This is a genomic window from Vibrio sp. T11.5 (genome assembly GCF_027587155.1).
GTDB classification, from domain to species: domain Bacteria; phylum Pseudomonadota; class Gammaproteobacteria; order Enterobacterales; family Vibrionaceae; genus Vibrio; species Vibrio neptunius.
Genome location: NZ_JAPPTP010000002.1, coordinates 1 through 57,671 on the forward strand (window position 1 = coordinate 1; position 57,671 = coordinate 57,671).

General features: G+C 45.3%; 54 protein-coding genes (1 of these 54 running past the window's edge). 17 read left to right on the forward strand and 37 right to left on the reverse strand.

Annotated features, from left to right (window positions below):
- Positions 1 to 216: 216 nt before the first annotated feature.
- From pgpA to OH455_RS03310, 14 genes are all read right to left on the reverse strand, one after another.
- On the reverse strand, positions 217 to 723 hold the full coding sequence (pgpA, locus tag OH455_RS03245; protein WP_269980339.1) for a phosphatidylglycerophosphatase A: 507 nt from the start codon (positions 721 to 723) through the stop codon (positions 217 to 219).
- Positions 724 to 737: 14 nt separating this feature from the next.
- On the reverse strand, positions 738 to 1,703 hold the full coding sequence (gene thiL / locus OH455_RS03250; RefSeq protein WP_269980340.1) for a thiamine-phosphate kinase: 966 nt from the start codon (positions 1,701 to 1,703) through the stop codon (positions 738 to 740).
- Between the two features lie 66 nt (positions 1,704 to 1,769).
- A complete protein-coding gene (nusB, locus tag OH455_RS03255) occupies positions 1,770 to 2,237 on the reverse strand; it encodes a transcription antitermination factor NusB (protein WP_006957918.1) in 468 nt (155 codons plus the stop codon).
- Positions 2,237 to 2,707 (reverse strand): 6,7-dimethyl-8-ribityllumazine synthase, encoded by a 471-nt coding sequence (gene ribH / locus OH455_RS03260; protein WP_006957919.1) that lies wholly within the window; start codon positions 2,705 to 2,707, stop codon positions 2,237 to 2,239. The genes nusB and ribH overlap by 1 nt, the downstream gene beginning before the upstream one ends.
- Positions 2,708 to 2,884: 177 nt before the next feature.
- Entirely contained in the window at positions 2,885 to 3,994 is a 1,110-nt protein-coding gene (gene ribBA / locus OH455_RS03265) for a bifunctional 3,4-dihydroxy-2-butanone-4-phosphate synthase/GTP cyclohydrolase II (protein ID WP_045976096.1), read from the reverse strand.
- 80 nt (positions 3,995 to 4,074) lie between these two features.
- Positions 4,075 to 4,725: a riboflavin synthase gene (locus tag OH455_RS03270; protein ID WP_269980341.1), complete on the reverse strand. Its 651-nt coding sequence runs from the start codon at positions 4,723 to 4,725 to the stop codon at positions 4,075 to 4,077.
- Between the two features lie 2 nt (positions 4,726 to 4,727).
- The gene (gene ribD, locus OH455_RS03275) at positions 4,728 to 5,834 is read right to left on the reverse strand and encodes a bifunctional diaminohydroxyphosphoribosylaminopyrimidine deaminase/5-amino-6-(5-phosphoribosylamino)uracil reductase RibD (protein WP_045976098.1); all 1,107 of its coding nucleotides are present in this window, start codon (positions 5,832 to 5,834) and stop codon (positions 4,728 to 4,730) included.
- A 13-nt stretch (positions 5,835 to 5,847) separates the two neighbouring features.
- Entirely contained in the window at positions 5,848 to 6,297 is a 450-nt protein-coding gene (gene nrdR, locus OH455_RS03280; protein ID WP_006957923.1) for a transcriptional regulator NrdR, read from the reverse strand.
- A 232-nt stretch (positions 6,298 to 6,529) separates the two neighbouring features.
- Positions 6,530 to 7,780 carry a glutamate-5-semialdehyde dehydrogenase gene (locus OH455_RS03285; protein WP_206368251.1) on the reverse strand — a complete coding sequence of 417 codons (1,251 nt, stop codon included), beginning with the start codon at positions 7,778 to 7,780 and terminating at the stop codon, positions 6,530 to 6,532.
- 14 nt (positions 7,781 to 7,794) lie between these two features.
- Positions 7,795 to 8,928, reverse strand: coding sequence for a glutamate 5-kinase (gene proB / locus OH455_RS03290; RefSeq protein ID WP_045976100.1), 1,134 nt, complete (start codon positions 8,926 to 8,928; stop codon positions 7,795 to 7,797).
- A 179-nt stretch (positions 8,929 to 9,107) separates the two neighbouring features.
- Complete coding sequence (gene crl, locus OH455_RS03295) at positions 9,108 to 9,497, reverse strand: sigma factor-binding protein Crl (protein ID WP_269980342.1); 390 nt, start codon at positions 9,495 to 9,497, stop codon at positions 9,108 to 9,110.
- A gap of 122 nt (positions 9,498 to 9,619) precedes the next feature.
- Complete coding sequence (gene frsA, locus OH455_RS03300; protein ID WP_269980343.1) at positions 9,620 to 10,867, reverse strand: esterase FrsA; 1,248 nt, start codon at positions 10,865 to 10,867, stop codon at positions 9,620 to 9,622.
- 216 nt (positions 10,868 to 11,083) lie between these two features.
- Positions 11,084 to 11,548 carry an oxytetracycline resistance phosphoribosyltransferase domain-containing protein Tet(34) gene (gene tet(34), locus OH455_RS03305; RefSeq protein WP_006957928.1) on the reverse strand — a complete coding sequence of 155 codons (465 nt, stop codon included), beginning with the start codon at positions 11,546 to 11,548 and terminating at the stop codon, positions 11,084 to 11,086.
- 79 nt (positions 11,549 to 11,627) lie between these two features.
- A complete protein-coding gene (locus OH455_RS03310) occupies positions 11,628 to 12,917 on the reverse strand; it encodes an NCS2 family permease (RefSeq protein ID WP_045976103.1) in 1,290 nt (429 codons plus the stop codon).
- Between the two features lie 1,016 nt (positions 12,918 to 13,933).
- Here OH455_RS03310 and OH455_RS03315 point away from each other — a divergent pair.
- The 4 genes from OH455_RS03315 (at position 13,934) to OH455_RS03330 (ending at position 18,073) form a co-directional block, all read left to right on the forward strand.
- The gene (locus OH455_RS03315) at positions 13,934 to 15,406 is read left to right on the forward strand and encodes an aminoacyl-histidine dipeptidase (RefSeq protein WP_269980344.1); all 1,473 of its coding nucleotides are present in this window, start codon (positions 13,934 to 13,936) and stop codon (positions 15,404 to 15,406) included.
- A gap of 270 nt (positions 15,407 to 15,676) precedes the next feature.
- Entirely contained in the window at positions 15,677 to 16,120 is a 444-nt protein-coding gene (locus tag OH455_RS03320; RefSeq protein ID WP_269980345.1) for an ATP-dependent zinc protease family protein, read from the forward strand.
- Positions 16,117 to 17,022: a 30S ribosomal protein S6--L-glutamate ligase gene (gene rimK, locus OH455_RS03325; RefSeq protein WP_269980346.1), complete on the forward strand. Its 906-nt coding sequence runs from the start codon at positions 16,117 to 16,119 to the stop codon at positions 17,020 to 17,022. Before OH455_RS03320 ends, rimK begins: the two co-directional genes overlap by 4 nt.
- A complete protein-coding gene (locus OH455_RS03330; protein WP_269980347.1) occupies positions 16,982 to 18,073 on the forward strand; it encodes a succinylglutamate desuccinylase/aspartoacylase family protein in 1,092 nt (363 codons plus the stop codon). Before rimK ends, OH455_RS03330 begins: the two co-directional genes overlap by 41 nt.
- A gap of 65 nt (positions 18,074 to 18,138) precedes the next feature.
- Here OH455_RS03330 and OH455_RS03335 read toward each other — a convergent pair whose 3' ends face one another.
- Positions 18,139 to 19,503 (reverse strand): sodium-dependent transporter, encoded by a 1,365-nt coding sequence (locus tag OH455_RS03335; RefSeq protein WP_269980348.1) that lies wholly within the window; start codon positions 19,501 to 19,503, stop codon positions 18,139 to 18,141.
- A gap of 332 nt (positions 19,504 to 19,835) precedes the next feature.
- Here OH455_RS03335 and OH455_RS03340 point away from each other — a divergent pair, with 332 nt between their 5' ends.
- A complete protein-coding gene (locus OH455_RS03340; protein ID WP_269980349.1) occupies positions 19,836 to 22,379 on the forward strand; it encodes an Ig-like domain-containing protein in 2,544 nt (847 codons plus the stop codon).
- A 39-nt stretch (positions 22,380 to 22,418) separates the two neighbouring features.
- Here the strand turns inward: OH455_RS03340 and OH455_RS03345 are convergent, their stop codons facing one another.
- Both OH455_RS03345 and OH455_RS03350 read right to left on the reverse strand, forming a co-directional pair.
- Positions 22,419 to 23,162 (reverse strand): YggN family protein, encoded by a 744-nt coding sequence (locus OH455_RS03345; protein ID WP_269980350.1) that lies wholly within the window; start codon positions 23,160 to 23,162, stop codon positions 22,419 to 22,421.
- A 56-nt stretch (positions 23,163 to 23,218) separates the two neighbouring features.
- Positions 23,219 to 23,695: a GreA/GreB family elongation factor gene (locus OH455_RS03350; protein ID WP_045976110.1), complete on the reverse strand. Its 477-nt coding sequence runs from the start codon at positions 23,693 to 23,695 to the stop codon at positions 23,219 to 23,221.
- A gap of 77 nt (positions 23,696 to 23,772) precedes the next feature.
- On the opposite strand from OH455_RS03350, the gene OH455_RS03355 reads away from it, so the two are divergent.
- The gene (locus OH455_RS03355) at positions 23,773 to 25,704 is read left to right on the forward strand and encodes a RecQ family ATP-dependent DNA helicase (protein ID WP_269980351.1); all 1,932 of its coding nucleotides are present in this window, start codon (positions 23,773 to 23,775) and stop codon (positions 25,702 to 25,704) included.
- A 6-nt stretch (positions 25,705 to 25,710) separates the two neighbouring features.
- Here OH455_RS03355 and dinB read toward each other — a convergent pair whose 3' ends face one another.
- Positions 25,711 to 26,778 carry a DNA polymerase IV gene (gene dinB, locus OH455_RS03360; protein WP_269980352.1) on the reverse strand — a complete coding sequence of 356 codons (1,068 nt, stop codon included), beginning with the start codon at positions 26,776 to 26,778 and terminating at the stop codon, positions 25,711 to 25,713.
- Between the two features lie 156 nt (positions 26,779 to 26,934).
- Between dinB and OH455_RS03365 the strand changes: the two genes are divergently transcribed.
- Positions 26,935 to 28,152, forward strand: coding sequence for a GGDEF domain-containing response regulator (locus OH455_RS03365; protein WP_269980353.1), 1,218 nt, complete (start codon positions 26,935 to 26,937; stop codon positions 28,150 to 28,152).
- Between the two features lie 36 nt (positions 28,153 to 28,188).
- Here the strand turns inward: OH455_RS03365 and nqrM are convergent, their stop codons facing one another.
- From nqrM to bolA, 9 genes are all read right to left on the reverse strand, one after another.
- The gene (gene nqrM, locus OH455_RS03370; RefSeq protein WP_006957941.1) at positions 28,189 to 28,443 is read right to left on the reverse strand and encodes a (Na+)-NQR maturation NqrM; all 255 of its coding nucleotides are present in this window, start codon (positions 28,441 to 28,443) and stop codon (positions 28,189 to 28,191) included.
- A 20-nt stretch (positions 28,444 to 28,463) separates the two neighbouring features.
- The gene (locus OH455_RS03375) at positions 28,464 to 29,468 is read right to left on the reverse strand and encodes an FAD:protein FMN transferase (RefSeq protein ID WP_269980354.1); all 1,005 of its coding nucleotides are present in this window, start codon (positions 29,466 to 29,468) and stop codon (positions 28,464 to 28,466) included.
- Positions 29,469 to 29,611: 143 nt separating this feature from the next.
- Complete coding sequence (nqrF, locus tag OH455_RS03380) at positions 29,612 to 30,835, reverse strand: NADH:ubiquinone reductase (Na(+)-transporting) subunit F (protein ID WP_006957943.1); 1,224 nt, start codon at positions 30,833 to 30,835, stop codon at positions 29,612 to 29,614.
- A gap of 33 nt (positions 30,836 to 30,868) precedes the next feature.
- Positions 30,869 to 31,465, reverse strand: a complete 597-nt coding sequence (nqrE, locus tag OH455_RS03385) for an NADH:ubiquinone reductase (Na(+)-transporting) subunit E (protein WP_006957944.1) — start codon at positions 31,463 to 31,465, stop codon at positions 30,869 to 30,871.
- A 7-nt stretch (positions 31,466 to 31,472) separates the two neighbouring features.
- Positions 31,473 to 32,105: an NADH:ubiquinone reductase (Na(+)-transporting) subunit D gene (nqrD, locus tag OH455_RS03390; protein WP_045976116.1), complete on the reverse strand. Its 633-nt coding sequence runs from the start codon at positions 32,103 to 32,105 to the stop codon at positions 31,473 to 31,475.
- Positions 32,105 to 32,890 carry a Na(+)-translocating NADH-quinone reductase subunit C gene (locus tag OH455_RS03395; protein WP_269980355.1) on the reverse strand — a complete coding sequence of 262 codons (786 nt, stop codon included), beginning with the start codon at positions 32,888 to 32,890 and terminating at the stop codon, positions 32,105 to 32,107. The genes nqrD and OH455_RS03395 overlap by 1 nt, the downstream gene beginning before the upstream one ends.
- The gene (locus OH455_RS03400) at positions 32,880 to 34,124 is read right to left on the reverse strand and encodes an NADH:ubiquinone reductase (Na(+)-transporting) subunit B (protein ID WP_045976118.1); all 1,245 of its coding nucleotides are present in this window, start codon (positions 34,122 to 34,124) and stop codon (positions 32,880 to 32,882) included. Before OH455_RS03400 ends, OH455_RS03395 begins: the two co-directional genes overlap by 11 nt.
- A gap of 5 nt (positions 34,125 to 34,129) precedes the next feature.
- The gene (locus OH455_RS03405; RefSeq protein WP_269980356.1) at positions 34,130 to 35,470 is read right to left on the reverse strand and encodes a Na(+)-translocating NADH-quinone reductase subunit A; all 1,341 of its coding nucleotides are present in this window, start codon (positions 35,468 to 35,470) and stop codon (positions 34,130 to 34,132) included.
- A gap of 434 nt (positions 35,471 to 35,904) precedes the next feature.
- Positions 35,905 to 36,213 carry a transcriptional regulator BolA gene (gene bolA, locus OH455_RS03410; protein ID WP_045976120.1) on the reverse strand — a complete coding sequence of 103 codons (309 nt, stop codon included), beginning with the start codon at positions 36,211 to 36,213 and terminating at the stop codon, positions 35,905 to 35,907.
- A 138-nt stretch (positions 36,214 to 36,351) separates the two neighbouring features.
- Between bolA and OH455_RS03415 the strand changes: the two genes are divergently transcribed.
- From OH455_RS03415 to OH455_RS03430, 4 genes are all read left to right on the forward strand, one after another.
- Positions 36,352 to 37,479 (forward strand): methyltransferase, encoded by a 1,128-nt coding sequence (locus OH455_RS03415; protein ID WP_269980357.1) that lies wholly within the window; start codon positions 36,352 to 36,354, stop codon positions 37,477 to 37,479.
- A gap of 51 nt (positions 37,480 to 37,530) precedes the next feature.
- On the forward strand, positions 37,531 to 38,100 hold the full coding sequence (locus tag OH455_RS03420) for a YajG family lipoprotein (protein WP_045976122.1): 570 nt from the start codon (positions 37,531 to 37,533) through the stop codon (positions 38,098 to 38,100).
- On the forward strand, positions 38,100 to 38,645 hold the full coding sequence (locus tag OH455_RS03425) for a peptidylprolyl isomerase (protein ID WP_045976123.1): 546 nt from the start codon (positions 38,100 to 38,102) through the stop codon (positions 38,643 to 38,645). Before OH455_RS03420 ends, OH455_RS03425 begins: the two co-directional genes overlap by 1 nt.
- Before the next feature lie 95 nt (positions 38,646 to 38,740).
- Positions 38,741 to 40,096 carry an AmpG family muropeptide MFS transporter gene (locus OH455_RS03430; protein ID WP_045976124.1) on the forward strand — a complete coding sequence of 452 codons (1,356 nt, stop codon included), beginning with the start codon at positions 38,741 to 38,743 and terminating at the stop codon, positions 40,094 to 40,096.
- Between the two features lie 74 nt (positions 40,097 to 40,170).
- Here OH455_RS03430 and OH455_RS03435 read toward each other — a convergent pair whose 3' ends face one another.
- The 3 genes from OH455_RS03435 to OH455_RS03445 all read right to left on the reverse strand — a co-directional run bounded on the left by OH455_RS03435 (position 40,171) and on the right by OH455_RS03445 (position 42,051).
- Positions 40,171 to 40,833, reverse strand: coding sequence for a ChrR family anti-sigma-E factor (locus tag OH455_RS03435; RefSeq protein WP_269980358.1), 663 nt, complete (start codon positions 40,831 to 40,833; stop codon positions 40,171 to 40,173).
- Positions 40,830 to 41,414 carry an RNA polymerase sigma factor gene (locus OH455_RS03440; protein ID WP_269980359.1) on the reverse strand — a complete coding sequence of 195 codons (585 nt, stop codon included), beginning with the start codon at positions 41,412 to 41,414 and terminating at the stop codon, positions 40,830 to 40,832. The genes OH455_RS03435 and OH455_RS03440 overlap by 4 nt, the downstream gene beginning before the upstream one ends.
- 67 nt (positions 41,415 to 41,481) lie before the next feature.
- The gene (locus OH455_RS03445) at positions 41,482 to 42,051 is read right to left on the reverse strand and encodes an LON peptidase substrate-binding domain-containing protein (protein ID WP_269980360.1); all 570 of its coding nucleotides are present in this window, start codon (positions 42,049 to 42,051) and stop codon (positions 41,482 to 41,484) included.
- A gap of 343 nt (positions 42,052 to 42,394) precedes the next feature.
- On the opposite strand from OH455_RS03445, the gene OH455_RS03450 reads away from it, so the two are divergent.
- The 4 genes from OH455_RS03450 to csdA all read left to right on the forward strand — a co-directional run bounded on the left by OH455_RS03450 (position 42,395) and on the right by csdA (position 46,006).
- Positions 42,395 to 43,192, forward strand: coding sequence for a nucleoside-specific channel-forming Tsx family protein (locus tag OH455_RS03450; RefSeq protein ID WP_269980361.1), 798 nt, complete (start codon positions 42,395 to 42,397; stop codon positions 43,190 to 43,192).
- Positions 43,193 to 43,305: 113 nt separating this feature from the next.
- The gene (gene panE, locus OH455_RS03455; protein ID WP_269980362.1) at positions 43,306 to 44,196 is read left to right on the forward strand and encodes a 2-dehydropantoate 2-reductase; all 891 of its coding nucleotides are present in this window, start codon (positions 43,306 to 43,308) and stop codon (positions 44,194 to 44,196) included.
- On the forward strand, positions 44,193 to 44,801 hold the full coding sequence (locus OH455_RS03460; protein ID WP_269980363.1) for a DJ-1 family glyoxalase III: 609 nt from the start codon (positions 44,193 to 44,195) through the stop codon (positions 44,799 to 44,801). The genes panE and OH455_RS03460 overlap by 4 nt, the downstream gene beginning before the upstream one ends.
- On the forward strand, positions 44,795 to 46,006 hold the full coding sequence (csdA, locus tag OH455_RS03465) for a cysteine desulfurase CsdA (RefSeq protein WP_269980364.1): 1,212 nt from the start codon (positions 44,795 to 44,797) through the stop codon (positions 46,004 to 46,006). The genes OH455_RS03460 and csdA overlap by 7 nt, the downstream gene beginning before the upstream one ends.
- A gap of 334 nt (positions 46,007 to 46,340) precedes the next feature.
- On the opposite strand, the gene radA is transcribed toward csdA, so the two are convergent.
- Positions 46,341 to 47,720 (reverse strand): DNA repair protein RadA, encoded by a 1,380-nt coding sequence (gene radA, locus OH455_RS03470; protein WP_045976131.1) that lies wholly within the window; start codon positions 47,718 to 47,720, stop codon positions 46,341 to 46,343.
- 134 nt (positions 47,721 to 47,854) lie between these two features.
- Between radA and OH455_RS03475 the strand changes: the two genes are divergently transcribed.
- Positions 47,855 to 50,200 carry a PilZ domain-containing protein gene (locus OH455_RS03475; RefSeq protein WP_269980365.1) on the forward strand — a complete coding sequence of 782 codons (2,346 nt, stop codon included), beginning with the start codon at positions 47,855 to 47,857 and terminating at the stop codon, positions 50,198 to 50,200.
- Positions 50,201 to 50,239: 39 nt separating this feature from the next.
- On the opposite strand, the gene serB is transcribed toward OH455_RS03475, so the two are convergent.
- Entirely contained in the window at positions 50,240 to 51,220 is a 981-nt protein-coding gene (gene serB / locus OH455_RS03480) for a phosphoserine phosphatase (RefSeq protein WP_269980366.1), read from the reverse strand.
- A 103-nt stretch (positions 51,221 to 51,323) separates the two neighbouring features.
- Between serB and OH455_RS03485 the strand changes: the two genes are divergently transcribed.
- On the forward strand, positions 51,324 to 51,929 hold the full coding sequence (locus tag OH455_RS03485; RefSeq protein ID WP_269980367.1) for a YtjB family periplasmic protein: 606 nt from the start codon (positions 51,324 to 51,326) through the stop codon (positions 51,927 to 51,929).
- Between the two features lie 78 nt (positions 51,930 to 52,007).
- On the opposite strand, the gene deoD is transcribed toward OH455_RS03485, so the two are convergent.
- From deoD to OH455_RS03510, 5 genes are all read right to left on the reverse strand, one after another.
- The gene (gene deoD / locus OH455_RS03490) at positions 52,008 to 52,727 is read right to left on the reverse strand and encodes a purine-nucleoside phosphorylase (RefSeq protein WP_269980368.1); all 720 of its coding nucleotides are present in this window, start codon (positions 52,725 to 52,727) and stop codon (positions 52,008 to 52,010) included.
- Between the two features lie 65 nt (positions 52,728 to 52,792).
- Positions 52,793 to 54,013: a phosphopentomutase gene (locus tag OH455_RS03495; RefSeq protein WP_269980369.1), complete on the reverse strand. Its 1,221-nt coding sequence runs from the start codon at positions 54,011 to 54,013 to the stop codon at positions 52,793 to 52,795.
- Between the two features lie 61 nt (positions 54,014 to 54,074).
- Positions 54,075 to 55,403: a thymidine phosphorylase gene (gene deoA / locus OH455_RS03500; protein ID WP_269980370.1), complete on the reverse strand. Its 1,329-nt coding sequence runs from the start codon at positions 55,401 to 55,403 to the stop codon at positions 54,075 to 54,077.
- An 81-nt stretch (positions 55,404 to 55,484) separates the two neighbouring features.
- Positions 55,485 to 56,261, reverse strand: coding sequence for a deoxyribose-phosphate aldolase (gene deoC, locus OH455_RS03505; protein WP_045976138.1), 777 nt, complete (start codon positions 56,259 to 56,261; stop codon positions 55,485 to 55,487).
- An 816-nt stretch (positions 56,262 to 57,077) separates the two neighbouring features.
- A protein-coding gene (locus OH455_RS03510; protein ID WP_045976139.1) for a NupC/NupG family nucleoside CNT transporter crosses the window boundary here: on the reverse strand, positions 57,078 to 57,671 show its end. The gene runs 669 nt beyond the window's last position; 594 of the gene's 1,263 nt are visible here — the last part of the coding sequence; the start codon falls outside the window, past its right edge; it ends in the stop codon at positions 57,078 to 57,080.

Consider the following 57,671-nt stretch of genomic DNA (forward strand, 5'->3'; position numbering starts at 1 on the left):
GGAAAGTTTTTGAGGGTTGGTACATGGTATCAACCCTTTTTATTTAGGAACGCTTCGCTATGGATTCGGGATGCGGGAACGAAAAACTCTCGAAGGGCGAAGCCCGCTCCCGCTTTCCAAAAGCGAAGCGCTCCCGTTCTCCATAGGACGCAGTCCGTTCTCACATCTCGCAGGACGAAGTCCGTTCCCGCTTTCCATAGGGCAACGCCCGTTCCCTTACACCAGCCAGCCCGAGTATTTACCCACAAAGTAAAGCGAGACACCCGCCATTATGCCCGCAACGATATCGTCCAGCATAATACCCAAGCCACCATGGACACGCTTATCTAGCCAACCAATCGGCCATGGTTTAACCATATCAAAGAAACGAAACAACACGAACCCAGTCAGTACCCATTTCCAGTCCGTCACTGAAAGTTGAAACAATGGCACCACCAACATAGTTATCCAAAAACCGGCAAACTCATCCCATACGATGGAACCATGGTCGTGGACTCCCATGTCATCGGAGGTCACCTGACATATTTTGATTCCAATTAAGCAAGAAGCGACGACAACCACGATGTATACAGGCAAAGGTAACTGAGCCAAAAGGAAGTAGAAAGGGACTGCAGCCAATGTGCCCATCGTTCCGGGAACAACAGGAGAAAGGCCACTGCCAAAGCCTGTAGCGAGTAGGTGCCAAGGGTTTTTCAATGAGATAAGTGAAAGTGGATTTGTCATTATACTACTTAGAATTATTTAAAGTGATCATAGCCTTGCAGCATCCAATCTAACGCTTGCCCTTGCTGGTGCAACTCAAACGTTCCTTGTGGTCGTATTTGACCAATGCAGGTAATCTTAGCACCACAATGCGCAAGAGCACTCTCGATGGAGCCTTTATTATGCTCAGGTACCGTAAAGCACAATTCGTACTCTTCCCCGCTGGATAACGCATATTGTTGAGCTTTAGATAAAGTGCCCGTAAATTGGATAAGTGCATTAGAGACAGGTAACAGCGAGACGTCAAGGCTTGCCCCAACAGAAGAACGTTTCAGAATGTGTTGCAGATCTGAAATCAAACCATCTGAAATATCGATAGCTGAGCTGGCGAGATTAAGGAGTGCTTGACCGACTAAAACGCGAGGCGTCGAGAGATAGTGGCGTTGTTCTAACTCCAGAGCAAACGGCTGAGATTTCAGTTCCGGGTTGAGGATTACATCCAGACCAGCTTTGCTGTCTCCTAAATCACCCGTGACATAAACCCAATCACCCACTTGAGCCCCATCACGACGTAGTGCTTTATCTGGGTCTACCAATCCTTGCACAGTGAGCGTTAGACTTAACGGGCCTTTAGTGGTATCACCACCAATCAACTGCACCCCATAATAATCCGCAAGCTCAAAAAAAGCTTCACAGAAAGGTGCCAGCCAAGCCTCATCGGGTTCAGGCATCGTCAAGGCAAATGACACCCATGCTGGTGTTGCGCCCATGGCAGCGAGATCACTGATGTTGGATGCTAATGCTTTATGGGCAACCCAAGCCGGGTTGGCACTCTCAAGAAAATGAGTCCCTGATACCAGCGTATCTGTGCTGATCGCAACAGAGAGCCCCTCAGGTACTTTGACTAAGGCGCAATCATCACCAGCCGCCAACAAAACATCTTTACGTGATGCTTGACGACCAACAAAATACGTTTCGATTAGATTAAATTCACCAGACATAGTACTCAATGTAACGTTAGGCATAAAAAAGGTCAGCACTTGCTGACCTTTTTTTATCAATTCGACTTATTTTTTGCGAACGTGAGGTGCGGCTTTGTCTAGCACACCGTTAACAAATTTGTGGCTCTCTTCAGCGGCGAACACTTTAGCTAGTTCGATGGCTTCATTGATGACCACTTTGTAAGGCACATCTTCACGACGCGTCATTTCATACATAGCAAGACGAAGCAAAGCCAGCTCCATCATGTCCAAATCTTGCATCGGACGAGCAGTATAAGGACGAATTTTGCTGTCTAGCTCTGTGTGACTTAGCACAACACCTGTTAGCAGGTCACGGAAGTATGCAACGTCAGTGTCTGGTGCAACAAGCGCTGGTTCAGCAGCATGATGCTCTTCTTCATCATACTTACCACCAGATAAGAACTGCTCTTCGATAGTGGCAACATTCTCTTTAGTAATTTGCCATGAGTAGATCGCTTGTAGAGCGAATCGACGTGCATTACGACGTGCGGCTGGTTTCACACTGGCCCCCATTAGGAATCGATTTCAGATAGAACGTTTATCATTTCAAGTGCGCTTAGTGCAGCCTCTGCACCTTTATTACCAGCCTTGGTTCCCGCGCGCTCAATAGCTTGATCAATTGTATCAACGGTCAGTACACCAAACGCAACTGGAAGGCTGTATTCCAGAGACACTTGTGCAAGGCCTTTGTTACATTCACTACAAACATAGTCAAAGTGAGGTGTGCCGCCACGAATAACAGTACCCAGAGATACGATTGCATCGAACTTGCCTGTTTTCGCTACTCGCTGAGCGACCAATGGAAGTTCAACCGCACCCGGACAGCGAACAACCGTGATGTTATCTTCGCTGATTTGTCCATGACGCTTTAAAGTATCGATTGCACCAGACAATAGACTTTCGTTAATAAAACTGTTGAAACGAGAAATAACGATAGCAATTTTTGCGTTTGGCGCTGGGAAGCCACCCTCGATCACTTTCATAAGCTTTCCTTTAACTATGTTCATCAAGTGAGAATCGCCGGATTCTAGCACAAATCTGTGAGCAATATCTAATGGAAATTTAGCATTACTCAATTAGCAGATCGGCGTTAAAAACAAAGAAGGCAATTGGTTTGTCACCCTTTGCCTTCCTATACAACCTAGTCGTTTTCTGTCTGCTTATTCACAAACGTATTCAACCACATTAAGACCAAAACCTCCCAAAGCGTGGTATTTCTTATTGGTGGATGAAAGTAGACGCATGTCATGTACACCCAAATCCGCCAAAATCTGCGAACCGACACCAACACGTCGCGATGTCCCTTGCTTCTTGGCTAAGGTTGGCGCTTCGCCTTTGTCTTGGGCTTCAAACATTTTTACTCGGTGAATAAGCAGGTCCGTCGACTCTTCATTACCAAGAATCACCAAAACGCCACCTTCTTCGCCAATACGTTTCATTGCTTTATCTAACGTCCAGCTTCTTTCCGCATTGCGGTCGCTGCGCAACAAATCAGTAAACGTATCCTGAAGGTGAACTCGAACCAATGGTGTTTTTTCTTGCACGTCGCCTTTGCACAAGGCGTAATGGACCTGATTGTCGATCGTATCGCGGAAAGTCACTAATTCAAATTCGCCGTATTCTGTCGGCAATTTGCACTCTGCAACACGCTCAATCGTCGTTTCTGTGTTGTTGCGGTATTCGATCAAGTCAGCAATCGTACCTAACTTAATATTATGTTTCTCAGCGAAGATTTCTAGATCAGGGCGACGGGCCATTGTGCCGTCATCATTAAGGATCTCAACAATAACACCGGAAGGCTCTAAACCAGCAAGGCGAGCTAAATCACAGCCTGCTTCCGTATGCCCAGCACGAGTGAGAACGCCCCCTTCCTGCGCGGCAAGTGGGAAGATATGTCCAGGTTGAACCAAGTCTGCCGCTTTGGCGTCTTTTGCGACCGCAGCTTGCACAGTGCGCGCACGATCGGCTGCTGAAATTCCCGTTGTAACGCCTTCCGCAGCTTCAATAGAAACAGTGAAGTTGGTGGTATACTGTGCGTTATTGTCCTGGACCATAGGCGGTAAACCTAAACGCTCACAACGTTCTTTGGTCATCGTAAGACAGATCAGGCCACGACCATGAGTCGCCATGAAGTTGATTGCTTCAGGAGTGACATGTTCGGCCGCCATGATCAGATCGCCTTCATTTTCACGATCTTCATCATCCATCAGGATGACCATTTTACCTAATCGAATATCTTCGATGATTTCTTGAGGCGTACTAATTGGCATTTCTCTAGTTCCTGTTATCTGGGCACTTGGCGACTTGATTCTTTGTCAAAACCCAGCTCCTAGGCTGGGTATCCGCTAATTTATGCAAAACCGTTTTGCTGGAGAAATTCCATAGTCAAACTCGATTCTGGCTGCTCATTTTGGCTGGTCAATAAACGTTCCATGTAACGCGCTAGTACGTCCACTTCCAAATTGACTGTTCGTCCAACATGGAAATCTGCGATGGTCGTCTCTTCTCCAGTGTGAGGTACTATCGTAAGTTTGAAGGCATTTTTGCGTAGAGCATTCACCGTCAGGCTAATACCATCCACAGTAACGGAGCCTTTCTCAGCAACATATTTGGATAGCTCTTCAGGCATGGAAACCCAAAATTCAATAGCCCGCCCTACCTGGTAACGTTCAGTAATTTCACCGACGCCATCCACGTGACCAGACACTATGTGGCCACCAAAGCGCGTGGTTGGCAACATCGCTTTTTCTAGATTCACCTTGCCACCCACTTGATAATCCGTGAATCCAGTTTTGTTCAATGTTTCTAACGATAAATCTGCGCTGTAGCTGGTTGAATTGAAATCAACCACAGTCAAACACACGCCATTTGTTGCAATACTGTCTCCGAGTTTGACGTCTGACATATCCAGCTTACCCACTTCAACGGTGACACTAACATCTTCACCTTTTGGAGTAATCGCTGTTAGCGTACCAACAGCTTCAATAATTCCTGTAAACATAGTTACACTTCTTTGTTCTTAAGTCGGGCTACAAGTCGAATGTCTTGGCCAACTTGCCTGATATCTTGAATATCGAGTTCAATAACCTCTGCCATCGACTCTAGGCCAAGCGCACCTAATAAACCTCGACCATCACTGCCCATAATTTTAGGTGCTAGGTACAATATTAACTCATCCACCAAGCCCTCTTTAATCAGACTACTTGCCAGAGTGGCCCCCGCTTCAACCCATAGGTGATTAATATTGTGATGGGAGACCAGGTTTGCAAATACTGATGTCAAATCGATTTGCTCTGAGTCATTAAGTAAAGGATCCATATCGCCTTGTGCGGAGACAACAATACGCTTACCGTCAGTGGAATAGAACTTGAGCTCGGAAGATAGCAGTTGCTGACGATCTAACACCACTCTGACAGGTTGGCGCACCTCACTTTCAGGCAGCTTAGCCTGCACAGATTCAGGTAACTCAGACCAGCGTAGATTCAGTGATGCGTTGTCCTCGATCACTGTTTTGCTTGTCGATAAGATAGCGCCAGCTTGAGCACGATAGTGTTGCACATCTTGCCTTGCCTGAGGAGAAGTGATCCACTGACTTTGACCATTACTCAGCGCGGTTTGGCCATCAAGGCTGGCAGCCATTTTCAGTTGCACAAATGGCATTCCGGTTTTCATACGTTTGATGAAAGCAGAATTCAGAGCCATTGCATCGCTTTCTAACAATCCAACCTGAACCTCAATACCCGCATCACGCAGCATTTTAATGCCACGCCCGGCTACTTGTGGGTTTGGGTCTTCCATCGCGCAAATCACTTTCGCAACCTTAGCTTTGATCAAACCTTCAGCACATGGAGGGGTACGCCCGTAATGAGAGCAAGGCTCAAGGGTGACGTAAGCGGTCGCCCCTATAGACTTATCGCCTGCCATTTTTAGTGCATGGACTTCGGCATGAGGTTCACCAGCACGATAGTGAAAGCCTTCACCAATGATGTCGTCATCAAGAGCAATAACACAGCCAACGTTCGGATTTGGTGCCGTGGTGTAAATGCCGCGTTTCGCCAATTTAATCGCACGCGACATCATTTGATAATCTAGAGGAGTGAATTCAGACATTTTACTTTAACCTTTAATCTTCTAGTCGGGCAATTTCTTCGCCAAACTCACGAATATCTTCAAAGCTACGGTAAACGGATGCAAAGCGAATATAAGCAACTTTATCTAGTTCTTTTAGCTGATCCATAACCAAATTACCGATCATTTCACTCGGTACTTCACGCTCTCCAGTCGCTCGCAGCTGAGACTTGATCATACTAATAGCCAGTTCAACAGAGTCTGCGCTCACGGGGCGCTTTTCCAATGCTCGCTGCAAACCACCAACCATTTTATCTTCATTGAATGGTTCGCGATTCCCATTGGATTTAATCACACGAGGCATCACCAGCTCAGCGGTTTCGAATGTGGTAAAGCGTTCGCTACAAGCTAGGCACTGCCTGCGACGACGAACCTGATGACCATCAGCCACCAGACGAGAATCAATCACTTTCGTGTCATTCTCAGAGCAAAAAGGACAATGCATATCACCTCCATAATATACTCAAATAACCTCTGGCGATTAACGCAAGTTGATGAAACGAATAAATGCACTTTGTTGATAAAACTACCAACTAAAAACCCTTTAGAGATAGGTTGTTACCACGTAAACGAAGTCATTTGAGTATATCGCAGCTAGTGTAGCGGATTTGGTAAAGTGAAGAAAAGCAAAAGGGACGAAAATCGCCCCCTTTTTCGTATAGGAATACTGAGTTTTGTTAACTACGCGGTAGGTAGTTGGCCTTTCCTACCCATTTGTAGCTGGTTAGCTCCTCCAATCCCATTGGACCGCGAGCATGCAGTTTCTGTGTAGACACCGCCACCTCAGCCCCTAAACCGAACTGCGCGCCATCGGTAAATCGAGTAGAGGCGTTGACGTACACAGCAGCAGAACCCACTGAATTGATGAACAGCTCCGAGTTTTCTAAACTGTTCGTCATAATTGCATCAGAGTGGCTGGCATTATGCACTCGCATATGATCGATAGCTTGTTTTACATCCTTAACCACTTTGACCCCAAGAGTGTAACTGAGCCATTCCGTATCAAAGTCGCCTTCGCCACTATCACGTATCTGCTTAGCATTAGCCATCAAAGCCTTTGCTTGAGGCTCTGCAACAAAGGTGACTTTCTCTTCCATGCGAGCTTTCAACATTGGCAAAAACTCGGCTGCGATAGCTTGGTGAACCAATAAAGTATCCAGAGCGTTACAAGCCGAAGGGCGCTGTACTTTCGCATTCTCGACGACTTCCAGAGATTTCTGGAGATCAGCGCTCTCATCAACAAATACATGGCTGATACCAAAGCCGCCGATAATGACAGGGATAGTACTGTTTTCTTTACACATTTTGTGAAGACCAGCACCACCACGTGGAATGATCATGTCGACGTAATCATCCAGCTTAAGCAGCTGAGAAACTAGCTCTCGATCCGGTTTCTCAATATACTGAACTGAGGCTGCAGGCAGCTCTGCTTTAGCCAGCGCAGACTGAATAACCTTAACCAGTTCCATATTGGAGAAAAATGTCTCTTTACCACCACGGAGGATACTTGCGTTACCCGTTTTCAAACACAAGGCGGCAATATCAATGGTCACATTCGGTCGCGCTTCATAGATAACGCCAACAACCCCTAATGGTACTCGACGGCGAGATAAAGACATGCCGTTTTCCAGCACTTTGCTGTCAATTTCACTGCCAACAGGATCATTAAGGCTAATCACGTTACGTACATCATTGGCAATACCTGCCAAACGCGCTTCGTTAAGCAGTAAACGATCCAGTAACGCTTCTGTTAAACCAGCTCCACGACCCAGTTCAATATCTTTGGCATTTGCTGCCAAAATGGTTTCTGCGTTGGCTTCGAGTTCATCGGCGATGATCGCTAATGCTTGGTTCTTTTGCGCCGTTGATGCTGTTGCTAGTTGGAAAGCTGCGTCTTTGGCAGCTTGCCCCATAGAAATCAGTTCCACTGTCTTTACCTCAATTATTCCTGAATTACGACCATATCATCGCGGTGCAGCACTTCGCTGCCGTAGTCATAACCCAAAATGCCTAAAATATCTTTACTGTGCTTGCCAATTATCTTGCTCATGTCTTGGCTTGAGTAACTGGAAATCCCACGCGCGACCAAAGCACCGCTCTTATCAGTCACACGCACCACCTCACCACGGGCAAATTCACCACTCACGTGAGTCACTCCCTTTGCCAATAGACTGCTCCCTTTATCGATAACAGCTTTAACCGCTCCATCATCGATAACAATATCACCGGATGCCGCAGGACCCGCCAGAATCCAGCGCTTGCGACTTTCAAGTGCTTCTTCAATGGGCAAAAAACGGGTGCCTTGCGGTGCTTCACCTAGTGAATCAAACACCACATCAGGCGCACTGCCAGCTGCGATGATCACTTCAATTCCAGCTCGTCGAGCAATATCCGCCGCCTGAAGTTTAGTTGCCATCCCGCCTGTACCTAGCGTTGTGCCACTGCCTCCAGCGATTTTGCGTAGCGTGTCATCAATGGTTTTCACTTCTTTAATCAATTCAGCGTTTGGATCTTTGCGCGGATCAGCGGTAAACAGCCCTTTTTGGTCCGTCAAGAGCAACAGCTTGTTGGCTCCACACAAAATACCCACTAGAGCAGATAAGTTATCGTTGTCACCGACTTTAATCTCACTGGTCGCTACGGCATCATTTTCGTTAACGATAGGAATGATATCGTTATCAACCAACGCATTAATAGTATCGCGGGCATTCAAGAATCGTTCACGATCTTCCATATCCGCACGAGTTAGCAACATCTGGCCAATCTTAATACCATAAATACCAAACAACGCTTCCCAAGTTTGAATCAGCTGACTCTGGCCCACAGCTGCTAACAGTTGTTTATTCGCCATTGAGTTAGGGAGTGCGGGGTAACCGAGGTGCTCTCGACCAGCCGCAATTGCGCCAGACGATACCATGACCACAGAGTGGCCCAATTTTTGTAGCTCTGCACACTGGCGGGCTAGCTCAACCATATGAGCTCTGTCCAACGCCAAAGTGCCACCAGTCAAAACACTGGTACCCAGTTTCACAACCACAGTTTGACGCTGTGTCGCTTGTCCGCATTTTTGATTCATTGTCTTTCTGCTATGAAAAATAAAGAGTTCACCGATTAGCCTACTGATTGCATAACTTTACATGTCACTGGCAAATTGGGTCATGGACCTGATGTTTTAACAATCAAAGCACAAATTCACAAGTAGAAAAGGCGCCGTTGAGCGCCTTTTTATTTTGGAAAATGGTTATGAGGAAAAAATCAGACGAATTCGACCGATTCTTTGTGTAAATCGACACTCATATTGAATTCCGTCTCCAACGTTTCTAATAGCTTTTTATGGAAACCTTCTTGGGTACGAAACACTTCTTCTACGGCTTTTTTCGGAAGTTTTTCATCCATCCAATCGCCCTTAACATCATAAAGACCAGTGCGATAACGAGCTGCGAATGTCTGCCCTTCTTGTTCAAGCTCTAGCCACCATCCCCAGAACTCTCGTTCTTCTGGCGATTTTTTGTCATTCACACACACAGAAAGACAATCAAAAAGGTAGCGACCTTCTTCACATTGAGACTCTCTGAGGTAAGGGCCAATGGCCTTTAGTGTAGACAACAAACGGTAATGAGTTGGATTCTTTGGCTGTTCAGACATAATGAATCTCCATATTCAAAATCTGTTGTGATTATTCGTTGTAATTATGACGAGCAAGTTAAACAGGACTAATTAGCTTGGGTATTGCTCTTATATGAGTCTTGCCTAATTTATTAGATTTGTCATCTAATTAGCTCCTCCTCCAACCACTTAATCGCCAAATCGAGGGATTGCTCATAACCTTGTGTAATTGTTTTTGCACTGATTTTCTTCGCTTTTCCGTAATCACTAAACAAGGCAACCAGTTGATTGTCACTGTAGGGTGAAACCGGATCGCTTTCGAGACTCATTGCCAGAATAGGCACCTTAGTTTTACGGTTGGACAAAATGCCTTGAACCTTAAGTGACCAAGCCATTAACTGACCCGCCAAACTGTTGACGTCGACGGCGTTTTTCCCTAAGCGTGAGGCTAAAACATCCAAGTACATTTTCGGCATTTTCTTTAGCTTTTCCGGCGATGAAAGCACATCATGAATAGGTGCTCCCAAGCTGACACACGCTTTAATTTTGTCTGGTTCCATAAAAGACAACCTAACCAGCGCATTGCCACCAAACCTGAACCCAATCAACCCAACTCTATGGTGATCAATCCAAGGAATGTGGAATAACTCGTTCAATACGGCTTGATGGAGACAAGAAGTATCTTCCGTCAATGTCCAGTGGCTGTTGTGTCCGACGGAGGGCATATCGACAGTCAACATGGCGATATCTTTCTTAGCTAGATGATTACGGAATAACTTCCACATGTCCGTTTGTAAGCTATCTAAGCCCGCACTGACCATTACCACGGGTTGTGGTTTATCTGTTTTAGTCAGATGGAGGTGAGCCAAGATACGTTTGTTCTGGTAGGGAACTTCTATCTGCTTAACGATGTATTTTGTCTTCTTCGACGCTTCAGTATAAGCACTACTAGCAAGGACCTGAGCCTGGACCGCTAAGTTGTCATTCTTAAGGTGCGGGTAACCTGCAATACTAAAGCACAAAGAAGCGTTGAACAGCTCATCGGCAGCTTCTTCACCCTTTAATTCATTAGAACGTTTATGGTGCTGCATACCCAACTTAGTCCACTCGTACGTCCAATTACCGCTGTGATAGCCCATTACGGTATCCAGCCACTCATCGTGGGTACGTGAATGTTTTGAGGATGCAATCTTGGCGAGAACAGCTTCGAGCTCAATAGGGTCTATACCTTGCCATACCCACTGCATTCGACGCAGATTTCGATACCATTTAAAGCCATCTTGTTCACGCTTTTGATCCAACACCGACTGGCTGCTGGGCATGTATTGTGTCAACGCAGAGGTTTCTTTGGCTTGTTTATGATTGGTGAACAGGGTTTCAGAGAGGTTTTTGCTCACTTCTTCAGACATAAGATGACCTAATGGGAATAATTTCCCACATTGTATACCTGTCGCGAGGTAAAAGTCAGACAAGAATCAAGGTTCGAAGTATTGGCTTACGAAAAGTCATAAAAGGAGGCCAAAGAAATATAGGGTAGCCTTCAGAAAGCGAAAAAAGCCAATGCTCAACCAACAAAAATGACCCATTTAGGGCCATTTCACTTTAATTGAACCACTCAGGAAAGGTTATTTTTGCTTGCGATTGATCGGTTCAGCGTACTGAATCGACATATCCCAAGGCTGTTCAATCCACGTTTCCTGTGCAATATCAACCACATAATCATCAAGGAGAGCAGCACCAGATGGTTTCGCACATACTGCGATCAATTTTGCTTTCGGATACAGTTCACGCAGCTTGCGAGCGGTATCACCACTGTCCACTAAATCTTCGACGATTAAGTAACCTTCGCCGTCACCTTCAGGTGCTTTCAAGACGCTCATATCACGTTGGTGATCATGATCATAACTAGAGATACAAATAGTATCAACATAACGAATACCTAGTTCACGAGCGAGAATTGCACCTGGAACAAGACCACCCCGACTTACGGCCCAGATACCTTTCCACTGCTCTGCCGGCATTTGCTGCTCAGCAAGCTCACGACAATAACTGTGCATTTGATCCCAAGTAATAATGAATTTCTTACTCATTGTTCTAAACCTAATAATAAAAGTTGAGGAGCAGTCCATTCCACTCAGCGCAGAACGTTCGACCCCTTAATGAAGTTCTTTAAGCAACAATGTACTTGAAGATAAAGATTGCTGACATCACCCATACACTGAGGGAAACATCACGACCTTTACCACTGAATAACTTGATTGCCGCATAAGCGATGAAACCGAGAGAAATACCTTCCGCAATAGAGAAAGTCAGAGGCATCAACAAACAGGTAACAACAACAGGTGCCGCCTCTGTCAGGTCTCGCCAATCGATGCTCACCAGACCAGAAAGCATAAGAATCGCCACGTAAAATAGCGCACCAGCTGTTGCATAGGCAGGGATCATACCAGCCAATGGCGAGAAGAAAAGAGCAAGAAGGAACAAAATACCAACAACAACCGCCGTTAGACCTGTTCGACCTCCAGCGGCAACCCCCGATACGCTCTCAATGTAAGAGGTCGTATTGGATGTCCCCAAAAGAGCCCCCACTGAAGTCGCGGTCGAATCAGCAAGAAGGGCTTTGTTTAGACGAGGAATTTTACCATCTTTATCCATCAGACCAGCTTTTTGAGATACCCCGACTAGCGTGCCAGCAGTATCAAATAAGTCGACGAAAAGGAAAGCAAAAACCACTGAAATCATACCGATCTCAAATACCGCAGAGAAGTCCAACTGCATAAAGGTCGGAGCAATGCTTGGTGGGGTTGACATGATCCCCCCCCATTGCACATCACCAAACACAAGACCTAAGCCTGTAACCGCCAAAATAGCGATCATCACCGCACCTTTTACGCCACGGTGAACCAGTGCGATAGTTAAGAAAAAACCAATTGAGGCTAATACCGCAGGTAGTGAAGTAATCGCTCCAAGAGAAACAAGCGTGGCTGGATTATCCACCACAATGCCTGCATTCTTTAGCGCGATAAATGCTAAGAACAAACCAATCCCCGCAGAGATACCCGTGCGCAAAGAAAGTGGGATGGAGTTTATGATCCACTCTCGGATCTTAAACACACTCAATAGAATGAATAGCACGCCGGATACAAATACTGCTGCTAGAGCTACTTGCCATGTATAGCCCATACCCAGAACAACGGCGTAGGTGAAAAAGGCATTCAGCCCCATTCCCGGTGCCTGAGCAATTGGGTAGTTAGCGACAAAGCCCATGATGAAACAGCCGATAGCGGCCGCGAGACAGGTCGCTACGAAGACAGCCCCACGATCCATACCAGCATCAGCCAAAATGGCCGGATTGACAAAGATGATGTAAGCCATGGTAAGGAAAGTTGTCATACCGGCTATGATCTCAGTTTTTACATTCGTTCCGTGTTCACTGAGCTTGAATATTTTTTCGAACATAATCGAATTCCAAAGGGTAAGAGTAAACGGTTGCGTAATCGATTGGCGGGATTATAAAGTCTACAAATGGCAAATTCCAGATAGAATTAGGACTCTAATCAATATTTATATCTATAAAACTCGAACTCAAATGCACCACCTAAAGGAACATTGGTAAAAAATCCTGTTAGCTCAATGAATAACGTTAATGCATCTATGAGTTTTTGAGGGGTGATTTTTTCAACCATGTCGTAAACTTACATTGAAGAAAAAGCGCTGGAGCGAGGTTGGATATGTGTTTACGCGAATAGTGTGAAGCAAAACTGATGAAAATAAGAAAACCATGCTATTAGAGGCGTTATTTTCAACAGATAAAAAAACGCCACTCAAATTGAGTGGCGGTTGAATCATGTCAGCAAATTGTAAGCTGTAATAAAATTCCAATTATAGGGGTGAACAAACTTGTTCGAGAGTCACAAGTTCGGAATTAGTAACCGAAGCTCGTTGGGTATGCAAAATTGCCAGTGTAAACAGAGTTGTTTATCCAGAACGCTGCACTTGGTAAACCTTTCATAACTATCACCTTCTAAATCAATGAAAACAGATAACAAATATTGATTTCTCGGTTCCTTGGAGGCGACAAATCGGACTCATCCTTTGAGCATTTTCTCTTCGCTTTCGAAGTTGGTTACTAATATACCTCAAAGAAAATTAATTACAACAACAAAAGTGACAAAAGTCACACAAATTTCAATAAATGACCAAGATTAAATGAATTTAGTAATTAAATTACAGAAATATTAATTTGGATGTTATTTTTATTACACACAATAAGAATTCAGACTCACATGGCAAAACGATTGAATCTAGGTTCTGTGATGGCAGCGAAACATTTCGTTTCTGCTTTGACTACTACCTAACCTTAGGTAGTGCTATTCTGTTCCTCTCTACCCAATAGGTCAGATTTGGTTTTTTGTTCGTTTAATTGACTAAGTTTCCTAACAAGATCTGGCATTATTATGATTAAGGAGTCATCCGTGTCTGAATTCCATTCTGAAATCAGCAACTTATCACCTGCACCATTATGGCAGTTTTTCGATAAGATCTGCTCAATCCCTCACCCTTCTAAGTATGAAGAAGCGCTCGCTCAATACATTGTGGACTGGGCAACTGAGCAAGGGCTTGATGTCCGTCGCGATCCGACGGGCAATGTCTTCATTAAAAAGCCAGCCACACTTGGCATGGAAAACAAGAAAGGGGTCGTTCTTCAAGCGCACATCGATATGGTGCCGCAAAAGAACGAAGACACAGATCATGACTTCACTAAAGATCCTATCCAGCCTTATATAGACGGTGAATGGGTCACCGCAAAAGGTACTACTCTAGGTGCAGACAACGGTATGGGTATGGCATCTTGTCTAGCAGTACTCGCCTCTACCGATATCAAACACGGTCCGATTGAAGTACTTCTGACTATTGATGAAGAAGCAGGCATGACTGGTGCCTTCGGCCTGGAAGCCGGATGGCTAGAAGGTGAGATTCTGCTGAACACCGATTCAGAGCAAGAGGGCGAAGTCTACATGGGCTGTGCGGGCGGTATTGATGGCGAAATGACATTCGACATCAAGCGCGAAGTTATCCCAGCAGGCTACGTAACTCGCCAACTCGTATTGAAAGGCCTGAAAGGCGGCCACTCTGGTTGTGATATCCATACTGGTCGTGGTAACGCCAACAAACTTGTCGCTCGTTTCCTAGCAGGTCACGCACAAGAGCTGGATCTACGTCTGGTTGAATTCCGTGGCGGTAGCCTGCGTAATGCGATTCCACGTGAAGCATTTGTAACTGTCGCTATCCCAGCAGAAAACGAAGCGAAGCTGGCTAAACTCTTCAACTTCTACACTGATTTGCTGAAGCAAGAGTTAGGAAAAATAGAAACAGACATCGTTTCATTCAACGAAGCCATCGAAACTAGTGAGCAAGTGCTGGCCATTGCTGATCAGCAACGTTTTATCGCTGCACTGAATGCATGCCCTAACGGTGTGATCCGCATGAGTGACGAGATCGAAGGCGTAGTTGAAACGTCTCTGAACTTAGGTGTTGTTACCACAGAGAGCAATAAGATCAACGTACTTTGCCTAGTGCGTTCATTGATTGACTCAGGCCGTCATCAAGTTGAAAGTATGCTGACATCCGTAGCGGAACTGGCAGGATCTAAGATTGCTTTCTCTGGTGCATACCCGGGGTGGAAGCCAGATGCAGACTCTGAAATCATGGCTATCTTCCGCGACATGTACGAAGGCATTTACGGCCACAAACCAAACATCATGGTTATCCATGCTGGCCTAGAGTGTGGCCTGTTTAAAGAACCATATCCGAACATGGACATGGTTTCATTTGGTCCAACGATCAAATTCCCACATTCGCCAGACGAGAAAGTGAAAATCGACACGGTTGCTCTATTCTGGGATCAAATGGTCGCACTATTGGAAGCGATTCCAGAGAAAGCCTAACCCGTTCCTCATATAGAAAACCAACTCAAAAGCCAGCGGAAAACGCTGGCTTTTTTGTTATCGACTTTGATAATCAATTTTTGTCGTCATGGTGAAATTAATTCGTTAGTCACCCTCACCTCTCGCTGATACAGTCGCCGCCGTTGAAGCGCCATAGGCAATCCATCTTGCCCACTTCAACCCCTATAACAGATACACGCTATCCGTTATACCGGGGGATGCTCGGTTATCAGAGCATCTTGATTACTTTCTCAATGTAAATGAAATGCTATGAACGAAAAGCTGCTAGTGGGCTGGCGAGAAACCCTGAGCCTTCCTGAGTTAGGTATAGAAAAGATCAAGGCAAAAATTGATACCGGAGCCAGAACTTCGTGTCTACACACATTCAAAATCGAGTGCTTCCATAAGGAGGCTGAGCTATGGGTCAGATTCTGGATTCATCCCTTGCAGCGTGATACCTCACAAGAGATGGTGTGCGAAGCCAAAGTCGTCGACCAGCGTGTGGTACGCGATTCTGGAGGTCATGAGGAAACACGTTATGTGATTGAATCAACAATCCGACTCGGTCAACGAAGTTGGAAAGCAGAACTAACGTTGACCAATCGTGAAAACATGGCATTTCGCATGTTGTTAGGCCGGACAGCAATGCACCATTGCATACTTGTCGACCCTGTTAAATCGTTTTTAATCCCCTTCGAGGAAAGCCAACAATGAAAATCGGTATTCTGTCTCGCAACGCCAACCTATACTCAACCAAGGGTTTGATCGAAGCGTGTCAGAAACGTGGTCACGACGTCAAAGTGATCGATGCGCTACGCTGCTATATGAACATTAACTCGGACAAACCTGAGATTCACTTTAAAGGCGAAGAGTTATCGGGGTTCGATGCCATCATTCCACGTATTGGTGCGTCCGTGACTTTTTACGGAACCGCTGTACTGCGCCAATTTGAAATGATGGGGGTTTACCCAGTCAACGAGTCCGTGGCTATTACGCGCTCACGCGACAAACTGCGTTCAATGCAGTTACTGTCTCGCAAAGGCATAGGCATGCCGGTTACCGGATTTGCTAGCAAACCCGATGATGTCAAAGACTTACTAGACATGGTCGGCGGCGCTCCAGTCGTGATCAAGCTACTTGAAGGCACTCAAGGCATTGGGGTGGTATTAGCGGAAACACGTAAAGCAGCAGAAAGTGTTGTCGAGGCTTTCATGGGACTCAAGGCCAATATCATGGTTCAGGAATACATTAAGGAAGCGGGTGGCGCTGACATTCGGTGCTTTGTGATTGGCGATAAGGTGATCGCAGCCATGAAGCGTCAGGGAGCAGAAGGTGAGTTTCGCTCTAACCTGCACCGTGGTGGCAGCGCATCACTCATCAAAATCACACCAGAAGAGCGTCGCACTGCGATTGCTGCGGCAAAGGTCATGGGACTCAACGTTGCTGGAGTGGATCTGCTAAGATCGGAGCGAGGTCCTTTGGTGATGGAAGTCAACTCTTCACCAGGTTTAGAGGGAATTGAAGCGGCAACAGGCAAAGACATTGCAGGTATGATTGTTGAGTTTATCGAGAAAAATGCCTCAACCAAAAGGACTAGAACTCGTGGCAAAGGCTAAAAAAAATCGCGTGTTTGACATTCTCGGCGAGCAAATCTCACCGGGACAAAGAAAAATGGTAGAGCTAGAGTCAGCAAAACTCTATACCCATTCCCCTTTGTCGATCCCAATCGAAGTTATCAATGGGAAGTTTGCAGGGCCAACGATGATGGTTAATGCCGCCATCCATGGTGATGAGCTCAATGGCGTTGAGGTTGTTCGCCAATTAATCAACACCATTGATGTACAAAAACTGAAAGGCACTGTGATCGCAGTGCCTATCGTAAACGTGTTTGGCTTTATTCATAAATCACGATATTTGCCCGATAGGCGCGACCTGAATCGCTGTTTTCCCGGCAGTGAAAAAGGCTCGCTGGCTTCTCGAATGGCCAGTGCTTTTTTCAATCAGGTAGCAAAGCGTTGTGACTATATTCTCGACTTACATACTGGCGCGATTCATCGCACTAACCTACCGCAGATACGGGCCGATTTGAGCAATCCCGAAACACTGCGAATTGCACAGGCCTTTGCCACACCTGTCATTGTTGATGCTCCTTTAAGAGATGGTTCACTTCGCAGTGAGGCCGAGCGTCTGGGGATCCCTGTGCTGACTTACGAAGCGGGAGAAGCATTGCGATTTGAGCCCATTTGCATCAATGCAGGTTTCATTGGTGTAAAACGTGTAATGCAAGCCATTGGCATGTTACGACCAAGCCGTAAAAAGCTTCCAGAACCCGTGATCGCAAAGTCCACCAGTTGGATACGAGCAGAAAGCGATGGGATTCTGCGTACGGTAGTGACACTGGGGGAAAAAGTAACGAAAGGCCAAACGTTAGCCTTCATAAGCGCACCGCTGGGACACAGTGAAGTTGAGCTAAAAGCCCATAAGGGAGGTATTGTGATTGGCCAGCAAACTCTCCCATTAGTTAATGAAGGAGATGCGGTATTTCATTTGGCTTATTTTGTTGAAGACGCCAAACAAGTGGAACAAGTTGTAGAAGAGTTTATTGTAGAAGTGAACGATGCTGACCTAGAGCCACTGACAACGGGTCAAATTCAATCCTCATCTTAACCAAAAAACCGCTTACACCCTATTTGATGTAAGCGGTTTTCTTCAAGTATCGCTTATCAAGTTGATTAACCAAACGACGCCCAGATCACCGTGGCAACCAATACAGGGCAGACAAACTTGACGTAAGCTGGCCACAGCTTCCCAAACCAACCTTGCGTAAATTCAGGGTAACCTTGCTTAAGTTCTTTGATTTTCGAGTGACGATTCCACACCCAACCGCCGAACAAACAGAAAAGTAATGCCGCAGCAGGTTGAAGGTACTGCGTTGCAGCTGTTGCAACCAAGCCAAATAGAGCACCAAAATTAAATACTATTATGATGCTCACCAAAGCAATTAAACCACCGAGAATCCAGCTTGTGGTACTGCGTTTAGTGTTAAAACGTTCACCGACTAGCGCAACTGGACATTCCAGCATAGAGATGGAAGAAGTCAGTGCTGCAATTGTAAGGAGTAGGAAGAACACAATCGCAAATAGCTGGCCTAACAAACCAAGACTATCAAACATCAAAGGCAATACTTGGAAAACCAGAGTATCTGAACTGAGCAGAGAACCATCCTCAGCATAGATCTGTACACCTTTCTGCATCGCCACAAACATCGCGGGCATCACTACTAGACCCGCGATAAAAGCAACCGCAGTATCTACCAGAGTCACATTCATTGCCATTTTCGGCAAGTTCTCTTTCTTGCTAAGGTAAGAGCCATAAATCAACATGGAACAACCACCAATGGTCAGAGAAAAGAAGCCCTGCCCCATGGCTGCGAGAATCAATTTTCGGTCCATCACCTTGTCAAAATCTGGGACAAGATAATGCTTAAGTCCTTCCATCGCGCCAGATTGAGTCATGATATAAATGAACAATAAGCCAAATAGAATGAACAAAGCAGGCATCAAGCGCGTCGACCATTTTTCGATACCTTGTTTGACCCCACCCTGTACGATGAGAATTGTCAGCACGTAGAAAACAAGGGTGCCAAACAGGTTACGTTCAAAACTGAATCCCTTAAACCAAGCACTTGCGGCTTGAATGCCTACCACATCGGCCACAGCACCAAACAAAAAACAGATCAACCAACCGCCGACAATGCTGTAGAACGCCAACACAGCGCTTGGGACACTTAAACCTATCCATCCAACAAAGCCACCGACCTTTTTAGCGAGTGGATTAGAGCTGAGAGAGCGCATGCTATCAACAGGGTTGGCCTGACCATGACGACCGATCGCCATTTCAACCACCAACATGGGAAACGCCACCAGCAAAATCATCACTAGATATACCAATAGAAAGGCTCCACCACCATTACTGGCAGCTTGAGTTGGGAAGCCCCAAATATTGCCTAAACCAACCGCAGCGCCTGCTGCCGCTAGAATAAAGCCTAAACGAGAGCCAAAGTGCTCACGTGTTTGAAAATTGTCTGCTTGTGCCATACCGCTTAACTTGCACCAATAAACTAGTTGACTAGTACAATATTACAAAATTCATATTCACTCCAGCCATAAGGGTATTAAGTAACCTGTTTTAGACAAATAAATAGAAAATTAAGCTGTACATTAATTAATACAAAGCATTTTTAACCAATGAGTAAGGGAAGTTTGAAGCGTGAAGTGTGCCGAACAACCAATGCAATGAAAGAATCCAGACAATTTTCATCGTGATATCCAACGAATAAAATCCAAATAATCATTAAGTTAGCGGGAAAAGATCAGCATCTTCGCTATTGGTTATGAGTTGGTTTACTACATCCATTAAGGAGAGAAAAATGGGTTCGAATCTGCTCAGAGTTACCATCGTCGCAGCATTAGGGCTAAGCTACCAAGCACAAGCCTATGACTGCATTGGCTTGGAGGTTTGGGATAGCAATACGGTATACACATCTGGAGATCTAGTTCAGACATCCAATCATGCTTATCAAGCCAGTCATTGGACACAAGGTAATGACCCCGTCAGAAATTCTGGGGATTGGCAAACATGGCAAGACCTTGGACAATGCGACACTGGCAGTGGTAACACCGCTCCAGCAGTATCTATAGTTTCTCCTGTCAATAACGCTGAGATCCCCGAAGGCACAGCCACCACAATACAGGCTTCCGCCAGTGATAGCGATGGCAGCATCGCTCATGTGATCTTCCTGGTTGATGGTCAGAACATCGCGACGGTCTCGCAAGCACCTTATCAAGCAGATTGGACAGCGATCGCAGGTGCAACCACCATTTCCGTTATTGCCACTGACAATGAAAGCGCAACATCAGAAACGCAGATTGCAATCAGCGTCACCTTAGCTGGCGAACCGATCCCTCCTTCGGTCACTTTAACCAGTCCTTCAGGCAGCGAGCAATTAACGGAAGGCGACCTTCTCACATTGAGCGCGAATGCCTCCGACACCGATGGCAGCGTTGATAAGGTCGAATTCTTTGTTGATGGACAATTGATTGCCAGCGATACATCCGCACCCTATGAAGTCACGTGGACTTCAGTCAGTGGCACTCATAACATCAAAGCCAAAGCCACAGACAACGGTAACCAAACTACTTCAACACAAGAGGTATCAATGGTTGTGGCCAGCAAGGCAGCAGGTGGCTGTGCAGGGCTACCAACCTATACCGCAGGGTCCAACTACAGTGCGGGTCAGCTGGTACAGAACCATAATCAGAAATACCGTTGTGACATCGCTGGATGGTGTTCTTCAAATGCTGCTTGGGCCTATGAGCCAGGACAAGGAGATTATTGGGAGCAAGCCTGGACGGGCTTAGGTGCTTGCGCGGCTCCACCAGCGGTAACCATCACTCACCCTAGTGACAATCAAATATTGCTCGCTGGCAGCACGGTCAGTTTCTCTGCTGATGCATCAGACTCGGATGGGACAATAAACCAAGTCGAATTCTTCGCAGGCAATAACAGCCTAGGTGTAGTGACACAGCCACCTTACTCAGTGAGTTGGACAGCGACTCAAATTGGCCTTAATAGCCTCAAAGCAGTCGCGACAGACAATGAAAACAACACGGGCGAAGCGATGGTTTCGGTGACAGTCAGTGATCAAGACTTAGTGGTAGCATTGACATCACCAGCACCGGGCCAAACCGTCGGGTTAGGTAAATCGGTCCAGTTTGCCGCCGATGCAACATCGCTGTCTGCCAGCGTGAAGCAGGTCGATTTCTTAGTCAACGGAGCCACTGTCGGTACCGATACTACTGCACCATACAGTTTTAACTGGACCGCAGGTGCAGTAGGTCGTTATACCGTAGCAGCCAAAGCCATAGATTCAACCAACAGCGAAGTGACGTCCGATGCTGCGACAATATCTGTCGAAGAACAGACAGAAAAAACACATAAGTTGATCGGATATTGGCATAACTTCGTCAACGGTGCAGGGTGCCCAATGCGATTGGCAGATATGTCACAAGCTTGGGATGTTATCGACATTGCATTTGCCGAAAATGATCGCACCAGCGATGGTACTGTCCACTTTAACCTTTACTCTGGTGATATCCATAGCAGTTGTGCTGCACTTGACCCAGCTCAGTTCAAACAAGACATGGCGGCACTACAAGCTAAAGGTAAGAAGTTTGTCCTTTCTCTTGGTGGTGCAGAAGGCACGATAACGCTCAATACTGATCAGGATGAAGCCAACTTTGTCGCCAGCTTGACTGACATCATCAAGGAGTGGGGGTTCGACGGTCTTGATGTCGACTTAGAGAGTGGTTCTAATCTGGTTCATGGCTCGCAAATTCAAGCGCGTTTAGGTCGAGCACTACTACAAATCGAGCAAAACATGGGCGGAGATATGTACCTGACAATGGCGCCAGAGCATCCTTATGTTCAAGGCGGGTTCGTCGCTTACAGCGGTATTTGGGGCGCCTACATTCCTATTATTAACGATACACGCAGTACACTAGATCTTCTCCACGTACAGCTTTATAACAATGGTGGCCTGCCGAATCCTTACACGCAAGGTAGCGCTGCTGAAGGTTCTATCGATATGATGGTTGCCCAATCTAAGATGCTGATTGAAGGTTTTGAGCTGGCAGATGGAACTCAGTTTGCGCCGCTTCGAGATGAACAAGTCGCTATCGGCTTGCCATCAGGCCCTAGCTCAGCGAACTCAGGGCAAGCACCGACTCAGAATATTCTTGACGCATTGGATTGTCTAACTAAAGGCACACGCTGTGGCTCAGTCACTCCTGCCTTTAACTATCCTAACTATGCGGGTGTAATGACCTGGTCAATTAACTGGGATGAGCACGATGGGTTCATCTTCTCAGGTCCTGTTGGCGACAAACTGACCCAGATGAATAACCGCCAATAAAAAAGAGAGCGCCGTTTGGCGCTCTTCTCTTATCGGGAGTTAAATAGTGAAAATCTGATAATCTTTTAGCTGTGGAATTTTTTTATGCAATTCCTGCTCTTGCTCTACCATGTTGTCAAGTGAGTCACAAAATTCCTGACTCTGTTTCTCCACGTCAACGGAGTGCTCTTCAAGTCTTTTTGCAATTCGCTCTTTTAGCTCACTCATAGTGTTTGTCATTTCTGTCAGGTTCAGACCGCCTTCCGCTTTCATTTTTTCCGACATCGCATTGAATGCGCTGGTGATGAACTCTTCATTGAACAGCTTCTTCGCACTTTCAAAATCTTCCGCCCACGTTTCACGCAGTGAGCCAAAGCTGTCGGCTGGTAAAACCAAATCGCCATTCTGATAATAACGGGCTTCAATATCAGCGTAGAACTTCTGCATGGAGGCTTTCACACTATCAAAAGCTTCCGGTGCATCGAAGCTTTGGCCAACATCATCGATGATATCATTCGCCAAAGCCAAACCATTTTGAGCAATCTGCTTTGCTCGTGGCAAGTAATCATTTAAATTGCTGCGATAGTCAGCAACTGCTTGCTGCTGAGACGCATCTAAAGGGATGACTTCACCATGAATCGTCAAAGTGTTATCGGCATTCACGATCGCACTGTCACCACTGACTTGATGGATCTCTAACGTCTCACCATTGAGGCGGATACCATTTTTCAAATCGACCTGACACTGAGCTGCGTACGCTTGACTCACCACAAGCAACGGGATGGTCATTAGAATTCGTTTCATTTTAATCTCACCATATTGACTCTTCGCTACCCTAACAAAAACCCAAAGCACTTGTGTCAAATTATTGTATCGACCTCATAGTTAAAGGTAGTTGTCGCGACCTGATACTCTATTTCATCCCCCATGACCTTACCCTTCATCGCAAAGCCGAGAGGTGAATCGAACGTGACCAACATGACTTCCTGTTGCTTGTGCTGAACTTTCAAACCACCCGCACAAGGGGCAACAAAAAACCATCGACATTTATCTTCCAGATCAATCAAACAAACCAGACTACCAAGAGTGATTCGCTCTGATTGTTGTGGTAGTTTAAGTTGACCCATGACACTCAGATTTCGCTCGCCGTCCTGTACACGCATTGCCTGTCCATGGGCAAGGTAGGATGCCTCAAGCGCCAAGGTATCATACTTGTGTTCTGGAACAGTTTCTTCATCAGTAGCAGACTCGATTGCGCGTTGAGTCGCACGGTGAGCAACCTCAAGGGATTGTTGCATGGAAGATAGAATAGTTTGCAATAGCTCCAATTTGTTCATACTAAAATCATGTTCCTCCCCTCTTAATACCTCTAGAATACTATGTCAGGCACTTTCGTCATACTGGTAATAGGCAAATGCAAACATCCGGCAACCAAGATCAAATTCACGCTACATTGCGCACCGCTTTTGGCTTTGAACAACTTAGAGACGGGCAATATCAAGTAATAGATAAGGTTTTGGACGGCAAGTCCTGCGCAGCGATTTTCCCAACGGGTTCAGGAAAGTCTCTTTGTTATCAGTTATCTGCTATGTGTTTACCACATCTGACCTTAGTCATTTCTCCTCTACTAGCCTTAATGAAAGATCAGCTCGAGTTCTTGCATAGCAAAGGGATCGCAGCAGCGTCTCTCAACTCCAGCCAAAGCAAGGAAGAAGCCCAACAGATCATGGCGCAAGTGCGTAATGGCGATGTCAAGATCCTAATGGTTTCTGTCGAACGATTGAAAAACGAGCGTTTTCGTCACTTTTTATCTCAGCTTAGTGTCTCGCAATTGGTTGTCGATGAAGCACACTGTATCTCAGAATGGGGACACAATTTTCGCCCTGACTACCTAAAGCTTCCTCAGTTTCAAAAAGAACTCGCTATTCCTCAAGTTCTCCTTTTAACCGCGACGGCAACGCAAGCGGTACTAGATGACATGAGTAAGAAATTCAACATAGCGCCGCATGACATTACGGTCACTGGTTTTTATCGACCGAATCTAGACATTTCAGTCTTGCCCTGTTCGCAAGCACAAAAAAAGGACGCCTTGTTGTCCGTCATCAACCAAGATCCAAAGTTACCGACCATTGTGTACGTGACCCAGCAGAACAGTGCCGAATTTATAGCCAAGCTACTCGCTGAACAAGGTGTCAAAGCAGAGGCCTATCACGCGGGGCTAGATAGTGAAACCAGAGAACGAATTCAACAGGATTTTATGTCTGGTCAAACAGATTGCATTGCCGCTACCATTGCTTTTGGGATGGGAGTAGATAAATCAGATATCCGCCGCGTGATTCACTTTGATTTACCTAAATCAATTGAAAACTATGCGCAAGAAATTGGCCGTGCAGGTCGAGACGGACAAACTTCACAATGTATTTTGCTCGCCAACGAGGACGGGGTGTGTACATTGGAAAATTTTGTCTACGGAGATACGCCTGAATACGATGAAATCCATAATGTCATTCAGCAGGCTGTTACGTCAGAGCGAAACTGGGAAGTAGTTATCTCTCGTCTTTCTTCAAACAGCAATATTCGCCAACTACCCCTAAAAACATTACTCGTATACATGGAAATGGCTAAGGTCATCACAGCCCAATACAGTTACTTCGCTGACTATCGTTTCAAATTCATCAGGCCCAAGCAAGGTATTATTGACCACTTTGATGGTGAGAGACGCCAATTTAGCGAAGCACTGTTTCACTGTTCACCACAAGCTAGGCTGTGGTGTCAGGTTGATTTTGATGCTCTGTGGCAAAGCTATAAAGGCGAACGCTCGCGTGCCGTCGCCGCACTGGATTATTTCCATCAAAATGGATGGATTGAGCTGGAAAGTAAGTTAATGACCGAAGTGTATCGGATAAGCCCACCTCAACAGTCTATCGAGGCTCTCAGTAAGCAGCTTTGGCAACTGTTTAGAAGTAAAGAACTCAGTGACGTCAAACGTATTCACAATCTTTTAGCACTGTTTAAATCCAAACACTGTTTGAGTAAGGCACTGGCAAACTATTTTTCAGACAGCCAAGCTCCAGAGGCGTGTGGTCATTGCAGCGTATGTCGTGGAGAACAGCATGCTTGGCCTAATACGACACACCCACCACTAGAACGCCAACAGGTTGCTGATTGGCTGGCTCCTCTACAAGGAAAATCCGCCTCACCACTATCCAACAACCTCAAAACGAAGTTCCTGTGCGGCATTGCGACCCCTTGGTTTACAAAAGTCAAAGCACGCAGCCTAACAGGGTTTGGCAAACTCAGTGAGCATCCATATCAGCAAGTACTGAGCGAAGTTGAGTCGATTTAGCTAGTGTCAGAAAAAGCTCAGCTGTTTGGTTTGCTCTTCAGGCTTAAGCATCACGTTTAGGCCTAATAGTCGAATCTCACGCCCTTGTTGGCGTTTAAGAATGTCACGCAATAAATCTTTGAAGTAATCCAGCTCGAGTTCAGGGTGTATGTGTTCAATCGTCGTGAGCTGGAAATCGGCAAACTTGAGTTTGATGCCCTGCTTGATAATGGCTTTCTCAGGAGAGGCTTTGATCAATCTTGTTTCCAGCTCAGGAAAGAGCTTATGTTCAATAACCTGCCAACACTCGTCATAAGTACTGATATTTTCACTGAACGTCCGCTCGACACCTACGGATTTCCGTTCACGCTCAACGACTACCTCTCGCCGGTCAATACCATGACTCTTTTTCCACAGAGAGGCGCCTAATCGGCCAAAGCGTAATAACAGCTCACGATAATCACTGTTTTTCACATCCTCACAGAGATAAAAACCGGCCTGATGCAATTTTTCTAAACTCACCTTTCCCACTCCAGGGATTTTTTCTAACGGTAGCTTATCGACAACTTGCTGCACTTTGTCAGGCGGTATCACATATTGCCCATTGGGCTTATTCATGTCCGATGCAACTTTTGCCAAAAACTTTACTGGAGCAACACCAGCCGATGCGGTCAGTTGCAGTTCACTAAAAATATCCCGTCGGATGGCTTCTGCAATCAATGTCGCTGAGCCATAACACTGTTGACACTCTGTCACGTCCAAAAATGCTTCATCCAAGGATAGAGGCTCAATGAGTGTCGTGTAACGGGAGAAAATCTCACGAATATGCTGAGAGGCTTGTTTGTACACCTGCATACGGCCAGGGACGACCAATAGTTGAGGGCATAATTTCAACGCTTGGCCTGTGGGCATCGCGCTTCGAATACCAAACCTTCTCGCTTCATAGTTACATGTGCTTAGAACACCTCGTTGCTTCTCATGCCCGCCAACGGCTAGTGGCCGTCCGCGATAGCTCGGATTATCACGCATCTCAACCGCCGCATAAAAGCAGTCCATATCAACATGAATGATCTTTCTTACTTTTTCGTCGGACATCATTACACATTAAAACTGTACATAAAAACAGTATAACTTTTCTCTCCCTACTCGCCAACTGTGGCAAGAAGAGCAACACTTTTTTCCGACTTTCTAATAGAAGTATCAAAATATGCAGTTATTATTAATTTATAGGATGCGATAAGGAGGACTCAGGTGAACCATAAAGTGTTGGTGGTCGAAGACAGCCGTGCTTATCGCAGATATTTGACACAACAATTGAGCTCTATTGGCTGTGATGTCATAGGTTGTGAATCGTACGCAGAAACTCAGAAAGCACTCTCTGAGCATCGTGACTTCCATTTTGCCGTGCTGGATTACTGCTTGCCTGATGCTCAAGACGGTGAAGTCATTGATCTTGTTTTGGATAATAAACAAAAGGTTATCGTACTCACCGCCACTTTTAGCGATAAGATTCGTGAGCGCTTTATCGCCAAGGGTGTTATGGATTACCTTCTCAAAGACAGCATGGCATCAGTTTCCTATCTTCTGCCACTAGCCAATCGTCTAATGAACAATGTCAGACATCACGCACTCGTAGTGGACGACTCCCCAACAGTGCGTAAACACGTTGCTCAACTACTCGAACATCAATATATTCGTACAACGCAAGCGCAAAACGGTTCTGAAGCACTGCACAAACTCGCAGAAACCCCGGATATTACATTTGTCATTACTGATCATGACATGCCGAGCAAAGACGGAATTGTTATGACACGGGAGATAAGGCAAATGTACGACAAAAACAGCATTGCGATTCTTGGTTTGTCAGGCAGCGGGGATCGAACTTTGACCGCAAGATTCCTGAAAGCTGGAGCCAATGATTTCCTACATAAACCTTTTAACCAGGAAGAGTTTTTCTGCCGAGTCAATCAGTTACTCGACATGAAAGAAGCGACTGATGAGCTTTATAAACTCGCTAACCAAGACACTTTAACTGGACTGTGGAATCGACGTTTTTTGTTCAATCAATCATGTACTGAAGGCAGTGCTCGATACATCGCGATGCTTGATATCGACCATTTTAAGTCCGTGAATGATACCTTCGGTCATGACGGTGGGGATACCGCACTAAAGACCATTGCCAACATCCTCAATATTTATTTTCCAGAAGATGTAGTCGTGCGCTTCGGAGGAGAGGAGTTTTGCGTGCAGTCTTACTCAACACTGGATGAATTTATCACTCGCCTAGAGAAAATGCGCCAGAGAATAGAGAATTCGATCATTAAACATAACGGACAAGAGATAACATTGACGATCAGTATTGGTGTATGTAGCGTCGAAGGGAGTTTGGAGCAGCAGATTAAATTAGCTGACGATTGTCTCTATGTCGCCAAAGAACACGGCCGCAATCAAATTATCGCGACAGAATAAACAAAGCCCGGATTGAACTCCAGGCTTTGTGTTCGATTAAGCAATACGGTCTTTTTCCCACGCTGCCAGTTTTTCTTCACGAGCAGCAAGCTTTTCTGCTCTTAAAGCTTCGCGAGCTTCTCGCTTTTTACGAGCATCACACGGTTCAGGGCAATTACACACCTTGTCAACGCCCACAGCACCAAGACCACCACAACTGCCTTTTACCACTTTCTTTTGGAAAATGTAGCCGACAGACATGGCTGCGATAACGGCAATAAAAATGCCGAAAGTAATCAGAAATGTACTCATAATGACATGCTCACTCGGTATTATTTATTCATAAATGGCTTATACGCTTCCGACGCCATTTCTTTAAATCCATCTTTGGTTTTAACGATCATAAACACAGGGATATTATTCTCATTGGCTATCTTCATTCCCTGCTTTTCGCCAAGCACCATCAATCCAGTAGCCAGACCATCAGCAGTCATCGACGATTTATCCAGCACAGTCACTGACACCACTTTATGGCGGATTGGTTTTCCTGTCTGAGGGTTGATGATGTGCGAGTAACGTACACCATCACGCTCAAAATAGATACGATAATCACCCGAAGTGGCAACTGCCATATCACCCGGCTCGATAATCTCCTGCACAGCACGTTCATCAGCAGATGGTTTTTCAATTGCGATACGCCATTTAACGCCCTCACGATTGATGCCTTTAAGGCGCATCTCACCACCGACTTCTACCATGTAATTTTGGATGCCTTGTGATTGAATATAGTCCGCAACCACGTCCACCCCCCAACCTTTTGCAATGGTTGAAAGATCAACATATAAGTTTGGGATATCCTTAGCCAGCAGATTACCTTCCACAGTCAAATGTTGAATACCTGTGTGGTTTTTACGTGCTGCCAGCTCTTCGTCCGTAGGCACAACTTCAGGACGCGCTTCAGGCCCAAAGCCCCATAAATTGACCAATGGGCCAACAGTCACATCAAGTGCTCCTAGAGTAAGACCGTTTAAACGAATCGCTTCTTTCACAACCGTGGCAGTCTGTGGTGACACTTCGAATGGCGTTGATGTCTGGCTTTGGTTGAAGCGGCTCAATTCGGAATCTTTGCGGTAAGTCGACATCTGGTCATTCACTTCTTCCAGCAAGCGGTCAACTTCTTTTTGTAGGACTTCAGGTGATGGGATACCCTCAGACTCTATGTACTTTATGTTGTAAGTAGTGCCCATTGTCGGACCACTTAAATGAATCTGTTCTGCGGGCTTTTCACAGCCAGCAAGAACCAATAGAGAAGCAAATGCAACAAGCCATTTTTTCACTTGTTAGACTCCTTATAAGAGAAACAGAAATAGCACATGACTCTGTTTCAGAGCACATCGACTATGGCCATTTAAAAATTAGTAGCAGGAAAAAACAAAGGCTGACCCTTACGAGTCAGCCATATATTTCAATTACTTAGTGGTTAGCCACCAAAGTCATCGAGTAGGATATTTTCATCCTCAACACCAAGATCTTTTAGCATGCCGATAACAGCTGCGTTCATCATTGGTGGACCACACATGTAGTACTCACAATCTTCAGGCGCTTCGTGGTCCTTCAGGTAGTTTTCGTACAGTACGTTGTGGATGAAGCCAGTGTAGCCATCCCAGTTATCTTCAGGCATTGGATCAGATAGAGCACAGTGCCATACGAAGTTGTCGTTTTCTGCTTGTAGGCCGTCGAAATCTTCTACGTAGAACATTTCGCGCTTAGAACGAGCACCGTACCAGAATGACATCTTACGTGAAGACTTCAGACGTTTAAGCTGGTCAAAGATATGTGAACGCATCGGCGCCATACCTGCACCACCACCAACGAATACCATTTCGTTGTCAGTGTCTTTCGCGAAGAATTCACCAAATGGACCAGAAATCGTACACTTATCGCCTTCTTTCAGAGACCAGATGTACGAAGACATGATGCCTGGTGGTACGTCTGGGTTGTTTGGCGGCGGTGTAGCAATTCGGACGTTCAGCATGATGATGCCTTCTTCTTCCGGATAGTTCGCCATTGAGTAAGCTCGGATAGTCTCTTCGTTTACCTTAGACTCGTAACGGAACAGGTTGAACTTGTCCCAGTCTTCACGGTATTCCTCAGGGATATCGTAATCAGCATATTTCACGTGGTGAACTGGCGCTTCAATCTGGATGTAACCACCCGCACGGAAAGGTACTGATTCACCATCAGGGATTTGTAGCTTAAGTTCTTTGATGAATGTTGCTTTGTTATCGTTAGAAATAACGGAACATTCCCACTTCTTAACACCGAAGATTTCTTCAGGGAGTTCGATATCCATGTCAGTTTTCATTGCAACTTGACACGCTAGACGCTCACCTTCACGTGCTTCACCTTTAGTAATATGGTCAAGCTCGGTAGGTAGGATATCGCCACCACCTGATTTAACTTTTACGCGACACTGACCACATGAGCCACCGCCACCACAAGCAGAAGATACGAATACACCAGCACCAGCTAGAGCACCCAGAAGCTTACTGCCTGGCTGTGTAACGATCGCCAATGAAGGGTCATCGTTTACAGAAATTGTAATGTCACCTGTTGGTACAAGCTTAGACTTAGCGAAAAGAATCACTAGTACTAAAGCAAGTACGATCAGAGTAAACATCACTACACCAAGAATAATGTCCATTGACTATTCCTTAATTGTTGCGGTTTACCCGACTTACAGTTGAACACCAGAGAAAGACATAAAGCCTAACGCCATAAGACCTACACTGATAAAAGTGATACCAAGACCACGAAGACCAGGGGGCACGTCAGAGTACTTCATCTTCTCACGGATACCTGCAAGAGCAACGATAGCTAGCATCCAACCCACACCTGAACCGAAGCCATAAACAACTGATTCAGCAAAGTTGTAGTCACGTTGTACCATGAAAGATACACCACCGAAGATCGCACAGTTTACTGTGATCAGCGGTAGGAAGATGCCTAGCGCGTTGTACAAAGGTGGGAAGAAACGGTCAAGAACCATCTCTAGAATCTGTACAAGTGCTGCAATTACACCGATAAAGGTGATGAAGTTTAGGAAGCTAAGATCCACACCTTCCACTAAAGCGTTTTCTTTCAGTACAAGGTTGTAAACTAGGTTGTTAACAGGAACTGCGATAGTCAGTACCACAACAACAGCCACACCAAGGCCAAAAGAAGTCTTAACTTTCTTAGATACTGCAAGGAATGTACACATACCTAAGAAGAAAGACAGAGCCATATTTTCGATGAAAATCGATTTAACTAATAGACTAATGTAATGTTCCATGACGCCCTTACTCCTTCGCTTCTACTTGTTCTGGTTTCAGAATACGGATAACCCAGATCATGAAGCCGATGAGGAAGAATGCTGATGGGGCTAGAAGCATCAGACCGTTTGGCTGATACCAACCACCATTGCTCACTAGAGGTAGCACTTCCATGCCAAATAGTTTGCCTGAGCCAAATAGCTCGCGGAAGAAACCAACAGTGATAAGAACGAAACCGTAGCCAAGACCGTTACCAATACCATCGATGAGAGATGGCACAGGTGCAGACTTCATAGCGAATGCTTCAGCACGACCCATAACGATACAGTTCGTGATGATCAGACCTACGAATACCGATAACTGTTTAGAGATATCGTATAGGTAAGCTTTCAGCACTTGGTCTACCACGATAACAAGTGACGCGATGATCGCCATTTGAACGATAATACGCACACTGTTAGGGATGTGGTTACGGATTAGAGATACAGAGAAGTTTGACAACGCAGTTACAAACGTTACCGCTAGTGTCATTACAAACGCTGTCTCTAGTTTAGTTGTTACTGCAAGAGCAGAACATACACCAAGAACCTGTAGCGCGATTGGGTTGTTATCCAACACCGGCGCCATAATGCTCTTTTTAATGTTTTGTGCGCTAGACATTAGTTCAGACCTCCGTCACGAACTTTTGCTAGGAACGGACCAAAGCCCATATCGCCTAACCAGAAGTCGAATGTACCTTGAACACCATTACCAGTTAGTGTTGCACCTGAAAGGCCGTCGATACCATGCTCTGAACCTTCTGGAGCGCCACCTTTAACAATCTTGATTGCTGGCTTGTGGTTGTCGTCAAAAAGTTTCTTACCGACCCACTGAGCACGCCATGTTGGGTTTTCAACTTCACCACCGAGTCCAGGGGTTTCACCCTGTTCGTAGTAAGTGATACCAGACACCGTATTACCGTCAGTTTCAACAGCAACAAATGCGTACATCATAGACCATAGACCAGTACCATGAACTGGCAGAATAACTTTAGACACGTCATTGCCGTCTTTCACTAGGTACACAACACCCGTGTTAGCACGGCGGATGATTTTCGCCTTGTCTTCTCCACCAGTAAGTTTAATTGACTCTGAAGGATCTTTTGCAGCTTTACGCTGATCATAATTCTCAGCGGTAGAACCATCGGCTGCTTCTGCAACAAAGTTTCCAGTGTTGAAGTCAACCAAACGAGGTTCGATGTACTCAGCGAATAGCTCAGGTACTTTTTTACCCGCTGTATCAATACCAGCAACTTCGATAATCTTAGTTTGCTTATCTAGTACAGCGTTAGATTTTTGCTGATCGCGCAGACCAACAGCGGCTGTTGATACGATGATTGAACAAACAAGGCTCAACCCGATAACAACACCCAGCGTCTTTTTAATGCTGTCGTTATTACTTGCCATAGCGTGCTTGTCTCCGCTTGATGTTCTTTTCGATAACTACATGGTCGAACAGAGGTGCAAACAGGTTCGCGAATAGAATCGCCAGCATCATACCCTCTGGGTAAGCTGGGTTAACAACACGAATGAGAATACACATCACGCCGATTAGGGCGCCATACCACCATTTACCACCATTGGTAAATGAAGCGGATACTGGGTCAGTCGCCATAAAGAACATACCGAATGCAAAACCACCTAGAACTAGGTGCCAATGCCATGGCATGTTGAACATAGGGTTGGTATCAGAACCGATAACATTGAACAGCGTTGCAGTTGCAATCATACCGATCATTACGCCCGCGATGATTCTCCACGAAGCGATTCGCATGTAAACGATCATTGCTGCACCGATCATTAGCGCCAGCGTTGATACTTCACCAATTGAACCTGGGATGTTACCGATAAACGCGTCCATCCAAGAGATAGGAGCACCGGTTACTGTGTTTACAAGAGCACCGTTCCCACCTTGAGCCCATTGACTAAGCGCAGTGGCGCCCGAGAAACCGTCAGCAGCAGTCCAGACTACGTCACCCGAGATTTGCGCTGGGTAAGCGAAGAATAGGAAAGCACGGCCAGCCAGTGCAGGGTTTAGGAAGTTACGACCTGTACCACCAAAGATCTCTTTTGCTACCACAACACCGAATGTGATACCCAGAGCCGCTTGCCATAGAGGCAACGTTGGCGGAACAATTAGCGCAAACAAGATAGAAGTAACAAAGAAGCCTTCATTAACTTCGTGCTTACGCACCATACAGAACAACACTTCCCAGAAACCACCAACAATAAACACTGTGGCGTAAATCGGTAGGAAGTAAGTCGCACCCAGTAGCATCTTAGACCCAACCCCTGCATCAGCAGCAATAGTGCCGCCAAGCATTTCGGTTAGCCAGTAATGCCAGTTACCTGCGATAACGGCTGCTAGCTGCTCGCCGGCGTACATGTGGTTAAGTGCTGCAATTGCTTGGCCACCTGCGTTGTACATACCCCAGAACATTGCTGGGAATACCGCAAACCAAACCATGATCATGATACGTTTTAAGTCAACGCTATCACGAACGTGCGAGCTTTTCTTTGTGATAAGACCTGGCGTGTAGAAAACTGTTGCTACAGCTTCGTACAGGGCAAACCATTTTTCATGTTTACCGCCAGGCTCAAAATGATGCTCGATGTCTTCAAGAAACTTTTTAAGAGCCATGAAAATTACCCTTCCTTCTCGATCTTATCTAGGCATTCACGAAGTAACGCACCGTACTCGTATTTGCCAGGACATACAAAGGTACACAATGCTAGGTCTTCTTCATCCAATTCTAGCGCACCAAGTGCCTGAGCACTGTCAACGTCGCCTGCACATAGATCACGAAGTAGCAAAGTTGGTTCCATATCCAATGGCAATACACGTTCATAGTTACCAATTGGCACCATTGAACGATCACTACCATTCGTGGTTGTTGTCATATTGAACAACTGACCTTTGAAGATATGACCAAGGAATGCACGGGTTACTGAGAACTTATTCTTACCAGGCATAGCCCAGCCAAACAGTTCTTTGTCACGACCTTCACGTAATACAGAAACCTGTACATGGTAACGACCTAAGTAAGCGTGAGCACCAGTTGCATGAGTACCTGTCAGTACTGAACCAGAAATCACACGAACTTCACCAGGCATTAACTCGCTATCAGTCAAATCCTCTAGGTTTGCACCTTGAGTTGTACGAACTAAGCGAGGATTGTTTACTACTGGACCAGCCAGAGATACAACACGATCCGTGTAAAGTTCACCAGTTAGGAACAACTTACCGAACGCAATAACGTCTTGGTAGTTGATGCTCCAAGCCACGCTTTCTGCATTTACTGGGTATAGGAAATGCATGTGGGTGCCAGCTAGACCAGCTGGGTGAGGGCCATCAAAAACATGCTCTTCAACATTTGACTGAGAAGAACGAGGTAGACTGGTGCCAGATTTACAAACGTAAACCTTACCGTCTGTCAGAGTTGAAAGCACATCCAAACCAGCAACAAACGCATCTTGCTGTTCATTGATAACCAACTCAGGCTGAGCTGCTAACGGATTAGTATCCATAGCAGTTACAAAAATAGCCTGTGTAGAAGATTCGATTGCTGGAACCTTGCTAAACGGACGAGTACGTAAAGCCGTCCAAAGACCTGAATCAACAAGCTGAGTTTTAACCGCGGTGCGGTCAAGACTTGCTAGTTGGCTGGCTTCAAACTTATCGAACGTTACCTGCTCCTCACCTGCCACTTCAATCACTACAGATTGAAGGACACGTTTGGCGCCACGGTTAATCTCGATCACTTTACCGCTTGCTGGTGAAGTAAATTTCACACCAGGGTTCTTTTTGTCTTCAAAAAGAACTTGGGCTTTTTTTACTTCATCGCCTACGCGAACATGCATAGTAGGACGCATGCCAACGTACTCTTCGCCAAGCAAGGCGACTTTCTTGATGGTTTTACCATCATTAATCACCTGGGTAGGAGTTCCTGCGATAGGAAGGTCCAAACCCTTCTTTATTGTAATCATACGCACTTGCACTACTTTTATCGGGAAAAAGATTCTTTGATTGCGTAACTTTTAGACACGACACTAGTGTCCGGTTTTGGCGCAATTTAAAACACCAAAATCGCAACATCCTATTAAAAACCTCGCTACAAATTTAGTCGAGATTTATCAGGTGCGATAGTCTATCATCTTTTTAGAAGTCTATGCCATGACCAATAAGGGTAATCAGATAGATATTTCAAAGGAATTGAGTTTAAAAGGTTAAGTATTGGTCATAAGTTTGAACCATCGCACAAACACCAATAACCACATTATCAACAATGCCTTTAACCATTCACATTGTGAAACATTTCTGATTAAAACTAATTCAGCTGTTTATTTGTTTCTACATTGTTAACGTAGACTGACATAGCAGAAAACAAAAGAGGCAGCATAAGCTACCTCTTCAGATTGTATTATTTGGACCCACCCATACACATTGGACTATCTGGGGCCAGTTGGTTTTGCTCTTTCCACTCCATAGGCGTGTACGTGTGCATCGACAAGGCATGAATATGATTAGCGAGTTCATCGGCTAGCACCTGATTCACTTGGCGATGACGCCCAATCAGACGTTGACCTTCAAATTTCTCACTGACCACTACCACTTTAAAATGACTTTCCGAACCCGCCGGAACATTGTGCATATAACTTTCGTTTAGCACGTGAAGAAACTCAGGCTCGAAATGCTCTTGCAGTTTAGTTTCAATCACTTCTTGTAGCATTGTGTGTCACCATCTAAATATGAACAGTATCAAAGAGCAAATAATAGTCTTCTTATACGCAAAGCAAAAGGTTTTAGTTTCCACACGCACGACCTTCTGCGACAATTTACGCAATCAATTTGCCTAAGCGTTCCAAATATGAAAACTGAACTTGTGCTCCATGAGCGCACCTTAACTTTGCATCGATTCCCTCAACGCAATAATGAAACTCTTCAGGCTTGGGATGCCGGCGATGAATACCTGATTAATCATGTAGAAGAACTTGGTCTCGCTGGCAAACACATTCTGATTCTAAACGACAATTTTGGTGCGCTGAGCTGCTGGTTGTCGGAGAAAAATCAAGTCACTATGATGAGCGATTCCTTCATCGCTCATCAAGGAACCCGATCCAACCTCAAACGAAATCACTGCCGTGATGTCACCTTGCTTCATACCATGGATGATATTCCGCAAGGCGTGGAATACGTTTTGATGCAAATCCCGCGAAACAACCGCCATTTGGTATGGCAACTTAGCCAGCTTAGACAAAAGCTTGATGCTCCAGTACCTGTGATTGCAGTGAACAAAGCAAAAGAAATTCATACTTCTACATTAAATCTATTTGAAAAGTATCTGGGGACAACAACCACGTCTCTAGCATGGAAAAAGCATCGTCTGGTTTTCTCACAAGCAGATACCACGACGAAGATTTCAGTAGAGCCTACCACCCGCTGGAGTATCGATGAGCACGACTTCGCGCTCGACAACCTACCTAATGTCTATTCAGGTGAAAAGCTGGACCAAGGAGCACGATTTATGCTTGATCACCTCCCTAAACATCTCGCCGACAGAAAAGTGCTCGATCTCGGCTGCGGCAATGGTGTTTTATCCGTAAAACTTGGACTATTGAACACAGACATACAACTCACTTGTGTCGATGAAAGTTTTATGGCGACAGAGTCAGCCAGAAGGAACCTAATTAATAGACTTGGGAAAGAGCGTAAAATAGACTGTGTGACCAACAACTGTCTAGACGGATTCGCAGCGGAAAGTGCAGATTTTGTCGTTTGCAATCCTCCTTTTCATCAGCAACAAGCGATTACCGATCATATCGCATGGCAGATGTTCTGTGATGCAAAGCATGTTCTCAGCAAAGGTGGGCAATTATTAGTTATCGGTAACCGCCACCTCGGCTACGATGTGAAGTTATCTAAGCTATTTGGAAAAACGAACGTAAAACTTGTCGCTTCAAATAAGAAATTTGTTATTTTACAAGCAACTAAATAGTTCACTATCATGTCTCTAATACGTTTAGAGTGACGATCAAAGGAAATTACAATGAGAAAACTGGTTCTAGCCGCGTCAATGGCCCTACTTACTGCTTGTTCTGCACCGCAACACGAACAGCTAAACTTTATGCCTCAGCCAGTTCTGAGCAACAATGACATCGTACAAAACGCAAGTTTCACTCTGACAAGTAAAGACGTTCGTTCAGCGCAGTATGTTGCTCTGATTGATAGTGGCCGTTCAAACATTGAGCCCATTCATTCTAAGCAGAATGTACGTATCGCCATTGAGAATGCCTTGTTGGAGCAATTCAAGTCTCAAGGATTCCGCAGCACGGTTAACAGTGAAAACTCAGTCAAAGTGGAAGTACAAGAGGCGCTAGTATCTGTCAAGCACTCCATAATGGAAAATGAAATGGATGGCAAGGTAGTCGTCGAAGTGACGGCTGAAACGCCTCAAGGCAAACTAGTCAAAACATACTCAGGCACAGCAAAACGCACAGGTGCTCTGAGTGCTTCAAATGAAGAGATCGAAATTGTACTCAATGATGTCACTAATCTAGTACTGAAAGAAATTTCAAGCGATCGTGAATTGAAAAACTATATGCAGGAGCGCTTCTAATGTGGAAAGTTGCTATTGCCTCTTTGGCTCTAGTCAGCAACCTTGTTTTTGCTGGTCCGAAAGTTGAGTTCGAAACTACACTAGGTGCATTTACGATTGAGTTAAATCAGGAAAAAGCGCCGCTAACGGTAGAGAATTTCCTCAAATATGTAAAAGATGGCAGCTATGTAGGCACTCAGTTCCATCGCGTGATTCCGGGCTTTATGGCTCAGGGAGGTGGTTTTGATCAAGACATGAAACAAAAGCCAACTTACGCACCGATAGAAAATGAAGCCTCAAATGGATTAAAGAACGAAACAGCAACCGTTGCCATGGCAAGGACTAACAACCCTAATTCGGCAACGCGTCAGTTCTTTATCAACTATGTCGATAACAGCTTTCTCGACTACGACCAACGTCCACCTGGTTATGCTGTATTTGGTAAAGTGACTCAGGGGTTCGACGTAGTACAGCAGATGTCTAAAAAACGCACCAAGACGGTCGGCAGATACCGCGACGTACCTGCCACTCCTATTGTGGTGACAAAAGTGACTTTGCTTCCATAATCTAATAAGGCTCCAGCTTACTAAGTTGGAGCCTTTTCAAATCCACCTTCTTTCCATAAATTGGCAAGCACTATTCAATTAACAAGGAAGACGTCATGTCTACCAAACCCTCTCCAATGTCTTGGTTGGAAACCATTTATAGTTATTATGATAAGCGCCTATTGTGGGTGTTTATGTTAGGCTGTTCAAGCGGCTTCCCATGGGTGTTGATTGGCTCAAACATGTCGGGTTGGTTAAAAGATGCTGGCTTGACACGCACAGCGATAGGCTACTTTGGCAGCGTTTTTGCTGTTTACGCGATTAATTTTTTGTGGGCTCCACTCGTCGACCGGGTCAAACTACCCGTTTTGCATGCTGTGCTTGGCCAACGCCGAAGCTGGATTTTCTTCTGTCAGTCACTAGTCCTTGTCGGTACTTTATTTATTGCTGGGGTGGACCCATCGCAAAACTTAGCCTTAACCTCAATGCTTGCCCTAGGCATCGCGATAGCATCGGCAACTCAGGATATTGCCATCGATGCTTTCCGCATCGATACTTTCCCTAAATCAGATTCATCCAAGCTACCACAAGCCTCAGCGATGGCAGTGATTGGTTGGTGGACTGGCTATTCACTACCGGGTTACGTTGCTTTCATCAATGCAGATTCAATCGGCTGGAACGGTGTCTACTATGGTATGGCAGGTATTGTCGGTATTTTGATGTTGTTTACTCTGCTAGTCGGCGAACCAAAGACCAATCGTGAAGCACTCCAAAAACAAGCCGAAGCACGTCATAACCAAATTGTAGGTTCTCAAACGCTCTCTTGGTTAAGCGTTACCGTAGTTGAGCCTTTCCTAGATTTCTTTAAACGTAATGGCGTCAAAGTAGCAATAACTCTACTTCTATTCGTCTTCCTGTTTAAAATTGGTGAAGCTTTCTTAGGCAGGATGTCCATCGCTTTCTATAAAGACGTCGGCTTTAGTAATGAACAAATCGGCCATTATTCTAAGTTGATTGGCTGGGGAGCCACCATAGTCTTCACTTTAGTTGGCAGCATGTTTAACGTTCGTTTTGGCATCGTAAGAGGTTTAATGATCGGCGGCATCGCTATGGCTGGTAGTAACTTAATGTTTTCTTGGATTGCCTCTGTGGGACCGGATGAAGATTTATTCTTAGCGACGATTATTGTTGATAACTTTACAACAGCATTTTCCACCGTCGCCTTCGTGTCTTTCTTAACCGTCCTCACAGGCCAAGCTTTCTCTGCAACGCAATATGCATTACTGGCATCGTTGGGTAACTTTGGACGGACCACATTAGCGTCATTCAGCGGTGAGTTGGTTGACTTTCTCGATGATTGGTCAATGTTTTTTGTCATTACATCGGTGATGGTCATCCCGAGCTTACTTATGCTCTATTCACTTCGTCACTACTTCGCTGACCTATTGAACAAAGCCAAAGAGCGAGATTGACCACAACTTAAAAAGTAGCCCTTCAAATAGAAAAAAGGCTTGGCAATTCGCCAAGCCTTTTGCTTTTGAGTCTATTATGGATACATACCTTTGCCGAACATGTTAAATATGCGGGCAACACCTTGAGTAAATATCATAGGTTCTGTGAGTACGGTAATACACAAGCAGTCCTCTCCTTTTTGAGTATAGGGACTGTGTTTTATCGAAGCATCTTTAACGAGGTAATCACCCGCTTCGTAATGGCCATCTTCGTCGCTAAAGCCACCATGCAATATCAGCGTCGATTCCATACCTCTATGAGTGTGCTGTGGAATCTTCACATCTTCAGCGATGTACATTAAGTTCACTCGTACACTGTTACCCATGTCTACTGGTGCGCTAAATACCTTGCCACCGTAGTTTTTCCATTCCCCCACCTTATCCCTGAAACGTGTAAGAGACAGTGGTAGCTGAAAGGTTTTGCCATTAACTTCAATGCTGGATGGCTTTCTGGTAGGCCGAACCGCTTGTGGAACTGGATCTGCCCTTAGAATATCGTTCAGCATACTGTCGAATGAGCTGTCGTCGAAAACATCAGTTTCCATTAGCGCTTCGCCACAAAGATTCTCAAGCTCTAATACTTGTTTTTTACAACTAGGGCAGCTCTCAAGATGAGTGGCGACAGTAAACCCATCGACAGCATCCAAACTGCCTTCAACGTAAGCCTGTAACATATGCTGATTTGGATGATAGCTCATAGTCTCTCTACCTCTATTGAATGTCGAAGCTTCTCTACTGCTAGCCTAAGCCTTGATTTCACTGTGCCGACTGGAATATCGTACATATCTGCAACCTGCTGGTGTGGCAACTCCTCTAAGTAGACGGCCTGAACAACCTTCTTTTGCGCCTCAGGGAGGACATCTAAAAACTTCACAACTTGCTCTTTTAGCATCTCATGTTCGGGCGCATAATGCTCAACCATATCTGGTGGACAATAATCATTGGGCCAAATGTCCTCAGAATGAATGTGCAGATCTTTACCACGTTGTTTGCGAAGTGTGTCGTAGCACAGGTTTCGCGCGATCGTATAAATCCAAGTCGACAGCGAGCTTTTCGATCCATCGAACAAGTGGCTTTTCTGCCAAACCGTGGTCATCGTTTCTTGCACTAGCTCAAGGGCCACTTGTTCGTTGCCCATATGCTTGTATGTGAACTGCTTCAACCGTGGAGCAAAATGCTTGAACACCAAAGCATAGGAAGCTTTATCTTTTTCTTTCACTTTTCCCATACAGAGCAGCCAGTCTTGTTTAGCAAAAGAGTCTGTGTCCTGAGCAGCCATATTTTTGGTCCTTTCCAGCGCTTTTGAAGTAGTACGTAAGAAAAAATGAATGGATCACTTTGTAAGTTTAGCTTTCAATGGAGCGGGTGAGAAATTCTATCGCTTCGTTGCAATCTTTTTGCTGCACAAGAAAGTCAAATTGTTTCTGGGGAATGGGCAGTATCTCAAGCCAACGCTGACTCACCCAGCTTGCATCGTCGAAGAAGCGTTGGTCATACAGTTCCCCAAGTTGAGGGAACTGACTGTAGACTGTTCGTAATTGCTCACTCAAATACTTGTGCTCGTTGGATAGCTGCGAAAACTCCCAGCTTGAGCGCCACTCAACGCGTGCTCTGCGTAACCCGTCAAACTCGGTTCTGATTCTTTTGATTTCGAAGCATCTTATCCCAACAACTGTGACGCCCAACAATCCATCATCAAGTAACTCAAAGTCAACGATTTTCGCGAGCGCCCCAAAAGACGATAAACGAGACATCGCTGGCGCTTCGTCATGCTCTATCAGACAAATGCCGAAAGTTCCGTCCGACTGGCTTGCCTCTTTTATCAATCTTTTGTATCTGGGCTCGAATATACGAAGCTTCATCCTTCCTTCGGGAAGAAGAATCGATCCCAGCGGAAACAACATAATTTCAGACACTATTTATCACCCTTAAACACTTTACAGTTGCTTACGTGGAAAGTGAGAGTTAGATCAATCACCAAATATGTTGATTGCTTGATCAGCATAAAAATCAGCGCAAGCGCTTGCGTAAACGATATCTATATCACTTTTTGTGCAAAAAAATCATAGTTCCGTTACATCGTTGAAAAATGATCATTAGTGAGATATTCGTCACTAGTTTTATGTATTTTTGCACTTCGTATCACTATTAATTGAGATTTTTATCGTTATTATGCGCTCCAGAAAAAGCACAGCAGAGATTGTGCAACAACGGCTATATGAACAATTTTTGATATTGAAAAACATAGAGAGTCCCACTATGCGTAAATCACTTTTAGCTCTTGGTGTCGTAGCAGCACTGTCTGCACCAGCAATGGCGGCCGATTACTCCGACGGCGATATTCACAAGAATGACTACAAATGGATGCAGTTCAACCTAATGGGCGCATTCAACGAAAAACCAGGTAACTCAACACACGATTACTTAGAAATGGAATTTGGTGGTCGCTCTGGTCTGTTTGATCTGTATGGCTACGTTGACGTTTTCAACTTAACGTCAGATCCAGGCAGTGATAAAGCAAACGCTGAAAAGATCTTTATGAAGTTTGCACCGCGTATGTCTCTAGATGCACTGACTGGTAAAGACCTTTCTTTCGGCCCTGTTCAAGAGCTATACGTTTCTACATTGATGGAATGGGGCGGTAACTCAGGTGTTAACTCGCAGAAAATTGGTATTGGTTCAGATGTGAATGTTCCTTGGTTAGGTAAAGTAGGCCTAAACCTTTATCGCACTTATGATGGTAATAAAAGAGACTGGAATGGTTTCCAAATTTCAACCAACTGGTTCAAACCTTTCTACTTCTTTGAAAATGGCTCATTCATTTCTTACCAAGGTTACATTGACTACCAATTTGGAATGGAAGATGCTGCAAATAACAAATTCGGCTCAACTTCTAGTAACGGCGGTGCAATGTTTAACGGTATCTACTGGCACTCAGATCGCTTTGCTGTCGGTTATGGCCTAAAAGCTTACCAAGATGTGTATGGTATCGAAGACACGCCTGCATTCCGCTCTTCAGGGGTCACTAACTACTTGGCAGTGACTTACAAGTTCTAAGCGACTAGAAAAGCTTCATTGCCTATAAATGGTACCTTCGGGTACCATTTTTTGTTTGCTTTCGCTTAAACGGTGATTATCCTTGTGAGAAATTATCTGTTCGGCAAACCAACGTGAATATCGTTATTCTTGGCCCAGGCGCTATTGGGACACTATGGGCAACTAAACTCTCCATCGCGGGGCATAATGTCGCCGTATGGTCTAACTCAACAGACCGTCACCTGAGTCTGCAGCTTGATGAATTACCGCCGATTCAATGTGATAACCGAGATATCACTTCCATTAGGCAGGCTGATTTACTGCTAGTCACCGTAAAAGCGTGGCAAGTTAAGCGCGCCCTTGAGCCGCTCAAAGCGCATATAACTCCAGAAACCATGATTTCCCTGATGCACAATGGCATGGGAACCGCAGAATGGCTGAGCAACACTTTTCCTCGCAACCCTTTACTCCTTGCGACAACTGCACATGGCGCCTATCAATCGGCCAAACACCAAGTGGTACACACTGGGTTAGGCATCACCCATATAGGTGGTATTAACCATTCAGGCAAACAATGTGACTTCCTCAGGGAAGTCTTACAGCACGCACTGCCAGAGGTTATTTGGTGTGACAATATAGAGCATGCATTATGGCTTAAGCTTGCCGTCAACTGTGCGATCAACCCCTTAACAGCCATATTCCAAATCAAGAATGGTGAGCTGGGTTCTGAGCGATTTAAAGAACAACTGACCAATGTTATCGAAGAAGTCTTTCGTGTCATGAACGCTTGTTCCATCCCTATCGACAAGTCCATACTAGTATCCACAGTTCACCAAGTGATCAATGCCACCGCAGAGAATATGTCTTCTATGAGGCAAGATATTCACTATCGACGCAGAACAGAAATTGATTTTATTACTGGTTACTTACTAAAGCAGGCTAAAATTCACAATATTCAAACCCCTGAAAACCAAACGCTATACAACCAGATCTACCACATCGAACAAAGCTGGAAACAACAATGAATATAAAAGTACTGGTCCCGATTGCTCCGGGAACGGAAGAAATGGAAGCGGTCACCATCATCGACATGATGGTACGAGCTGGCTACGACGTTACCGTGGCCAGTGCTGATTTTGCTGGTCGGCTGACAATGAAAGCTTCTAGAGGCGTCACGCTCACTGCTGATTGTAAACTCGTCGATATCGCCGATGAAGAATTCGATGCAGTGATCTTGTCTGGTGGCGTTGGTGGAGCTGAAACCTTTCGCGACAGTACCGTATTAGTCGAGATTGTTCGCCAACAGATGTATGAAGGTAAGCTCGTTGCAGCTATATGCGCAGCCCCAGCCTTGGTGCTAGCTCACCATAAGCTTTACCCAGACGCTTTAATGACATGCCATCCAAGCTTTGAGTCTCATATCACTAAAGAAAATTGGCGAGTTAAACGCGTTACCTACGATATCAATCACAACTTACTGACCAGCCAAGGTCCTGGCACCGCATTAGAATTTGCTATGGAAATCATCATTAATCTTTCAGGTAAAGAACACGCTTGGACGGTTGCAGAGCCTATGGTAACAATTCCGACACTGCAATATCACAAGCTGGGTGGCCTTGAGTCATGCTAGATGTTCATGCTATCCGTTTACAATTCCCTGCATTAGCTCAAGATGTTAATGGAGAACAATTAGTGTATCTCGATAGTGCAGCGACTACGCAGAAGCCTGATTGCGTTATTAGTGCCATTTCACACTACTATCGTTCTCAAAATGCCAACGTTCATCGTGGCAGTCACAGTCTGACCGCACAAGCAACCAGTGACTTTGAAGCCGCTCGTCAAACCGTCGCAGACTTTATTGGCGCGCAGAATAGCAAAGAAATCATCTGGACACGCGGAGCGACAGAAGCGCTCAACCTAATCGCACAAACCTATGCGCGAAACACACTACAGCGCGGTGATGAAATTCTGGTTAGTGAAATGGAACACCACGCCAATATCGTGCCTTGGCAAATCGTTGCAGAGCAGACAGGAGCAAAAGTCGTCAAAGTACCAATGACCGACAATTGCCGATGGGATATGGCGGCATTCTCCGCTTTGCTATCCGATAAAACGAAACTAGTGGCGCTGGCTCACATCACCAATGTGACGGGAACACGCCTTCCCATTGAGTCAGTAATAGCTCAAGCTCATCAAGTGGGAGCGAAAGTCATTGTCGATGGTGCTCAAGGCATTGTTCATGAAACGATTGATGTGAAGGCGTTAGATGCGGATTTTTATGTTTTCTCTGGACACAAACTCTACGCTCCTGCTGGCATTGGCGTCTTATATGGCAAACTGTCGCTGCTTGATGCTATGCCACCCTGGCACGGAGGGGGGAAAATGGTTGATAAGGTGTCATTTGCAGGGACCACTTTTAGTGAATTACCCGGAAAATTCGAGGCTGGCACACCCAATGTAGCAGGTGTGATAGCCCTAGCTACAGCGATCGACTGGTATCAGTGTTTTGAACAAGCCGACGTAAAAAATCACATTCGCAATCTGGTTCAAAACGCTTATCAAAGACTATCTCAAATTGATGATGTTAAGGTATTAGGGTATCAACAAGATGCTTCTTTGCTGTCGTTTATCATTGATGGAGTGCATCATCAAGACCTCGCGACGTTACTTGATCAACAAGGTATTGCCGTCCGCGCGGGTCACCATTGTGCTCACCCTCTAATGGATGCACTTGGTGTTAAAGGCACTGTGCGCGCCTCTTTCGCCATTTACAACACACAAGAAGACGTTGACAGGCTGGTCGCAGCTGTCGAGAAAGCCGTTGATATGCTTTAGGCAAGAGCGGGAACGCTTTGCTACGGATGCGGGATTTTGGAACGGACTGCGTCCTACGGTGAGCTGGATAACTAGATAACTAGATAACTAGATAACTAGCTTTACATTAATCGAGCCTCCACTCTTTATTTTTATGACGGTCATCCTCAAGAGGGAGGAACGACCGAGTTGGGGATCTCTTAAAGTAATTCGAACAATTGAAGAGATTCCCTACTCACTCCTTCGTCGCTCTATGGAATGACCGAAAAGAGGCTTCTTCTTTCTAGCAGGGCGAAGCCCGATCCCGTTCTCCCGCAACGAAGTGTTCCACAGGACAAAGTCCGTTCCCGCTTCCCTAAAGCTCATCAAACGCTTCAATCGCTTCAGAAAGCTTTTTCACACCATGGATCTGCATTCCCGGGATCCCACCTTTAGGCATATTCGCTGCAGGAACAATCGCTTTCTTAAAACCATGCTTAAAGGCTTCATTCAACCTCTCCTGCCCACTTGGAACTGGACGAATCTCTCCTGCTAAGCCGACTTCGCCGAATATCACCACATCTTTAGGTAAAGCTCGATCTCGAAAACTGGATAGAAGCGCTATCACTAATGCCAAGTCAGCGCTGGTTTCTGTTACCTTGACACCACCAACGACATTAACAAACACATCTTGATCCGCCATCTGTAAACCACCATGCTTGTGTAAAACCGCCAGTAAGAGCGACAAGCGGTTTTGCTCAAGGCCCACAGCAACACGCCGTGGGTTAGCCAACTGAGAGTAATCAACCAAAGCTTGAATCTCGACCAGTAGAGGACGAGTGCCCTCCCATACCACCATGACTGAACTGCCAGATGTTTCTTCTTCCCCTCGAGAAAGGAAGATGGCTGACGGGTTGCTGACTTCTTTGAGCCCCTGCCCTGTCATCGCAAATACCCCCAGCTCATTGACTGCTCCGAAGCGGTTCTTATGGCTGCGCATAGTTCTAAAACGATTGTCCGTTCCGCCATCAAGCAATACTGAACAGTCAATGATGTGCTCAAGCACTTTAGGCCCCGCTAACGTCCCGTCTTTCGTCACATGGCCGACAATAAATACAGAAACATTGTTCTGCTTAGCGTAACGAGTCAAGGCCGTAGCCGACTCACGCACTTGTGCCACACTGCCAGGTGATGATTGCACATCCGCAACATGCATCACCTGAATCGAATCGATGACCATGATCTTAGGCTGCTCTTTCTCAGCAATTTGACAAATACGATCGACGTTAGTTTCTGAAAGCATTTTCAGGTTGTCTTTAGGCAAACCGAGTCGTGACGCTCGCATCGCAACCTGTTGTAACGACTCTTCACCTGTGACGTATAAGGTTGGCATTTGTGAGGCGAGATAACACATAGTTTGCAAAAGTAGCGTTGATTTACCCGCTCCTGGGTTACCACCAATCAGAATGGCAGCACCCGGCACTACACCGCCACCAAGAACACGATCAAACTCTTTAAAACCACTGGTAAAACGAGGAACTTCCTGCAAATCAATGTCAGATAGGGTCTGAACCTGAGTTTCACCAGAGTTACCTGCGTAACCCGCTAACCGCTCATTGCGTGCCGCTGCTGGTGATGCCGCCAACCTGACTTCACTGATCGTATTCCACGACCCACAAGCATTGCATTGTCCTTGCCAACGCGGAAAATCTGCCCCACAGTCATTACACACATATGCTCTTTTTGCTTTCGCCATATCACCTCAGACCTGTATTTGTGACTATGCTATTATCATACGTCACCTATTCACCTTGATTCGGTGTAACATATCATTAAAGATCTTTATATCAAGGTCGATATTGAGAGTAAGGGACACGCTAACAAAAATATATGCAGCAGTCAGAGATTTTATCTTTAGCAGAACGATTGATTCCTGCTTACAACTCCGGTGATTTTGAATACCTTCTCGCCCAAATGACTGAAGGGGAGCCCCCATCGGTTAAAATTCTGGTCAAAATGGAGCTCAATCGAGTGATGGCTCCGTGTACTAAACCCGTAGACCTTCGCGGCCGAGTAAAAGGTGAGTGCCGCGAATACGAACTCGATGGTGTAAAACATTGGCTCGATGACGTTGCCTTCAACGCCTACCATAAAAATACTCGTAAATTTGGCGGCTATACTGAAGGGGTCTGGGAAGCATTATGTAATACTCATAATAATTTTCGAGTAATGCAAAAACGGGGTAAACCCCACGGCATTGAGTTTTCAGAAAAAAGTTCAGCATACGATGTTGAAGCGATTAATTTGGGTTACGATCTCAAGCGTCGTGAGAACCGTTTAAAACTCTCTTCTCAAATAGAATTTCAGATCAACAGAGATCAGCTCGTCCACGCCACAACTGTCGATATCTCGCCATCAGGAGCAAAGTTTAAGGTCCCATCCGCATTTAACTACAAACTCGGAGAGATCATAGCGGTACGTTTCGTTGAATTAATCAAAGAAAGTGAAGTCGAAGGGCTAGACACCCCTATCAACTATCGGATTGTTGGAATTGATGAATCTTACGAAAACGATGCTGTAAAATATCTACGGTTACTCAAACTTGACGAGTCAAACGTCGTTGAACAAGTTATCGAAGACAAACTGACAAATGATAGCCAACGAAGCCGGCATGACAATCAAGATAAAGTCATTCGAGCTCGCTCTCGAGGCTATGAGCATACATTCCTTAAGCACACCTGTAATTTACCTGTTTTCTTCAGTGGTAGTGAACTTAAACTCGCCTTAATGACAGAGAACAATCAACCCATTTGGCAATACTGGCAAGATGAGCGCAATCAACAAACCTTGACCAGCTTGTTTAATAAAGAACGTTTAGAACAGCTCACCAAGCCTGGTATGCGAGGTAGCAATAATGTGTTTTACTCCTTCACTCACAATCATCAAGGTAAGACCCTATTTTTCTCCATGATGATGCCAGAGGCGAGTAGAGAACTCCGTCAGCTTTTCTGGCACGTTGGGGCCAAAAAAGAGAGCTGGAGAGTGTTTCGATTACATGTTTTTGAACTGTCCAAAGAGGAACGGGTAGAGCTGTCCAAGCATTCAACTGAACTCAACTTTAAAACTAACTCGCTTAGCCATTGCGGTATTCTTCAGGAGCTATCTACTGAGTCTACTAACCAAGATTACCTTCTGACTGCAAAGCCTAGGATGCCGACTAGTGAACTCAATCGCTTTCGCCATGCCCGTAATCCAGAAAATAACCCTGTTTGTATCTACTTTGATGCAATATCCCGTAGGAAAGAACCACGTTTTCAATTTCGTTCTCCGATCGAATTGTCTTATCCTCATGATACCGTTCATACAGGGGTGACATTAGACATTTCTAAACGTGGAATTAGCGTCGCTTTAACTTCTCAAAGCGAGCTAAAAGCAGGAGATACATGTTCGGTTAACTTTAAAGAGCTTAGTCTGTACGATAAACAACTGCCTCTTAATAACGTTCCATACGAGGTTGTTCGAATTTCTCCAGGAGGGAAGCGCCTTCAGCTAGTTATAAAAGAAGACAGCAATACCATGCGCACCATTGCTTTTTTTGGACGGCTGATCGAGCATAATCAAGATAAACTGATTGCCCAAAAAGAACTGTTGCCCAGTAATCAGTTACTGGAAGGTTTGCACGACATCTTGCTGGATAAGATTGTGAGCTCGCCTATCTTCGTAGAAAAACGAGGGAAAAACCTTAAGCCTCGCGTGATAGGTATTAACTATCCTCTTGCTTCCCACCTAGTGGTATTCGCTAAACTTGGCCATGATGAGAATTTTTCCGTCGAGCCTATCTATAAAGGTCATACTAATACACTGCTCGCTCAACCAATGCGTCGTATTGATGGTGCACAGCCTCAGTTTCAGGAAATTTATTTATCAACCACAAGGTTTGGTACACGCATTCAATCTTATGAATCCAAATTGGTGAGCGAATTTGATTCGCTGAAAGATCGTATTGCTTTCATCAAAGATGCGCAAGGAATGGGAGAGTTTTATGCTCTTCGTATTTGTAGTGCTCCTGTTTTTGATGCCATGAGCGCACTACTTCAAGAGGATCTCAAAGAGCTGGCGGCTATCAGTATGAATCAAGCCAGAAGCTTAGAAAAAGAGCTCACGGGTATCATGGGGTATGGCGAAATAACGGATATCACAGAAGAAGTGCTTACTCGTCTTGAAATGACCAAATAAGAGTAATAAGAAAGCGAGGTTTTAAACCTCGCATCGTCACTATGGAGCAGGTTTAAAACTCAGTTTCTTCTGCTTAGACAGAGCAGCAGATAGAATACACAGTACACCTCCCAGTCCCACATAACGCACGGCAGTTTGCGCTTGTTGCTCCACTTTAGGTTTTGCATGGTAAGCGATACCAAGACCTGCAACGGACATCATCATCAGATCGTTTGCACCGTCTCCAACAGCGATAGTATTGTGTGGTTCAATATCGTATTGTTTGGCTAACTCTTCGAGGATATCCGCTTTAGTTTGAGCTGATACAACGTTACCAACCACTTGACCAGTTAACTTGCCGTCAATGATTTCCAGCTGATTAGATTCTGCATGGTCTAAATTCAATGTCTCTTTGAGATAATCTGAGAAATAGGTAAACCCACCAGAGGCAATTGCCGTTTTCCAGCCAAACTGACGTAAGGTACTTACAAGCTCAGGCAGGTCAGGCATCAATGGCAAAGCGTTTCTTACACTAGACAGGATACTTTCATCAGCATCAGCCAGTGCACTCACACGTTGACGTAAGCTCTGTTCAAAATCCAGTTCACCTTGCATAGCGCGCTCTGTCACTTCCGCGACTTCCTCACCCACACCAGCTAATTTGGCTATTTCATCAATACATTCAATTTGAATCGCAGTCGAGTCCATATCCATAACGATAAGGCCTGGCTTTGATAAATCGGGAAGATCATTAAGCGACGCATAATCCAGCCTAATGTCTTGGAGAACTTTTTCATGTTGAGCAGTCAGCTCACCCTGCATTAATGCTACTTCATAGCGGCCAACCTTCCACACATCAACGACAGCATTGTGTTGGCCAGTACAAAGGTCAATAGTTTCAAAATATTGCGATGACAAACACTCTGCGAACACAATCCAATTAGCCTTAGCTTTATCAAATTGACTAAATAAGCGTGTCTCGGGAATTCGATTGTATAGTGATGTATGTTTTTGAATAGAAAAGGTCTTAAACGTTTCCATGTGAATTATTCCTAAAAAATCTACTAACACGTTAACCTATTGCAATTTAGCTGTGCAAGCATCAATATGCTCTATAGAAGAATTAACCTTAAGTTAGGCGAGTATGGAACCCTCTCTGTTCTCATTTCGTATTGCCTTAAGAGCGCTGGCAATCCTCTCGTTGATAGCAATGATGGGAGTAATTGGTATTAACAGCGTCAAAATTACTAAAGGCAATGAACAAATTCAGAAAAACCAGTTGGAAACACTGATAAAAGTGTTGGTTTCTCAAGCTTCTTTATCAGCAGGTGATATGATAGCCAATCAAGATCAGGAGCGCTTGTTGAAGCTAACCAACCAACTGGCTAAAGACAATCTCGTGTTTGATGCCACCATCTATGACGCGGAAGGGATTCGCTTAGCCTCAAGCGACAAGGGGAAAAGTGTGCGTGAAGTTCTCGGTTTAGATACGCCACTTGAAACCGCTCGAATTGGTAAACAGCAATTAGTTGAACCCATTATGCACGACAATGCAGCCATTGGTTTTGTTCGTATTACCTTTGAGACGGGTAAAGTAACTGCTTTTTCTGATCACTACTACCGTAAAAGCGACCGTTACATGTATACCATGGTCGGAATGAGTTTTATCGCAGGCTTACTGTTGGCAGTTGTGGTGAGAAGAAAACCCAAACGCAACAGTGAAAATCTGCTTCTTAAAGAAATGAGTTAGCCAATTGCGAGTAAAAAAGAGGGGTAGTATTTAAGTCACTCCCCCTCTTTTACTATTTTTCAGCGATTAAGACTGTATCTAGGCATCATCACCTAACAGGATAGAGTCAAGCGCGATAATCATCATATCGTTAAACGTAGTTTGACGCTCATCAGATGTTGTCTGCTCGCCCGTTTTGATGTGATCAGACACAGTACAGATAGTCAAAGCTTTCGCACCGTACTCAGCACAAACGCCGTAGATGCCTGCCGCTTCCATCTCAACACCGACAATACCGTACTTGTCCATCACATCGAACATTTCTGGATCTGGTGTGTAGAACAGTTCAGCGGAAAACAGGTTACCGACTTTCACTTCGATACCACGTGCTTTCGCTGCCTCTTCTGCTGCACGGACCATCTTGTAGTCAGCGATAGCAGCAAAGTCATGGCCTTTAAAGCGAATGCGGTTTACTTTAGAGTCAGTACAAGCGCCCATACCAATTACAACATCACGTACTTTAATGTCTTCGCTAACTGCACCACAGCTACCTACACGGATGATTTTCTTCACACCGTAGTCTTTAATCAGTTCAGTAGCATAGATTGAACAAGATGGGATACCCATACCGTGGCCCATCACAGACACTTTACGACCTTTGTAAGTGCCTGTGAAACCGAACATATTACGCACATCACAGACCTGAACGACATCTTCTAGGAAGGTTTCTGCAATGTACTTCGCGCGTAGCGGATCACCCGGCATAAGAACGACATCTGCGAATGCACCCGTTTCAGCATTAATATGTGGAGTTGCCATGTCTGTTAATTCCTTAACTAAGTTAAATGTTGTCAGAGAGGTGGTTTACCTCTCTAACTCTCTCATTACAAAAAGTTTTTACCGTAATCCATTGGTGAAGTACCAAAGTAAGTCGCCAATGATTGACCAATATCCGCAAAAGAGTCACGCAGGCCTAGAGAACCAGCTGGCACTTTCTGACCATAAACAATTACAGGGATGTGTTCACGTGTGTGGTCAGTACCTGGCCAAGTTGGGTCACAGCCGTGGTCGGCAGTCAGGATTAGAACATCGTCTTCTTCCATCAGTTCCATAACTTCATGGATACGGCCATCGAAGTACTCAAGCGCAGCAGCGTAGCCTGCAACATCACGACGGTGACCATAGGCGGAATCAAAATCAACAAAGTTAGTAAAGACGATAGTATTGTCGCCCGCGTCTTTGATTGCCTGTTTTGTTGCTTCAAATAAAGCAGGAATACCTGTTGCTTTGGTCTTCTTAGTAATACCGCAGCCAGCATAAATGTCAGAGATCTTACCGATCGAGTGAACTTCACCGCCCTTCTCGTCAACAAGCTTCTGTAGAATCGTCGCTGAAGGTGGCTCAACAGACAGATCGCGGCGATTACCAGTACGCTCGAACTGGCCTTTACCCGGGCCAACGAATGGGCGAGCGATAACACGGCCGATGTTGTAGTCTTCCAGCTCTTCACGTGCGATCTGACAAAGCTCAAGCAAACGTTCTAGGCCAAAGGTTTCTTCATGACAAGCAATCTGGAACACCGAATCCGCCGACGTATAGAAGATAGGTTGCCCTGTCTTCATATGCTCTTCACCAAGATCATCCAGTACCTGAGTGCCTGATGCATGACAGTTACCAAGGAAACCGTCTAGACCAGCACGCTCAAGAATGCGATCTGTCAGCTCTTTCGGGAAGCTGTTGGCTTTGTAGGTAAAGTAGCCCCAGTCAAACAGAACCGGAACACCAGCAATTTCCCAGTGGCCTGACGGCGTGTCTTTACCTGAGGATAGCTCAGCAGCATGGCCGTAAGCTCCGATGATCTCCGCCTCAGTATCTAAACCTGGCGCAAAGCGACCCGTTGACTCTTTATGGGCCATTGCTAAACCAAGCTTTGACAGATTAGGCAACGTCAGTGGCCCTTTACGATCAGCGTTATCCGCTAGACCTTTATCACATTGGTCTGCGATATGGCCCAGAGTGTCTGAACCAACATCACCAAATTTCTCAGCGTCTGCTGTCTCACCGATTCCAAATGAATCCAGTACTAATATAAATGCTCTTTTCATTGCTCTTCCTCAGGCCCACCGGTAATCATTTTTATATGGCGGGCCTTAGTGTAATTTTTGATTAAACGTCTTCTGCGCGGATCTGACGATAAACCTCAGGCGTTGGAGTATACTCACCACCGATAGTAATAGCCTGCTTCAGCGCTTCAGCTGCTTCAAGCCATTGCTCTTCACTACGTGCATGAATCACAGCCAGTGGTTTATCACTCGATGCTTTTTCACCAAGACGGATGAACCCGTCAAAGCCCACAGCATAGTCAATTTCATCTGTTGCCACACGGCGACCGCCACCCATGGAAACCACCGCCATACCGATTGCACGAGTGTCCATTGCCGATACCACACCGTCCTCATCAGCGAAGACAGGTTTGATGATTTCTGCTTTTTCCAAATAGTTTTCGTAGTTTTCAACAAAATCGGTTGGGCCGCCTAGGCCTGCGACCATCTTACCAAAGCACTGAGCAGCTTTACCGTTATCTAAAACTTCCATCAGTTTGGCGCGTGCATCTTCTGTGTCGTCAGCCAATTTAGCCAACACCAACATTTCTGCACATGACGCCATCGTAACTTCAAGTAAGCGAGGGTTGCGGTATTCACCAGTCAAGAACTGAACCGCTTCACGTACTTCGACTGCATTACCCGCAGAAGAAGCCAGAACTTGGTTCATGTCAGTTAGGATAGCTGTTGTCTTGGTACCTGCACCGTTTGCTACTGCTACGATAGATTTAGCGAGCTCTTCCGAGGCTTCATAGGTTGGCATGAATGCACCTGAACCCACTTTTACATCCATCACCAATGACTCAAGCCCAGCAGCCAGTTTCTTAGACAGGATTGAAGCCGTGATCAGAGAAATGTTGTCGACCGTCGCGGTAATATCGCGGGTTGCGTATACACGTTTATCGGCTGGCGCTAAATCACCTGTTTGGCCAATAATGGCAACACCTGCGTCTTTCGTAACATCACCGAACACTTGATTGGTTGGCGTGATGTTATAGCCAGGAATTGACTCCAACTTATCCAGAGTACCTCCAGTGTGACCAAGACCTCGACCCGAGATCATTGGAACAAAGCCACCACATGCCGCAACCATTGGCCCAAGCATCAGCGAAGTAACGTCACCAACACCACCAGTTGAATGCTTATCTACAATTGGGCCGCCAAATTCTTTATGGCTCCAATCGATAACCATACCGGAATCACGCATCGCACACGTCAGCGCAATGCGCTCTGGCATTGTCATTTCATTGAAAAATATCGCCATCGCAAAGGCTGCGATTTGCCCCTCTGAAACGGTGTTTTTAGCCACACCTTGGATGAAGAAATTGATTTCGTCGGCAGTCAGGACTTCGCCATCGCGTTTTTTACGAATGATTTCTTGAGGTAAATACATTAGTTCCTCCCACACAAAACGGTGGTTAGTAAAGTAAAAAGTAATGTGGTGAGCTTTCGCTCACCACATTCAGACTTTTAATTAGTACGCTGCAGGATCTGCAGTTTCGTCTGTTACTTCTAATGTATTTAGTAGGTTAGTAAGCAGGCTAGAGGCACCAAAACGGTAATGGCGAGCATCTACCCAGTTGTCGCCCAAAATCTCATCTGCCATTGCTAGATACGCGGCTGCATCTTCAGCAGTGCGCACACCACCTGCTGGCTTGAAGCCAACCGATTTTGCAACTTCCATATCACGAATCACTTCCAGCATCATGCGTGCATATTCAGGTGTTGCATTGACTGGCACTTTACCCGTTGAAGTTTTAATGAAGTCAGCGCCTGCTTTAATTGAAATTTCAGAGGCTTTCTTAATTAGAGCTTCTTCTTTCAGCTCACCGGTTTCGATGATGACTTTCAGAAGAATGTCACCACACGCGGCTTTACATTGCTTAACGAGCTCGAAACCCACTTCCTCGTTACCTGCCATTAGAGCACGGTATGGGAATACAACATCCACTTCATCTGCACCGTAAGCAACGGCCGCTTTCGTTTCTGCAACAGCGATATCAATATCATCGTTACCGTGTGGGAAGTTCGTTACTGTAGCAATACGAACGTCTGGTGTACCTTGCTCGCGAAGTGTCTTCTTAGCAATAGGAATAAAGCGAGGATAAATACAGATCGCTGCTGTGTTACCGACAGCAGATTTTGCGTCATGACACAGTGAGATCACTTTTTCATCAGTATCATCATCATTCAGCGTTGTAAGATCCATAAGTTTAAGTGCACGTAGTGCTGCTGCTTTTAAATCGCTCATTTCTATCTCCGATCAATATTCATAAATATATCTGCTCAACCTAAATAGTTGACGCATTCATTAATGAACGGACTTGGTTCCCTGAAGACTTAGGGATAAACAGCGAATCTACCCCCAATTGCTATCCTTGTCACCGCACAGTACCAGTTTGGTCTATGGCACAACAATCTGCGATTGCGGTGTCTAACGGTATCTGTAGCCGATTGTCCAATGTACTGACATCGCTACAACCAACACCAATCATACTCCTTGTACTAACAGGTGCTAGCTAAAATCACTTTTCAATAATCCATTGATAAGTCACACCATTAAGATATACCCAACGATACCCGATAAGCCAGATAACGCGGCAATGCAGGTTTGGGCGACTTAATGGCAGAAAACAGGACTCAAACGACAAAACCCAGCAGGGTCGCGAGGTAAACTTCGTTAATGAGTTTTACCCTACTCTCTATATTTACATACATTATAGATATTCGTCGCAGAACTGTAGTGGTCCATAAAGCGCAAACGGTTTGTATCTCAAAAAAGATTCTAGTTAACGTTCACTCAATAATCTTACTGAATAATCGTTGCGAATCAGGTTATCTGAACTCAGTCCAAACTTGTCATACAAGCTAACGAAAGTTCTTGCCAACTTGTACGAGTTTTCTCTCCAAGCAGTGTGTGTAAAACAAGGTCACTATGGTTAAACCCCAGTTAACATCGTAATCGGGCTCACTCTATTGGAAGAAACAAAAAAGCCCCGTAGCACACAAGAATGTGTGTCTACGGGGCTTTTTAAAACGGCGTCTATATAATCTTTCGCTTACTTAATTAGAAAGATAGGAAGAAGCCAGCGATTGTCGCCGCCATTAGGTTAGATAGCGTACCAGCACAAACCGCTTTGATACCCATACGGGCAATGTCATGACGACGGTTTGGCGCTAGACCACCTAGACCACCAAGCAGAATCGCAATAGAAGAAAGGTTTGCGAAACCACATAGAGCGAACGAGATAATTGCTGCAGTCTTGGTTGACATTACTTCGCCAGTCTCTTGGACTACTTGCGCAGCGTCACCAACGTATGGTACGAAGTTTAGGTACGCGACGAACTCGTTAACCACTATCTTCTGACCAATGAATGAGCCAGCAAGTGTAGCTTCTTCCCACGGAACACCGATTAGGAATGCTAGAGGCGAGAAGATGTAACCAAGCAGAATTTCCAGTGTTAGTTCAGGCATATCGAACCAACCGCCAATACCACCTAGGATACCGTTGATAAGAGCAATTAGACCGATAAACGCTAACAACATTGCGCCAACGTTCAATGCCAGCTGCAAACCAACAGAAGCACCGCCAGCCGCTGCGTCAATGACGTTAGCAGGTTTATCTTCACCACCGTCAATGTCAGTGCCTAGCTTTTCATC

Excerpts from the sequence above, each read along its gene's own strand:
- deoD (WP_269980368.1), bottom strand. The coding sequence starts at position 52,727 with ATGGCAACTCCACATATTAATGCTGAAACGGGTGCATTCGCAGATGTC.
- OH455_RS03430 (WP_045976124.1), top strand. The coding sequence starts at position 38,741 with ATGTCTACCAAACCCTCTCCAATGTCTTGGTTGGAAACCATTTATAGT.
- OH455_RS03475 (WP_269980365.1), top strand. The coding sequence starts at position 47,855 with ATGCAGCAGTCAGAGATTTTATCTTTAGCAGAACGATTGATTCCTGCT.
- ribH (WP_006957919.1), bottom strand. The coding sequence starts at position 2,707 with ATGAAAGTGATCGAGGGTGGCTTCCCAGCGCCAAACGCAAAAATTGCT.
- OH455_RS03355 (WP_269980351.1), top strand. The coding sequence starts at position 23,773 with ATGCAAACATCCGGCAACCAAGATCAAATTCACGCTACATTGCGCACC.
- OH455_RS03320 (WP_269980345.1), top strand. The coding sequence starts at position 15,677 with ATGAACGAAAAGCTGCTAGTGGGCTGGCGAGAAACCCTGAGCCTTCCT.
- OH455_RS03310 (WP_045976103.1), bottom strand. The coding sequence starts at position 12,917 with ATGTTCGAAAAAATATTCAAGCTCAGTGAACACGGAACGAATGTAAAA.
- proB (WP_045976100.1), bottom strand. The coding sequence starts at position 8,928 with ATGAATCAAAAATGCGGACAAGCGACACAGCGTCAAACTGTGGTTGTG.
- serB (WP_269980366.1), bottom strand. The coding sequence starts at position 51,220 with ATGGAAACGTTTAAGACCTTTTCTATTCAAAAACATACATCACTATAC.
- OH455_RS03405 (WP_269980356.1), bottom strand. The coding sequence starts at position 35,470 with ATGATTACAATAAAGAAGGGTTTGGACCTTCCTATCGCAGGAACTCCT.
- ribBA (WP_045976096.1), bottom strand. The coding sequence starts at position 3,994 with ATGCCAATTAGTACGCCTCAAGAAATCATCGAAGATATTCGATTAGGT.
- ribD (WP_045976098.1), bottom strand. The coding sequence starts at position 5,834 with ATGTCTGAATTCACTCCTCTAGATTATCAAATGATGTCGCGTGCGATT.
- OH455_RS03450 (WP_269980361.1), top strand. The coding sequence starts at position 42,395 with ATGCGTAAATCACTTTTAGCTCTTGGTGTCGTAGCAGCACTGTCTGCA.
- deoA (WP_269980370.1), bottom strand. The coding sequence starts at position 55,403 with ATGTATTTACCTCAAGAAATCATTCGTAAAAAACGCGATGGCGAAGTC.
- csdA (WP_269980364.1), top strand. The coding sequence starts at position 44,795 with ATGCTAGATGTTCATGCTATCCGTTTACAATTCCCTGCATTAGCTCAA.
- nqrM (WP_006957941.1), bottom strand. The coding sequence starts at position 28,443 with ATGAGTACATTTCTGATTACTTTCGGCATTTTTATTGCCGTTATCGCA.
- OH455_RS03495 (WP_269980369.1), bottom strand. The coding sequence starts at position 54,013 with ATGAAAAGAGCATTTATATTAGTACTGGATTCATTTGGAATCGGTGAG.
- deoC (WP_045976138.1), bottom strand. The coding sequence starts at position 56,261 with ATGAGCGATTTAAAAGCAGCAGCACTACGTGCACTTAAACTTATGGAT.
- OH455_RS03440 (WP_269980359.1), bottom strand. The coding sequence starts at position 41,414 with ATGGCTGCTCAGGACACAGACTCTTTTGCTAAACAAGACTGGCTGCTC.
- OH455_RS03350 (WP_045976110.1), bottom strand. The coding sequence starts at position 23,695 with ATGAACAAATTGGAGCTATTGCAAACTATTCTATCTTCCATGCAACAA.
- OH455_RS03435 (WP_269980358.1), bottom strand. The coding sequence starts at position 40,833 with ATGAGCTATCATCCAAATCAGCATATGTTACAGGCTTACGTTGAAGGC.
- OH455_RS03400 (WP_045976118.1), bottom strand. The coding sequence starts at position 34,124 with ATGGCTCTTAAAAAGTTTCTTGAAGACATCGAGCATCATTTTGAGCCT.
- OH455_RS03420 (WP_045976122.1), top strand. The coding sequence starts at position 37,531 with ATGAGAAAACTGGTTCTAGCCGCGTCAATGGCCCTACTTACTGCTTGT.
- OH455_RS03485 (WP_269980367.1), top strand. The coding sequence starts at position 51,324 with ATGGAACCCTCTCTGTTCTCATTTCGTATTGCCTTAAGAGCGCTGGCA.
- nqrE (WP_006957944.1), bottom strand. The coding sequence starts at position 31,465 with ATGGAACATTACATTAGTCTATTAGTTAAATCGATTTTCATCGAAAAT.
- radA (WP_045976131.1), bottom strand. The coding sequence starts at position 47,720 with ATGGCGAAAGCAAAAAGAGCATATGTGTGTAATGACTGTGGGGCAGAT.
- nrdR (WP_006957923.1), bottom strand. The coding sequence starts at position 6,297 with ATGCATTGTCCTTTTTGCTCTGAGAATGACACGAAAGTGATTGATTCT.
- OH455_RS03335 (WP_269980348.1), bottom strand. The coding sequence starts at position 19,503 with ATGGCACAAGCAGACAATTTTCAAACACGTGAGCACTTTGGCTCTCGT.
- dinB (WP_269980352.1), bottom strand. The coding sequence starts at position 26,778 with ATGTCCGACGAAAAAGTAAGAAAGATCATTCATGTTGATATGGACTGC.
- bolA (WP_045976120.1), bottom strand. The coding sequence starts at position 36,213 with ATGCTACAAGAAGTGATTGAAACTAAACTGCAAGAGCATTTCGAGCCT.
- OH455_RS03345 (WP_269980350.1), bottom strand. The coding sequence starts at position 23,162 with ATGAAACGAATTCTAATGACCATCCCGTTGCTTGTGGTGAGTCAAGCG.
- OH455_RS03340 (WP_269980349.1), top strand. The coding sequence starts at position 19,836 with ATGGGTTCGAATCTGCTCAGAGTTACCATCGTCGCAGCATTAGGGCTA.
- pgpA (WP_269980339.1), bottom strand. The coding sequence starts at position 723 with ATGACAAATCCACTTTCACTTATCTCATTGAAAAACCCTTGGCACCTA.
- crl (WP_269980342.1), bottom strand. The coding sequence starts at position 9,497 with ATGTCTGAACAGCCAAAGAATCCAACTCATTACCGTTTGTTGTCTACA.
- OH455_RS03395 (WP_269980355.1), bottom strand. The coding sequence starts at position 32,890 with ATGGCAAGTAATAACGACAGCATTAAAAAGACGCTGGGTGTTGTTATC.
- OH455_RS03270 (WP_269980341.1), bottom strand. The coding sequence starts at position 4,725 with ATGTTTACAGGAATTATTGAAGCTGTTGGTACGCTAACAGCGATTACT.
- thiL (WP_269980340.1), bottom strand. The coding sequence starts at position 1,703 with ATGTCTGGTGAATTTAATCTAATCGAAACGTATTTTGTTGGTCGTCAA.
- nqrF (WP_006957943.1), bottom strand. The coding sequence starts at position 30,835 with ATGGACATTATTCTTGGTGTAGTGATGTTTACTCTGATCGTACTTGCT.
- frsA (WP_269980343.1), bottom strand. The coding sequence starts at position 10,867 with ATGTCTGAAGAAGTGAGCAAAAACCTCTCTGAAACCCTGTTCACCAAT.
- nqrD (WP_045976116.1), bottom strand. The coding sequence starts at position 32,105 with ATGTCTAGCGCACAAAACATTAAAAAGAGCATTATGGCGCCGGTGTTG.
- OH455_RS03330 (WP_269980347.1), top strand. The coding sequence starts at position 16,982 with ATGCCTCAACCAAAAGGACTAGAACTCGTGGCAAAGGCTAAAAAAAAT.
- nusB (WP_006957918.1), bottom strand. The coding sequence starts at position 2,237 with ATGGGGGCCAGTGTGAAACCAGCCGCACGTCGTAATGCACGTCGATTC.
- OH455_RS03460 (WP_269980363.1), top strand. The coding sequence starts at position 44,193 with ATGAATATAAAAGTACTGGTCCCGATTGCTCCGGGAACGGAAGAAATG.
- OH455_RS03425 (WP_045976123.1), top strand. The coding sequence starts at position 38,100 with ATGTGGAAAGTTGCTATTGCCTCTTTGGCTCTAGTCAGCAACCTTGTT.
- OH455_RS03415 (WP_269980357.1), top strand. The coding sequence starts at position 36,352 with ATGAAAACTGAACTTGTGCTCCATGAGCGCACCTTAACTTTGCATCGA.
- rimK (WP_269980346.1), top strand. The coding sequence starts at position 16,117 with ATGAAAATCGGTATTCTGTCTCGCAACGCCAACCTATACTCAACCAAG.